56 protein-coding genes and 1 pseudogene (1 of these 57 only partly in view) are annotated in these 56,484 nt (G+C 68.5%); 27 read left to right on the top strand and 30 right to left on the bottom strand.

Annotated features, from left to right (window positions below):
- Positions 1–533, bottom strand: the 5' portion of a protein-coding gene (locus EBN03_RS19450) for a GNAT family N-acetyltransferase (protein ID WP_122189504.1). It extends 7 nt beyond the left edge of the window; the window shows 533 of its 540 coding nt (coding positions 1–533); its start codon is at positions 531–533; the stop codon falls past the left edge of the window.
- A gap of 143 nt (positions 534–676) precedes the next feature.
- Here EBN03_RS19450 and deoC point away from each other — a divergent pair, with 143 nt between their 5' ends.
- Complete coding sequence (gene deoC, locus EBN03_RS19445; RefSeq protein WP_122189503.1) at positions 677–1,345, top strand: deoxyribose-phosphate aldolase; 669 nt, start codon at positions 677–679, stop codon at positions 1,343–1,345.
- 3 nt (positions 1,346–1,348) lie between these two features.
- Here the strand turns inward: deoC and EBN03_RS19440 are convergent, their stop codons facing one another.
- On the bottom strand, positions 1,349–2,116 hold the full coding sequence (locus EBN03_RS19440; RefSeq protein ID WP_122189502.1) for an LmeA family phospholipid-binding protein: 768 nt from the start codon (positions 2,114–2,116) through the stop codon (positions 1,349–1,351).
- Positions 2,117–2,228: 112 nt separating this feature from the next.
- On the opposite strand from EBN03_RS19440, the gene EBN03_RS19435 reads away from it, so the two are divergent.
- Complete coding sequence (locus tag EBN03_RS19435) at positions 2,229–2,837, top strand: type IV toxin-antitoxin system AbiEi family antitoxin domain-containing protein (protein ID WP_122189501.1); 609 nt, start codon at positions 2,229–2,231, stop codon at positions 2,835–2,837.
- Here EBN03_RS19435 and EBN03_RS19430 read toward each other — a convergent pair whose 3' ends face one another.
- From EBN03_RS19430 to EBN03_RS19410, 5 genes are all read right to left on the bottom strand, one after another.
- Positions 2,838–3,854 carry an alpha/beta fold hydrolase gene (locus tag EBN03_RS19430; protein WP_122189500.1) on the bottom strand — a complete coding sequence of 339 codons (1,017 nt, stop codon included), beginning with the start codon at positions 3,852–3,854 and terminating at the stop codon, positions 2,838–2,840. It lies immediately after the preceding gene.
- Between the two features lie 113 nt (positions 3,855–3,967).
- On the bottom strand, positions 3,968–4,255 hold the full coding sequence (locus EBN03_RS19425; RefSeq protein ID WP_407671180.1) for a DUF2516 family protein: 288 nt from the start codon (positions 4,253–4,255) through the stop codon (positions 3,968–3,970).
- Positions 4,256–4,331: 76 nt separating this feature from the next.
- Positions 4,332–4,970, bottom strand: coding sequence for a heparin-binding hemagglutinin (locus tag EBN03_RS34245; RefSeq protein WP_158675681.1), 639 nt, complete (start codon positions 4,968–4,970; stop codon positions 4,332–4,334).
- Positions 4,967–5,482, bottom strand: a complete 516-nt coding sequence (locus EBN03_RS19415; RefSeq protein ID WP_122189498.1) for a helix-turn-helix domain-containing protein — start codon at positions 5,480–5,482, stop codon at positions 4,967–4,969. The genes EBN03_RS34245 and EBN03_RS19415 overlap by 4 nt, the downstream gene beginning before the upstream one ends.
- A 119-nt stretch (positions 5,483–5,601) precedes the next feature.
- Positions 5,602–6,948 carry a DUF445 domain-containing protein gene (locus EBN03_RS19410; protein WP_122189689.1) on the bottom strand — a complete coding sequence of 449 codons (1,347 nt, stop codon included), beginning with the start codon at positions 6,946–6,948 and terminating at the stop codon, positions 5,602–5,604.
- A 355-nt stretch (positions 6,949–7,303) separates the two neighbouring features.
- Between EBN03_RS19410 and EBN03_RS19405 the strand changes: the two genes are divergently transcribed.
- The 7 genes from EBN03_RS19405 to EBN03_RS19375 all read left to right on the top strand — a co-directional run bounded on the left by EBN03_RS19405 (position 7,304) and on the right by EBN03_RS19375 (position 14,200).
- Positions 7,304–7,978 carry a TetR/AcrR family transcriptional regulator gene (locus EBN03_RS19405; RefSeq protein WP_122189497.1) on the top strand — a complete coding sequence of 225 codons (675 nt, stop codon included), beginning with the start codon at positions 7,304–7,306 and terminating at the stop codon, positions 7,976–7,978.
- Positions 7,979–8,107: 129 nt separating this feature from the next.
- The gene (locus EBN03_RS19400) at positions 8,108–9,517 is read left to right on the top strand and encodes an ABC1 kinase family protein (protein WP_122189496.1); all 1,410 of its coding nucleotides are present in this window, start codon (positions 8,108–8,110) and stop codon (positions 9,515–9,517) included.
- 10 nt (positions 9,518–9,527) lie between these two features.
- Positions 9,528–10,763 (top strand): saccharopine dehydrogenase family protein, encoded by a 1,236-nt coding sequence (locus EBN03_RS19395; RefSeq protein ID WP_122189495.1) that lies wholly within the window; start codon positions 9,528–9,530, stop codon positions 10,761–10,763.
- A gap of 157 nt (positions 10,764–10,920) precedes the next feature.
- Positions 10,921–11,604: an ESX secretion-associated protein EspG gene (locus EBN03_RS19390; protein WP_122189494.1), complete on the top strand. Its 684-nt coding sequence runs from the start codon at positions 10,921–10,923 to the stop codon at positions 11,602–11,604.
- Positions 11,605–11,757: 153 nt separating this feature from the next.
- Complete coding sequence (locus tag EBN03_RS19385) at positions 11,758–12,543, top strand: DsbA family protein (protein WP_122189493.1); 786 nt, start codon at positions 11,758–11,760, stop codon at positions 12,541–12,543.
- The gene (locus EBN03_RS19380; RefSeq protein WP_199742886.1) at positions 12,540–13,106 is read left to right on the top strand and encodes a vitamin K epoxide reductase family protein; all 567 of its coding nucleotides are present in this window, start codon (positions 12,540–12,542) and stop codon (positions 13,104–13,106) included. Before EBN03_RS19385 ends, EBN03_RS19380 begins: the two co-directional genes overlap by 4 nt.
- Before the next feature lie 41 nt (positions 13,107–13,147).
- Positions 13,148–14,200, top strand: a complete 1,053-nt coding sequence (locus tag EBN03_RS19375; RefSeq protein ID WP_122189492.1) for an NAD(P)-dependent alcohol dehydrogenase — start codon at positions 13,148–13,150, stop codon at positions 14,198–14,200.
- 4 nt (positions 14,201–14,204) lie between these two features.
- Here the strand turns inward: EBN03_RS19375 and EBN03_RS19370 are convergent, their stop codons facing one another.
- The 5 genes from EBN03_RS19370 to aceA all read right to left on the bottom strand — a co-directional run bounded on the left by EBN03_RS19370 (position 14,205) and on the right by aceA (position 20,972).
- Positions 14,205–14,996 (bottom strand): hypothetical protein, encoded by a 792-nt coding sequence (locus EBN03_RS19370; protein WP_122189491.1) that lies wholly within the window; start codon positions 14,994–14,996, stop codon positions 14,205–14,207.
- Positions 14,997–15,184: 188 nt separating this feature from the next.
- Positions 15,185–15,829, bottom strand: coding sequence for a class I SAM-dependent DNA methyltransferase (locus tag EBN03_RS19365; RefSeq protein ID WP_122189490.1), 645 nt, complete (start codon positions 15,827–15,829; stop codon positions 15,185–15,187).
- 31 nt (positions 15,830–15,860) lie between these two features.
- Positions 15,861–18,182, bottom strand: coding sequence for a 5-methyltetrahydropteroyltriglutamate--homocysteine S-methyltransferase (metE, locus tag EBN03_RS19360; protein ID WP_122189489.1), 2,322 nt, complete (start codon positions 18,180–18,182; stop codon positions 15,861–15,863).
- A gap of 323 nt (positions 18,183–18,505) precedes the next feature.
- The gene (locus EBN03_RS19355; RefSeq protein WP_122189488.1) at positions 18,506–19,366 is read right to left on the bottom strand and encodes a 3-hydroxybutyryl-CoA dehydrogenase; all 861 of its coding nucleotides are present in this window, start codon (positions 19,364–19,366) and stop codon (positions 18,506–18,508) included.
- Positions 19,367–19,685: 319 nt separating this feature from the next.
- A complete protein-coding gene (gene aceA, locus EBN03_RS19350) occupies positions 19,686–20,972 on the bottom strand; it encodes an isocitrate lyase (protein ID WP_122189687.1) in 1,287 nt (428 codons plus the stop codon).
- A gap of 537 nt (positions 20,973–21,509) precedes the next feature.
- On the opposite strand from aceA, the gene EBN03_RS19345 reads away from it, so the two are divergent.
- Entirely contained in the window at positions 21,510–22,649 is a 1,140-nt protein-coding gene (locus EBN03_RS19345; RefSeq protein ID WP_122189686.1) for an alpha/beta hydrolase, read from the top strand.
- 151 nt (positions 22,650–22,800) lie between these two features.
- On the opposite strand, the gene uraH is transcribed toward EBN03_RS19345, so the two are convergent.
- Complete coding sequence (uraH, locus tag EBN03_RS19340) at positions 22,801–23,109, bottom strand: hydroxyisourate hydrolase (RefSeq protein WP_122189487.1); 309 nt, start codon at positions 23,107–23,109, stop codon at positions 22,801–22,803.
- Positions 23,106–23,609, bottom strand: a complete 504-nt coding sequence (gene uraD, locus EBN03_RS19335) for a 2-oxo-4-hydroxy-4-carboxy-5-ureidoimidazoline decarboxylase (protein ID WP_122189685.1) — start codon at positions 23,607–23,609, stop codon at positions 23,106–23,108. Before uraD ends, uraH begins: the two co-directional genes overlap by 4 nt.
- Before the next feature lie 119 nt (positions 23,610–23,728).
- Between uraD and EBN03_RS19330 the strand changes: the two genes are divergently transcribed.
- Positions 23,729–24,355, top strand: a complete 627-nt coding sequence (locus EBN03_RS19330; protein ID WP_122189684.1) for a nucleotidyltransferase family protein — start codon at positions 23,729–23,731, stop codon at positions 24,353–24,355.
- Entirely contained in the window at positions 24,355–25,338 is a 984-nt protein-coding gene (locus EBN03_RS19325) for an XdhC family protein (RefSeq protein ID WP_122189486.1), read from the top strand. Before EBN03_RS19330 ends, EBN03_RS19325 begins: the two co-directional genes overlap by 1 nt.
- 60 nt (positions 25,339–25,398) lie before the next feature.
- Here the strand turns inward: EBN03_RS19325 and EBN03_RS19320 are convergent, their stop codons facing one another.
- On the bottom strand, positions 25,399–26,505 hold the full coding sequence (locus EBN03_RS19320) for an ABC transporter substrate-binding protein (protein WP_407671179.1): 1,107 nt from the start codon (positions 26,503–26,505) through the stop codon (positions 25,399–25,401).
- 186 nt (positions 26,506–26,691) lie between these two features.
- On the opposite strand from EBN03_RS19320, the gene EBN03_RS19315 reads away from it, so the two are divergent.
- Positions 26,692–28,356: a serine/threonine-protein kinase gene (locus EBN03_RS19315; RefSeq protein WP_267899298.1), complete on the top strand. Its 1,665-nt coding sequence runs from the start codon at positions 26,692–26,694 to the stop codon at positions 28,354–28,356.
- Between the two features lie 3 nt (positions 28,357–28,359).
- Here EBN03_RS19315 and EBN03_RS19310 read toward each other — a convergent pair whose 3' ends face one another.
- The 5 genes from EBN03_RS19310 to EBN03_RS19290 all read right to left on the bottom strand — a co-directional run bounded on the left by EBN03_RS19310 (position 28,360) and on the right by EBN03_RS19290 (position 32,318).
- Complete coding sequence (locus EBN03_RS19310) at positions 28,360–29,151, bottom strand: ABC transporter permease (protein ID WP_122189484.1); 792 nt, start codon at positions 29,149–29,151, stop codon at positions 28,360–28,362.
- Positions 29,148–29,897, bottom strand: a complete 750-nt coding sequence (locus tag EBN03_RS19305) for an ABC transporter permease (protein WP_122189483.1) — start codon at positions 29,895–29,897, stop codon at positions 29,148–29,150. The genes EBN03_RS19310 and EBN03_RS19305 overlap by 4 nt, the downstream gene beginning before the upstream one ends.
- On the bottom strand, positions 29,894–30,739 hold the full coding sequence (locus EBN03_RS19300) for an ABC transporter ATP-binding protein (protein ID WP_122189482.1): 846 nt from the start codon (positions 30,737–30,739) through the stop codon (positions 29,894–29,896). The genes EBN03_RS19305 and EBN03_RS19300 overlap by 4 nt, the downstream gene beginning before the upstream one ends.
- 46 nt (positions 30,740–30,785) lie before the next feature.
- Positions 30,786–31,205 carry a hypothetical protein gene (locus tag EBN03_RS19295; RefSeq protein WP_147471640.1) on the bottom strand — a complete coding sequence of 140 codons (420 nt, stop codon included), beginning with the start codon at positions 31,203–31,205 and terminating at the stop codon, positions 30,786–30,788.
- A gap of 144 nt (positions 31,206–31,349) precedes the next feature.
- Complete coding sequence (locus EBN03_RS19290; protein ID WP_233608467.1) at positions 31,350–32,318, bottom strand: hexose kinase; 969 nt, start codon at positions 32,316–32,318, stop codon at positions 31,350–31,352.
- Between the two features lie 229 nt (positions 32,319–32,547).
- Between EBN03_RS19290 and EBN03_RS19285 the strand changes: the two genes are divergently transcribed.
- Positions 32,548–32,982, top strand: a complete 435-nt coding sequence (locus EBN03_RS19285) for a DUF4254 domain-containing protein (RefSeq protein WP_122189681.1) — start codon at positions 32,548–32,550, stop codon at positions 32,980–32,982.
- A 322-nt stretch (positions 32,983–33,304) separates the two neighbouring features.
- Here EBN03_RS19285 and EBN03_RS19280 read toward each other — a convergent pair whose 3' ends face one another.
- Positions 33,305–34,849 carry an ATP-dependent DNA ligase gene (locus EBN03_RS19280; RefSeq protein WP_122189480.1) on the bottom strand — a complete coding sequence of 515 codons (1,545 nt, stop codon included), beginning with the start codon at positions 34,847–34,849 and terminating at the stop codon, positions 33,305–33,307.
- Between the two features lie 182 nt (positions 34,850–35,031).
- Here EBN03_RS19280 and ramB point away from each other — a divergent pair, with 182 nt between their 5' ends.
- The 9 genes from ramB to EBN03_RS19235 all read left to right on the top strand — a co-directional run bounded on the left by ramB (position 35,032) and on the right by EBN03_RS19235 (position 43,570).
- Positions 35,032–36,441, top strand: a complete 1,410-nt coding sequence (gene ramB, locus EBN03_RS19275; RefSeq protein WP_122189479.1) for an acetate metabolism transcriptional regulator RamB — start codon at positions 35,032–35,034, stop codon at positions 36,439–36,441.
- 101 nt (positions 36,442–36,542) lie between these two features.
- Positions 36,543–37,025 carry a hypothetical protein gene (locus tag EBN03_RS19270; protein ID WP_122189478.1) on the top strand — a complete coding sequence of 161 codons (483 nt, stop codon included), beginning with the start codon at positions 36,543–36,545 and terminating at the stop codon, positions 37,023–37,025.
- A gap of 267 nt (positions 37,026–37,292) precedes the next feature.
- Complete coding sequence (urtA, locus tag EBN03_RS19265) at positions 37,293–38,591, top strand: urea ABC transporter substrate-binding protein (protein WP_122189477.1); 1,299 nt, start codon at positions 37,293–37,295, stop codon at positions 38,589–38,591.
- A gap of 105 nt (positions 38,592–38,696) precedes the next feature.
- A complete protein-coding gene (gene urtB, locus EBN03_RS19260) occupies positions 38,697–39,581 on the top strand; it encodes an urea ABC transporter permease subunit UrtB (RefSeq protein WP_122189476.1) in 885 nt (294 codons plus the stop codon).
- A gap of 71 nt (positions 39,582–39,652) precedes the next feature.
- Entirely contained in the window at positions 39,653–40,762 is a 1,110-nt protein-coding gene (gene urtC / locus EBN03_RS19255; RefSeq protein ID WP_122189475.1) for an urea ABC transporter permease subunit UrtC, read from the top strand.
- Positions 40,759–41,568, top strand: a complete 810-nt coding sequence (gene urtD, locus EBN03_RS19250) for an urea ABC transporter ATP-binding protein UrtD (RefSeq protein ID WP_122189474.1) — start codon at positions 40,759–40,761, stop codon at positions 41,566–41,568. Before urtC ends, urtD begins: the two co-directional genes overlap by 4 nt.
- A complete protein-coding gene (urtE, locus tag EBN03_RS19245; RefSeq protein ID WP_122189473.1) occupies positions 41,561–42,253 on the top strand; it encodes an urea ABC transporter ATP-binding subunit UrtE in 693 nt (230 codons plus the stop codon). Before urtD ends, urtE begins: the two co-directional genes overlap by 8 nt.
- An 11-nt stretch (positions 42,254–42,264) precedes the next feature.
- Positions 42,265–42,960, top strand: coding sequence for a GntR family transcriptional regulator (locus tag EBN03_RS19240; RefSeq protein ID WP_122189472.1), 696 nt, complete (start codon positions 42,265–42,267; stop codon positions 42,958–42,960).
- A gap of 70 nt (positions 42,961–43,030) precedes the next feature.
- Positions 43,031–43,570 carry a carboxymuconolactone decarboxylase family protein gene (locus EBN03_RS19235; protein ID WP_122189471.1) on the top strand — a complete coding sequence of 180 codons (540 nt, stop codon included), beginning with the start codon at positions 43,031–43,033 and terminating at the stop codon, positions 43,568–43,570.
- Between the two features lies 1 nt (position 43,571).
- On the opposite strand, the gene EBN03_RS19230 is transcribed toward EBN03_RS19235, so the two are convergent.
- Positions 43,572–44,426, bottom strand: coding sequence for an SDR family oxidoreductase (locus EBN03_RS19230; RefSeq protein WP_122189470.1), 855 nt, complete (start codon positions 44,424–44,426; stop codon positions 43,572–43,574).
- A 97-nt stretch (positions 44,427–44,523) separates the two neighbouring features.
- Between EBN03_RS19230 and EBN03_RS19225 the strand changes: the two genes are divergently transcribed.
- Positions 44,524–44,913 (top strand): winged helix-turn-helix transcriptional regulator, encoded by a 390-nt coding sequence (locus tag EBN03_RS19225; RefSeq protein ID WP_122189469.1) that lies wholly within the window; start codon positions 44,524–44,526, stop codon positions 44,911–44,913.
- A gap of 181 nt (positions 44,914–45,094) precedes the next feature.
- Here EBN03_RS19225 and EBN03_RS19220 read toward each other — a convergent pair whose 3' ends face one another.
- Positions 45,095–45,946: a hypothetical protein gene (locus tag EBN03_RS19220; protein WP_147471639.1), complete on the bottom strand. Its 852-nt coding sequence runs from the start codon at positions 45,944–45,946 to the stop codon at positions 45,095–45,097.
- Between the two features lie 107 nt (positions 45,947–46,053).
- On the opposite strand from EBN03_RS19220, the gene sigI reads away from it, so the two are divergent.
- A complete protein-coding gene (sigI, locus tag EBN03_RS19215; protein ID WP_122189467.1) occupies positions 46,054–46,911 on the top strand; it encodes an RNA polymerase sigma factor SigI in 858 nt (285 codons plus the stop codon).
- Between the two features lie 64 nt (positions 46,912–46,975).
- Here sigI and lpdA read toward each other — a convergent pair whose 3' ends face one another.
- The gene (gene lpdA, locus EBN03_RS19210) at positions 46,976–48,379 is read right to left on the bottom strand and encodes a dihydrolipoyl dehydrogenase (RefSeq protein ID WP_122189466.1); all 1,404 of its coding nucleotides are present in this window, start codon (positions 48,377–48,379) and stop codon (positions 46,976–46,978) included.
- Positions 48,380–48,570: 191 nt separating this feature from the next.
- On the opposite strand from lpdA, the gene EBN03_RS19205 reads away from it, so the two are divergent.
- Positions 48,571–50,631, top strand: a complete 2,061-nt coding sequence (locus EBN03_RS19205) for a prolyl oligopeptidase family serine peptidase (protein WP_122189465.1) — start codon at positions 48,571–48,573, stop codon at positions 50,629–50,631.
- 32 nt (positions 50,632–50,663) lie between these two features.
- Here the strand turns inward: EBN03_RS19205 and EBN03_RS19200 are convergent, their stop codons facing one another.
- The 5 genes from EBN03_RS19200 to EBN03_RS34235 form a co-directional block, all read right to left on the bottom strand.
- Positions 50,664–51,104, bottom strand: a complete 441-nt coding sequence (locus tag EBN03_RS19200) for a hypothetical protein (protein WP_122189464.1) — start codon at positions 51,102–51,104, stop codon at positions 50,664–50,666.
- Positions 51,105–51,499: 395 nt separating this feature from the next.
- Complete coding sequence (locus tag EBN03_RS19195) at positions 51,500–52,225, bottom strand: ESX secretion-associated protein EspG (RefSeq protein WP_122189463.1); 726 nt, start codon at positions 52,223–52,225, stop codon at positions 51,500–51,502.
- Positions 52,225–53,517, bottom strand: coding sequence for a hypothetical protein (locus tag EBN03_RS19190; protein ID WP_122189462.1), 1,293 nt, complete (start codon positions 53,515–53,517; stop codon positions 52,225–52,227). The genes EBN03_RS19195 and EBN03_RS19190 overlap by 1 nt, the downstream gene beginning before the upstream one ends.
- Positions 53,518–53,519: 2 nt before the next feature.
- Entirely contained in the window at positions 53,520–54,155 is a 636-nt protein-coding gene (locus EBN03_RS34240) for a DUF3558 family protein (RefSeq protein ID WP_158675680.1), read from the bottom strand.
- Positions 54,152–54,529: a hypothetical protein gene (locus tag EBN03_RS34235; protein WP_158675679.1), complete on the bottom strand. Its 378-nt coding sequence runs from the start codon at positions 54,527–54,529 to the stop codon at positions 54,152–54,154. Before EBN03_RS34235 ends, EBN03_RS34240 begins: the two co-directional genes overlap by 4 nt.
- Before the next feature lie 212 nt (positions 54,530–54,741).
- On the opposite strand from EBN03_RS34235, the gene EBN03_RS19180 reads away from it, so the two are divergent.
- Positions 54,742–55,161, top strand: coding sequence for a nitroreductase/quinone reductase family protein (locus EBN03_RS19180; RefSeq protein ID WP_122189460.1), 420 nt, complete (start codon positions 54,742–54,744; stop codon positions 55,159–55,161).
- Between the two features lie 649 nt (positions 55,162–55,810).
- Here EBN03_RS19180 and EBN03_RS19175 read toward each other — a convergent pair.
- Positions 55,811–56,464 (bottom strand): annotated as a pseudogene (locus EBN03_RS19175) (DUF222 domain-containing protein); the annotation flags it as partial.
- Between the last annotated feature and the right edge of the window lie 20 nt (positions 56,465–56,484).

Genomic DNA, 56,484 nt, shown 5'->3' with positions numbered 1-56,484 from the left:
GCGTAGAACGGTGCGGCGTAACGGAACTCGCCGGTGATGTCAGACTGGTAGCTGCTCAGCGGCCGCACCTGGAAATGGCCGGCCCAGCTCGGCTCGTCCGGCCGGATCCCGAGCCGCGCCCCCGGCAGGAACCCGAACCGCGGGTAGTACTCGAGGCTGCCCAGCAGTCCGACCAGCTGCTGGTCGAGCGCGTCCGCGGCCCCCAGCGCCGAATACATCAGCGCGGCGCCGACCCCGTGGCGCTGCCGGTCCGGCACCACGCCGAGCGGGCCCAGTGCCAGCACCGGGAACGGGCCCACCACGGCCCGGGTCAGGCACACGTGCCCGATCACCCCCTCGTGGTCCTCCGCCACCAGCGACAGCGTCGGAATCCAGCTGTCGTCGGCTCGCAACGCGTGGACCAGACCCACCTCCGGCGGCTCGGACGCACCGCCACCACCCGCGGCGACCGCGAGCCGCGATTGCGCGAAGGCACCGCGGTGCACCGCGTCGATCGCCGCGATATCGCCGGCCCGCTCCCGCCGGATCACCACCCGAGACACGGCACTACGCCCCTCTCGTCCCGTCACGGACACCGCTGGAGATCACGCGGCATCTACGAGTGTGCGCGTGGCCCAACGGCCCCGCAACGGACTTATCGTGTCCGGGCACCACGCCTGTGCCAGACTCTGTACCCATGCCTGCCGACGTGCTGACCCGCCGCGAGGTGGCGGCCATGATCGACCACACCCTGCTCGCCCCCGAGGCCACCGCCGCGGACGTGGCGGCCACGATCGCCGAGGCGCGGGAGCTGGGCGTGCACGCGGTGTGCCTGTCCCCCTCGGTCCTGCCGGTGCAGGCGCCCGGACTGGCCGTCGCCACCGTCGCCGGATTCCCGTCCGGCAAGCACCACAGCCTGGTGAAGGGCACCGAGGCCCGGCTCGCGGTACAGCAGGGAGCCACCGAGGTCGACATGGTGATCGACGTCGGCGCGGCGCTGGCCGGGGACTTCGACTCGGTCCTGATCGACATCCTCACCGTCCGGGAAGCGGTCGAGGACCGGGTGGTCCTCAAGGTGATCATCGAATCGGCCGCGCTGCCCGATACAACCATCGTCGAGGTGTGCCGGATCGCCGAACGGGCGGGCGCGGATTTCGTCAAGACCTCCACGGGTTTCCACCCGTCCGGCGGCGCCAGCGTGCACGCGGTCCGGCTGATGGCCGACACCGTCGGCGGGCGGCTCGGGATCAAGGCCTCTGGCGGTATCCGCACCGCCGAGGAAGCCGCCGCACTGATCGCGGCCGGTGCCACCCGGCTCGGGTTGTCCAGGTCGCGAACGGTGCTGGCGGGCTTCACCGCGGACTGAGGGTCAGCAGGTCATCTGCGGCTGGGTGCCGTCGGGGGCGGCGAGGTTGCTGTGCCCGCCTTCCAAGTCGATCCGAATTCCGTTGTCGACCACCTTGACCGCGGTCGGTTTCATGTCCAGCGGATAGGTCTGCACCGCGCCGGTCATCGAACTGACGATGCCCGACACCAGGTCGGTGGGCAGCCCGATGCCCAACAGCTGCGCCTGGGAGGTGGTGACCTCGATCTTGCCGTCGACCACCTGCGGGATCAGCTTCAGCTGAGCCAGTCCGCCGAGCACCTGCACATCGACCGACTGGCCGTCGGGATCCGACTGCACCCCGGAGACCAGGCCGTTCAGCGTCTGCGCGATACCGGCGTCGCTCCACGTCGCCGTGGCGCTGCTGCTGCCGACGGACGCGTTGTTCGAATCGGTGTCGATGTCGTTGAGCCGCGCGTGCAGCTGGATGCCGGTGGTCTGGCCGACGCTCGCGTCGTCGGTGTCGACCGTGACGTAGGGGACCTTGTGGTCGACCATGGTGAGCAGCAACGGTTTCGGGCCGAAATGAACCGACGCGCCGGTACCCAGGCTCTGCTCCAGCCCACTGGAGATGCAGTGCGAGATCCGGGTTCGGGCGTAGGCCTCGCCACCGGCGAGGGTGCCGGCGACCACCACTGCGGTCGCGAGTCCGCCGATCAACATCACACGGCGAACCTTGCGCGGTGTGCCGCCGCGCGCCGGGTCGGCAGGCGTTGGGCTGCCGACGACGGTATCCGGAGGGTACGAACTCATGGCGGAGATCTTTCCCGATGTTTTTGAGTGTGCTCTGTGGATCGGGTGAAGGTTGAACAACGTCCGGGACGAATGTGATCGACCGCACAATGAGCGCACGTACCCTATGTCTATGCCGGGCCGCGCTGCCACCAGCAATATCCGTGATCCACGCGGGGATTGGCGTGCCCTACGGCGGTTGGCCGGTGAGCACGCGGGTTTCTTCACGACCCGCCAGGTGCTGCGGACCGGCTGTGAAGCCCGGATCCGCACCGCGCTGGTGGAGGGCACGGTCGCGCGGGTAGGCATCGGCCTGCTGCGGATGACCGACTGGCCGCACGGCCCGCTCGACGAATACGCGATGTGGTCGGCCTGGTTCGACGGCGCGGCCGCGGTCTCGCACCATTCGGCGGCCGAACTGTTCGGCCTGGGCCGGCTGCGCCCGTCCTACCTGCATCTGTGCGCGGACGGCGGCCGGCGGCCCGGGGTGCCGGGCCTGGTGGTGCTGCGGCGCAGGCTGTGCCGGGCGGACGTCGTCTCGGCGGGCTCGTTCCTGGTGACCACGCCGGTGCGGACCGTGCTGGACCTCGCCGAGACGGGGCTCGGGCAGCCGGCCCTCGACGAGGTGGTCGCCGACGCGGTGGCCATCAATCGCTGCGCGGGCTCGGAGATCCGTTCCGCCACAGCCACAGTGCCCCCGGCCGCGGCGGCGCGGGTGCGCCGCGCCTTGGCCCGGGTCTGACTAGCCGGCCGCGGCGGCGGTGCCGTACTTGGCGACGCCCACCATGCGGTGCAGTTCGGCGTTGAACTCACGCTCGGCCTCGACATTGATCAGGTGGCCGGTGGGCAGCACCCGATACCCGTCGAGCATGCCGCTGATCGACAGCTGGTCGGCGATGCGCCGCGACATGAGCTGCGGCAGCAGTTTGTCGTTGTCGCCGGCCAGCACGCTGGTCGGGACGGAGATATAGGACGCCGCGTCCATCAGGTCCATCTCGGTGAGCATCAGCGCGTAGCGACCGCGCACCCACGGGCGGGCGGAACGGAAGATGCCGAGGCTGAACTCCAGCTGCTCGCGGGTGGCGTGCGGTCCGGCGAGGCGGGCCTTGACGATCGCGCGGGCCAACCGGCCGCCGGGCAGCGGGACGGGCGCGCCGAAGATGGCCTTGGCCAGCAGCAGCGGGCTGGGCAGCACGCCGTTGAACAGCGGCAGGATCCGGGATTCGACGGCGATGCGGCCGCCGGAGGTACAGGCGAGCAGGATCGCGCCGGCGCGCAGTCCCACTTCTTCGGGATACTTCTTGGCCCACGCCTGGATGGCGATGCCGCCCATGCTGTGGCCGACCATGGTGGCCTGCCGGCCGGGACGCAGCACCGCGGCCAGGACGTCGGACAGGTCGTCGGCGAGCTGGTCGGGACCGAACGGGCGCTCGCCCTTCTCGCTTTCACCGTGGCCGCGCAGGTCGAAGGCGACGACCCGGTACCGGTCGGCGAAGGCGTTGATCTGGGGGTTCCAGTATTCGATGCAGCAGGCCCAGCCGTGCACCAGGACGATGACGTCGCCGTTGCGGGGGCCATACGCGTGGACGCGCAGTTGGACACCGTCGCGAGTGGTCACGGGGATCACGTCCGGTGCGGGAGCGGCGTTGTACTTGACGTTGTCGTACGTGCGTGCCCGCAATGTCGCGCGGAAGGCGTCGGACAGATCGTCGGCCCGATCGAGCAGACCGGTGATTATGGTCCCTGGCAACGTTGCCATGAGCACTCCTTCGTGTCCACGGGCACGCATCAAAACTATGCGTTACCCATGGATACGGTAACCCGGAGTACGGGGTGCTTGCTAGAGCAAACGCAAAAAAGATCGGACCGGATCTACCAGCGGGGCCCGCGCTGGATCTCATCCACCTTCGGCCGCACATCGGCCAGGTAGATACCGGTGGCGATCACCCCGGCCAGGCCGAGGATTCCGACGACGGTCGCGCTCACCAGGATGGCCAGCAGGGCGGCACACAGAATAGCCACCCAGATCGGCTTCGTCAGCTTGTCGACGGCGGTGAAGGCGTCGGGCCGCTGCCGGATCGCATGGACCAGCGCGAACACCGTGACACCGAGTGCCGCCATCCGCAGCACCCACAGGATGAGACTTGCGAGTCCGTACACACCACCGATGATACGTGCGAAACCCCCGGACAACGGGGTTGTCCGGGGGTTTCGGGTCACAGCCGCGAGGCGGCGACTACTGCTTCTTGGCCGCGGCGGCCTTCTTGGCGGGCGCCTTCTTGGCCGGGGCCTTCTTCGCGGGCGCCGGCTTGGGCTCCGGCGCGGCCTCGACCTCGGTGGTCACCTGGACGACCTCGGCGTCGACGACCGGCTCGGCCTCCGACTCGGCCTCGGCCTTGCCCAGCAGGCCGCTGACCTGGGTGGACACCGAGTCGTAGACGCCCTCTGCGCGGTGCACCACGTCGTTGTACAGGTTCTCGGCCTGGCCCAGCCGACCCTCGACGACCGGGTTGGCGCGCAGCTTGCCGACGGTCTCCTCGCCACGGACGGCGAGGTCGGAGTACAGGTCCAGCAGCTGGTCGACGAGCTTGCGCAGCTCCTCGGAGTTCAGCTTGTCGCGCAGCGCGGCGACCTCTTCGGGCAGCTCGGTCGGCAGGGTGGACACCCGCTCGCGCAGCGCGCCCAGCTGCTCCTGCACGTCGGCCGGCAGGTTGGCGATCCGCTCGCGGGCCTCCTCGACCCGGCCGGACACGTCGACACCGGAAACGGAGTCGCGCACCTTCTCGACGGCCTCGGTGACAGCGGTGAAGATCGCGTCGCCGGCGCCGACGGTGGCGTAGAGGGGCTTGGTCACGGTGGTGATGGTTTCGGTCATGGTGTTTCGCTCTCCTGGCGTGGCGGAACTTCGGCAGTGCCTTCGGTAGTGCGACCCGCGCTGCGATCGGGGACCTCGTTGTCCCGGATCCCCCCGGAGACGTCCTCCACACTGGCCATGACGTCCCCATATGCCTCGGGGTCGTTCCCGTTCTCGCCGTTCTCACGGCGGAACGAGTCGTAGATGTCGAGCAGCACCTGCTTCTGCCGTTCGGACAGACCGGAATCGGCCAGCAGGGCGTCCCGGACCGGGCTGTGCGTCCTCTGCTCGAGGAAGCCCGCCCGGACGTACAAGACTTCCGAGGACATCCGCAGACCCTTGGCGATCTGCGACAGCACCTCGGCCGACGGGTTACGCAATCCGCGCTCGATCTGGCTGAGGTACGGATTGCTCACCCCCGCCAGCTGGGCGAGTTGACGCAGCGAAACCTGCGCAGCCTCCCGCTGCGCTCGGATGAAGCTCCCGATGTCGTGCGCCGCGCTGGCTACGCGGGCCACCGGCTCCTCTGCCATCACTCACCTTCCGGCGGTTGTAGATACGATCCTAAGCTGGAGTGCTAGCTTTTGCAAGCACTGGTGCTAGCACTGTCCGGGCAAACGGTCCGGCAGCATCCCAGCTACCGGACCGGCCGTCAATTTCCGAACAACAGATGCGACACCGAATAGATGACCAGCCCGGCCAGCGAGCCGACCACGGTGCCGTTGATCCGGATGAACTGCAGGTCACGGCCGGCCTGTAGCTCGATCTTCTGGCTGGCTTCCTCCGCGTCCCAGCGGGCCACCGTGTCGCTGATCAGGGTGGCGATCTCCGAGCCGTAGTTGCCGACCAGATAGCGAACGCCGCGCTCCACCCAATCGTCGACCCGATCCCGCAACTCCGGCTCGGCCACCAGGCGATTCCCTATGTTCTGGACGTTCTCGGCGATCTTACGGCGCAAAGTGCTGTCGGGATCGTCAGCCGAGTCCAGGATCAGCCGTTTCGCCGCCCGCCACGTAGCGCGGGCCATCCCGGTGATCTCCTCACGGCCCATGATCTCGGCCTTGATCCGCTCCGCCTTCTCGATCATGGCGGGGTCGTACTGCAGGTCACGGGCGAAGTCCTCCAAGAACTTCGACGCCGCCTGCCGCAATTCGTGATCCGGCTGGGAACGCACCTTCCAGGTGAATTCCACCAGCTCCTTGTAGATCCGCTCGGCCAGCAACACGTTCGCGAATCGGGGCGCCCAGTTCGGCGCGTCCCGCATCACGATCTTGTCGATGGTCTCCTGGCTGCCCAGCGCCCACTGGTGGGCGCGCTCGGCCAGCAGATCCAGCAGCGGTGCCTGCCGGTTGTCGGCCAGCAACTCACTGAGCACCTTGCCCAGCGGCGGACCCCACTGCGGTTCGGCGATCCGCTTGACGATGGTCTGGTCGATGACCTGCTCGACATCCTCGTCGCGCAGCGCGCCGATCACCGCGCGCAACAGGCTCGCGCTCTCCTCGGCGACCCGGCCGGCGTGTTCGCGATCCGACATCCACCGGCCCAGCCGCAGCGTGATCTGCGCCGAGTTCACCTTGGCGACGACCGTTTCCGGGGACAGGAAGTTGGTCCGCACGAAATCGCCCAGGCTGGCGCCGATCTGGTCCTTCTTCTTGCGGATGATGGCCGTGTGCGGAATCGGCAGCCCGAGCGGATGCCGGAACAGCGCCGTCACCGCGAACCAGTCCGCCAGCGCGCCGACCATGCCGGCCTCCGACGCCGCCCGCACGTAACCCACCCAGGCACCCGTGCCCGGCTGCGTACCCAGCCAGCAGCACACCAGGTAGATCACTGTGGCGGCACCGAGGAAACCGGTGGCGACGGCCTTCATCTTGCGTAGATCGCGCCGCTTGCCGTCCTCGTCCATCAGGTCGGCGAACCCCGAACCCGTGGGTGCGGGCGCGGCCGGACCCGCCGCCGCCGGTGCGACCTGCCGGGCGGGTACCGAGGGCGCACTCATGTCGTCTCCAATGCCGTCATCAGCCTGGCCGTATCCGTCCACTTCGCTGTTCTGTCCGTCGAGGCCGCTCTGTTCGCCAGAGCCGCCCACCCCGTCGAGGCGGTCGAGTTCGTTGCGCACCCGGACCGACCCGGCGGCTTGCTCCATAATTCCATTCTGCCGTTCTCCCGGTTGCAGCCGCCGAACGCAGCCGCACAGCCGGGCGCCGAACGCACCGCCCACCGGGGGGGACGCGAGGTGAGCCACAGACCAAACCGGGGGTACAGTCGAGACCGACGGGCTAACCTGGTCCTACCTGCCCGATCCGTCACGGAGGAGTCAGATCCTGTCCACCGAAGAATTGGTCTCCGCTCCGGTGCGCACGGGGCGTGTGGACGGCCGCAAGCAGCGCTGGCAGCAGCACAAGATCGACCGCCGCGAAGAGCTGGTCGACGGCACCCTCGCAGCCATCCGTAAGCGCGGCGGCGATGTCGGCATGGACGAGATCGCCGGCGAGATCGGCGTGTCCAAAACCGTCCTCTACCGCTACTTCTCGGACAAGAGCGACCTCACCCGCGCCACCATGGAACGGTTCGTCGAAACCACCCTGATGCCAAGGGTCTACGAGGCGATCAGCGACAACCTCGACGAATACACGCTGGTCCGCAACACCCTGGCCGCCTACGTGCACACCGTCGACGCCGACACGCACGTGTACCGGTTCATCATGAACAACGGGTCCACCGACAAGTCGATGCTGGCCGACTTCGAGAAGCTGTTCGCCGACATCGTCACCGCGGTGCTGCGCGACCGGGCCTTCGACCGGGCGGTGGACACCGAGGGTCTCGAGCTCTACTCCTACGTGCTCGTCGGCGGTGTGCAGCTGGCCACGGACTGGTGGCTCACCCACCGCCCGATGACCGCCGAGCGCATGCTCGACCACCTGACCATGATGGCGTGGAGTGCGATCGAGGGCCTGGTCGGCACCGGCGGTTCGCCGGAGCGCTTCAACGCCACCGATCACCGGCTGCCCGCGCGCGACGATTCATAGCCTTTCCACCGCAGCCCGATTCACGCGGCGACGCACTGGGCAGTCTCCCTACTGCTTGGTTAACCTTGGACCGATGAGGCCGGACACTGCCCGGAATCCGGCTTCGCCACGGCACCAACGGAGGTCCACATGGCGAAGGAAATGCCCACGTCCCGGCTCGCCCGGGGTACCAAACTGGGCGTAGCTGTCGCCGGAAACGCCATTCGCGCCTCTCGCACCCGCCGCTCGATGCGCGGGCGCTCGGAGGCGGTCCGGGCCCGCATGGCCGAGGAGTCGGTGCTGCGCTCGACCGAGCAGATGGTCATGGTGCTGGGCACCATGAAGGGCGTCGCCATGAAGCTGGGCCAGATGCTGTCGGTGCTCGACCTCGACCTGGTTCCGCCCGAACATCGGGAGCGTTTCCAGCGCCGGCTGGCCGTGCTGCGCGACAGCGCGCCGAGCGTGCCGTTCGAATCGATGAAGGCCGTGATCGAGGAGGATGCCGGGCGGCCGCTGGCCGAGATCTTCGCCGATTTCGATCCCGAGCCGATCGCGTCCGCCTCGATCGGCCAGGTCTACCGGGCGACGCTGCCCGACGGCCGCGCCGTCGCGGTGAAGGTGCAGTACCCGGGCATCGATCTGGCCGTGCGCGCGGATCTGAAGAACCTGGCCATGTTCCGGCGCATCCTCGCCACCGCCATGCCGTGGGTGACTCCGGCGGTGCTCGACGAGCTGCGGATGAACCTGGAGAACGAGCTCGACTACGTGTCCGAGGCGCGCACCCAGGCCCGGATCGCCGCGATGTACGCGGGCCACCCGTTCATCGTGGTGCCCACCGCTTTTCCCGAACTGTCCACCACCCGGGTGCTGGTCACCGAGTTCGTCGAGGGTCAGGGCTTCGAGCGGATCCGGGCGCTGCCCGACGCCGAACGCAACCGGATCGGCGAGATCATCTACCGGTTCTATGTGGGCTCGCTGTTCACCTTCGACGAGTTCTGCGGCGACCCGCACCCGGGAAATCTGCTGCTCGGCGCCGACGGGCGGGTCGCCTTCCTGGATTTCGGTCTGTACAACCGGATGGATCACGAGCACGTCCGTTTCGAGGCCGACTGCATCCGCGCGGCCGCCGAGGACCGCCCGGAGGACCTGCGCCGCTTGCTGATCGAGAACGGCATCATCGAATCGCCCGAGGAGATCACGCCCGAGACCTGCCTCGAGTACGTGCTGGCCGCCTGCGAGTGGGCGGTGGTGGACGAGGAACTGACCATCACCCCCGAGCTGGCCAGCGGCGCGTTCGTGCTCGCGGTCGACCCGCGCAGCGACGACTACGCGGGCATGAAGCAACAGAATCTGCCGCCGGAGCACCTGTTCTCGCGCCGCGCCGACTTCCTGACCTTCGGTGTCCTGGGTCAGCTGGAAGCCACCGCCAATTGGCATCGCGTCGCGCGGGAATGGTTGTACGGCGACGAACCGGTCACGGAACTCGGCCGACAGCACCAGCAATGGCTCGCGCAACGCGGCCTCGAATCGGGTACGGTCGCCCCCGTCCCCCGCAGCTAAGGGAAAACATATGCCCGACAGGGAGTTCGACCTCGTCATCTTCGGTGCGACCGGTTTCGTCGGCGGGCTGACCGCGCAGTATCTGGCCCAGGCCGCGCCGGCCGGTACGCGGATCGCGCTGGCCGGGCGGTCGCCGGAGAAGCTGGATGCGGTCCGCGCCCGGCTCGGCGTGGATTGGCCGACGCTGCAGGCGGATTCGACCGATTCGGAATCGCTGGCCGAGCTAGCCGGCCGCACCACCGCCGTGATCACCACGGTCGGACCGTATCTGCGCTACGGGCTGCCGCTGGCCCGGGCCTGCGCCGCGGCCGGCACGCACTACGCCGACCTGACCGGGGAACCGCTGTTCGTGCGGGAGGCCATCGACGAATGTCAGGATCTGGCTGTCGAAACCGGCGCGAAGATCGTGAATTCCTGTGGCTACGACTCGATTCCGTCGGACCTGGGCGTCTACCAGCTGTACCGGCGCACGGTCGAGGACAACACCGGCGAGCTCACCGACACCACTCTGGTGGCCGCTCTCAAGGGCGGAATGAGCGGCGGCACAATCGATTCCGGCCGTGCCATGATGGAGGCGATCGCCGCCGACCGCCGCCGCGGCGCGGTCATGGCGCACCCCTACTCGCTGAGCCCCGACCAGGCGCTCGACCCCGATGTCGGCCGGCAGAGCGACCTGACCCTGCAGCGCGCCGCCGACATCGACGCCAGCCTCGACGGCTGGGTGTCCACGTTCATCATGGCGGCGCACAACACCAAGATCGTGCGCCGCTCCAACGGCCTGCTGGGCTGGCCGTACGGCAAGAACTTCCGCTACCGCGAGGTCATGTCGGTGGGCCGGTCGGCGGCGGCGCCGCTGCTGGCGGCGGGCGTGACCGGCGGGATCGTCGCGGCCATGGCCGGCGGCACCCTGCTGTCGCGGGTGGCGCCGGGTCGCAAGCTGCTGGACCGGCTGCTGCCCAAGCCCGGCACCGGACCCAGCTCGCAGGCGCGGGAATCGGGCTGGTTCTCGCACAAGACTGTCGCGCACACCACTTCGGGCGCACGGTACGTGTGCACCTTCGCCATGCAAGGCGACCCCGGCTACAAGGCCACCGCGGTGATGCTCGGCGAAGCGGGTCTGTGCCTGGCGCTGGACGAGCTGCCCGAGCTGGCCGGTGTCCTGACTCCCGCATCCGCGATGGGTGCAGCGCTGACCGAGCGCCTGCGGGCCGCCGGCGCGACGATCGAGGTCGACCGCCTGTCCTGAATCGGCCGGTGGCGTGCGTGGGGCGAATCACGCTCCCCGCGTACGTCACCCGCCGGACACGCTCAGTTCCCTCCGGTAGTTTCCTTGCGAACTGGAGTCGGACGCGAACGGAAGGGGCGCCGATGGTCTCGGATGTCCCGCGCGGAAGTCGCCGCCCGTGAAATGGGTACTCGCCCCGGCCGAATTCGCCCGGGTCTGGACCATCGAGACGGGCATGCAGCGGCAGCCGTATCCGATGAACGTGGCGGCCGCCGAACTCCCCGCCGACCTACCGGCCACCGACGGCCCGCGCCGGCACACCCGCTTCGCCGACCCGGAACTCAGTGCGGCACTTGCCCTCTGCTCGCGCCCCGACTCGACCGTGGCCACCGTCTACGGCGAACGGCGCCGGACCGGCACACCCGAACGGATCCTGGCGGTCGGCTCGGTGGTCGGGCGCAACGCGGCGGTACTGGTGGCGAACACCGACGCCGTACACGTGATCGGCTGTCAGGCAAAGGAACTGGCGTCGACCCTGGTCGAGATCATCGGTTCGGCACCGGCCGGACAGCACGCCACCATGCGCCAGCACCAGGACAGCCTGCTCGATCCCGATGTGCCGGTACCGGATTCGGGCGACCGGTTCCGCCGGCTGCTGCGCGCCCCGGTCGACACCCGCGGCGTGGTCACCGTCACCGTCGCCCCCGGGCACCCGACTACCCAGACCACCTCGCACCGCACCTGGCTCGACGTCCGCGGTGACGGCCGCTATCTGCTGACCACCGCGGCCGCGTTCACCCTGGCCCCGGTGGCCGACCAGGACTTCGCCGACCATCTGGACCTGCTGCTCGGCATCCGATAGCGCCGGACAAAGGATGCTCTCAGGTTCACCGGCGATCATGGCTGCAATTGCGGAGCTCGTCCCGGTGTGGGCTCTACGATCGGTGCACGACGCACGACGGTGCTCGAGCGGTCGCACGACGCTCGCCCGACATGGACGAAAGGGCCTGGTGACGTGAACAAGAGCAAGGGCAAGGGCGCGGCGGTCGCGGCGGCGCGCGGCGGTGGGACCGGCGGGCGCACGGCCATCCAGATCGCGGTCGCCTTCGTACTGATCGCCCTGGTCGCGGGCATCGGCATCGGGATCGCGGTCAATCACAAGACCAAGAACTCGGTCGCGGGCGGCACCGCGACACCCACCGTGAACGCGATGCCACCGGCGGCCGGCGGGGTCACCGGCAGCATCACCGACACCGGGTCGATCCGGATCGGCAAGCCGGGTGCACCGGTCTCGGTCCGGGTGGTCGCCGACCTGCAGTGCCCGGTCTGCAAGATGTTCGAGGCCGCCAACAGCGCCACGCTGACCGACGAGGTGAACAACGGCACCGCGACGGTCGACTACGACATCCTCGCCTTCCTGGATCGCGCGTCGTCGGGCACCCGCTATTCCTCGCGCGCATCGAACGCCGCCTACTGTGTGGCGACCGCCGACCCCACCAAGTTCCAGGGCTGGCTGTCGGCCATGTTCGAGGCACAGCCGCCGGAGAACGGCAAGGGACTGGACAACGACAAGATCATCCAGATCTCGCAGACCGCCGGCGTGACCGATCCCGGCCTCGCCGACTGCGTGAACAGCGAGAAGTACGGCCAGTTCGTCACCAAGACCACCCAGCAGGTGCTCGCCAGCGGCATCAACGCCACCCCGACCATCTTCATCAACGGCAAGGCGGTCCCGAACCAGCAGAACATCCTGTTCGGCCAGGACGGACTCAAGCCACTGATCGAGGCCGCCAAGCCATGACGCTCATGCCACCCCGGTCCGCCTGGGTGCTGCTCGCCGGGGCACTGCTCGGCTGGTTCGCCTCGGTGGTGCTCACCATCGAGAAGTTCAAGCAGTACACCGACCCCAGCTACGTGCCGTCCTGCAACATCAGCGCGGTCCTGGCGTGCGGTTCGGTGATGCGCACCGATCAGGCGGCGGTCTTCGGCTTCCCGAACCCGCTGATCGGCATCGTCGGGTTCTCGGTGGTGGTCACGATCGCGGTGCTCGCGATCACCGGGGTCGGGCTCCCGCGCTGGTTCTGGGGCGGTCTGTGGCTGGGCCTGGCGCTGGGCATGGTGTTCATCGGCTGGCTGATCTTCCAGACCCTGTACCGGATCGGCGCGCTGTGCCCGTACTGCATGGTGGTGTGGGCGGCGACGCCGGTGCTGCTGGCGCTGGTCACCGACCAGCTGTGGTCCCGGGCCCGGCCGCCGCTGCGCATCCTCGCCGAATGGCGCTGGACGTTCGTGGCGCTGTGGTACGCGGTGGTCGCGCTGCTGGTGTTCCTGAAGTTCCAGGACTACTGGCTGTCGCTGGTGTAGCCCGCTTGCCCGATTCGGCGGGCAGGCGTAGGCATATACCCATGACACTCGCAGCTGCGTACAGCGTCGACTCACCCACCGGAACATTCGGGAAAACCACTGTCGACCGGCGGGAACTCGGCCCCGACGACGTGCTGATCGACATCAAGTTCGCGGGGATCTGTCACTCCGACATCCACACCGCCCGGGACGAGTGGGGCGGCACCAGCTACCCCTGTGTGCCCGGCCACGAAATCGCGGGCATCGTGGCCGCGGTCGGCTCCGAGGTCACCTCCTACTCGGTCGGCGACCGGGTCGGCGTGGGCTGTCTGGTCGACTCCTGCGGCCGGTGCGTCAACTGCCTCGCCGGCGACCAGCAGTACTGCCTGAACGGCGCCATCTGGACCTACAACAGCCGGGTGCCGGAGTCGCAGCAGCGCGGCGGCGTCACCATGGGCGGATACTCCACCCAGATCGTGGTCAGCCAGAACTTCGTGGTCCGCATCCCGGACGCGATGGACCTGGCCCACGCCGCGCCGTTGCTGTGCGCGGGTATCACCCTGTTCTCCCCGCTGCGGCACTGGAACACCCAGCCCGGCAAGCAGGTCGCGATCATCGGCATGGGCGGCCTCGGGCACGTCGGCGTCAAGATCGCCGCCGCCATGGGCGCCGAGGTGACGGTGCTGAGCCAGACGCTGAGCAAGCAGGAGGACGGCCTGCGCTTCGGTGCCAGCCACTATTACGCGACCTCCGACCCGGCCACCTTCAAGGAACTGCGCGGCCGCTTCGACCTCATCCTCAACACGGTGTCCGCGGATCTGCCGATCCAGCACTATGTTCGGCTGCTGGGGCTCGACGGCACCCTGGTCTACCTGGGCCTGCCGCCCGCGCCGGTCACGGTCCCCGCGTCGCTGCTCACCAACAGCCGGCGCTCGGTGGCCGGGTCGATGATCGGCGGCATCCCGCAGACCCAGGAGATGCTCGATTTCTGTGCCGCACACGGCATTACGGCCGAGATCGAGGTCATCTCGGCCGACCGGATCGACGAGGCGTACGACCGGGTGCTGCGCAGCGACGTCCGCTACCGCTTCGTCATCGACATCTCGACGATCTGAGCGGTCACGCGCCGGCGAGGCGGATGCCTTCGGCGAAGAAGTCGGCGACGTTCGTCGCGTCGCCGAGTTCCGTCAGGGTGCGCGCGGCGCCGAAGGCCTGGTTCCAGAACGCGCCCGACCTGGGGGTCCACGGTCCGACGTAGGCGTAGGGCTCGGGGATCGTGCTGTCGCCGGGCGAGACGCCGAAGTTGATCTCCGACACCGTGATCGACAGGTCGAAGTGTTCCGGCCACAGCACGGGAGCGTCGGCGCCGGGGACCGTCGCCAAGGCGTGCGCGCCGATCGCGAAGGTCTCCGCGATCAGCTGCGCGGCGGCGGGATCGCACACCAGGACCTCATCTGCGCCCACGTCGGATCCCCCGCGGTAGACGCCCGCCGGAGCGCTTGCGGCGAAGCCGGTCACCGCCGCGGCGAGGCTCTCGCGGACGGCACCTTCCAGTTCCGCGCCGGCCGCGAGTTCCGCACCGGCCGTTCCGGCCATCGCGCCGGTGGCGAGCTCGGTCTCGGCCACCCCACTGACCGCTTCCCCCTGCGCGGAATGTGCGAGGACCGCGCGTACCGCGGCAGCCAGCTCGACGCACGTGGATCCCGCGATCGCCCCGGCAGTGACGCCGCCGACCAGCAGCGACCCACCCGACACCGCGATCTCGGGCGCGGTGACGGTGGCGAATCCGCCGGGTGCGGGCGCCAGCCGGATGGTCCCGCTGCGCAGGTACTGCGGTCCGGCGAGCAGCAATTCCGCCACCCCGTGCAGGCTGCGGAGCGTCCGGGCGTAGTCGGCGGGGAGCGTGCTCATCGGCTGTCCTCTGCTGGGTGGTGGGAAGTACCGGATCACGGAAAGCGTGCCACGGTAACGGGACACCGGCCCGACACCGGCGCGGCGATCCGCGGCCCGACCGCCGCCGCGAAAGCGGAAGTCGTCGCGCTTCGCTCAGTGTGCTCGGCACGCGATGCGACGCGGCCGGATGCCGCGAACCGAGGCAATCAGTCAGCGGTGCGATCTTCCGCTTTGGCCGCGAGCACATACCCCTGCGGGAAGCGCAGACCCGGGGCCTCCGGGCAGGTGACCACCGCCACGACCCGGAACCCCGCCGCTGCGACCACTGTCGCGAAATGCTCAGGCGCCCAACGGTATGCGAGCGTCACCCGGTGATCGAACGGCTGCACGTCGTGCCCCGGGTCGGCCGCCTGGAATCCGGTCAGAAACGCGCCACCGGGCGCCAACACCCGATGAAACTCCTCCAGTGCCAACGGAATTCGCTCCGGCGCGGTGTGGATCAGCGAATACCACGCCAGCACACCACCGAGCTCACCCGTCCCGGCGTCCAGCGCGTCCCACGATTTCTGCTCGAACCGCAGGTCCGGGTAACGACCGCGCGCGATGGCCAGCAGCTCCGCGGAGATGTCCACCCCGGACACGGCCAATCCGAGCCCGGCCAGATGCGCGGTCACGTACCCCGGCCCGCACCCCGCATCGACCACCGGCAGCCCCGTCCCGGCCGCCAGCTCGGCGAAGGCATCGATCAACACCCGGTCGAACGGCCTGGCCGTCAACGCATCGAGCGTGAATTCGGCATAGAGCTCGGCAAGATCGTCGTAAGCCGCTGCGACACGGTCGTTCTCGAACACCCGGCCGAGAGTACCGCCGACTCCGGCCGAATCACACCGCCGCGGCGCCCGTTTCGGCCGCCACGGCCCGGCGCCGCACGCGCCGCGCCGCCGCGACCATGTTCCGCAGTGACGGGTCGAGCTGCCAGTAGTGCCTGGTCTTCAACCCACCGTCCGGGTTGGCCCACAACCGGTCCGGCGAGATCACCGTGGCTGCCGCACTGAGCAGTTCGTCGAACTCGTCGATATCGGGGATGCGGGCCGAACGGCTCTCGTACACACCGGGACCCACACCGTGCGATAGGCCGTGGCCCTCGCGGGCGTCGTGTTGCAGGGCGTCCACCACCCATTCGATCGAACGTGTGGCGACGATCGCGGTCACGTCGGCGTCGAGTTCCTCGATCGCGGCGACGATCTCGGCGAGCGCGGAATAGGCGATGTGCGTGTGGATCTGGGTTTCCGGCCGCACACCCGAGGTGGCCAGTTTGAACGCGTTGACCGCCCACCGCAGGTACTCCGAGCGCCCGTCGGGGCGCAGCGGCAGCAGCTCCCGGATGGCCGGCTCGTCGACCTGGATGATGCGCACCCCGGCCTTCTCCAGATCCGCGACCTCGTCCCGCACGGCCAGCGCCACCTGGTCGGCGGTCTCGTACAGCGGCTGGTCCTGGCGCACGAACGAACGCGCCACCATGGTGACCGGCCCGGTCACGATGCCCTTCACCGGCTTGTCGGTGAGCGATTGGGCGAAGGTCACCCAGGACACCGACATCGGCGCCGGCCGCTCCACGTCGCCGTAGAGGATCGGCGGCCGCACACAGCGCGAACCGTAGGCCTGCACCCAGCCGAAGTGGGTGGTGGCGAATCCGTCCAGCTGTTCGGCGAAGAACTGCACCATGTCGTTGCGTTCGTGCTCGCCGTGCACCAGCACGTCGAGGCCGATGTCCTCCTGCAGCCGGATCGTGGCCTCGATCTCGGACTCGATCCGCTTGCGGTACTCGGCATCCGAGAGCCGTCCCTGCTCGTGGTCGTAGCGGGCCTGCCGGGCCGCGTCGGTCTGCGGGAACGAACCGAGCGTGGTGGCCGGGACCGGCGGCAGCGGCAGCGCGGCCTGCTGCGCGAGGCGGCGTTCCGCGTAGGGCTCGCGCTCGCGCATCTGCGGGGTGAGCGCGTAGACCCGTTGCCGCACCGCGTGTTTCTGCTTGAAGTGCACGGAAGTGGGCCGCTTGCGCCACTTCTCGGACGGGCCCTCGGTCAGCGCTTTCGCCAGCGAAACCACTTCCAGCACCTTCTGTTTCGCGAAGGCGAGGCGGTCGGCCACATGGCCGTCGAGTTCGTACTCCACGAGCAGGTCGTAGGGCACGTGCAGCAGCGTGGTACCGGTGGACACCACCATGTCCGGGCACACCTTCGACAGCGAATCCAGGTACTGCAGCGTCACATAGCGGTCGGCGCGCCACACGTTGGTGCCGCTGATGACCCCCGCGTACAGCCGCTTGCGGCGGATACCCGGGATCTCGGCCAGTTCCTCGGGCGAGATCCGGTACGCGGTCAGGTCGAGCCCGATCGCCTCCACCTGCGAGGCGGCCAGAATGCGCAGAGCCTCACCGAAATTGCCGTACTGACCGGTGACCAGGATGCGCGGGCGCAGCGGCGCGGTCGACAGCCGCTGATAGGCGGCCGCGAAGGCCGCCAGTTCCCGCGGGGTGCGTTCGGCGGTGAAGCACGGCTCGTCCAGCTGCACGCAGGTCGACCCGCGCTTGGCCAGGATCTCGAACAGCTCCTCGTACACCGGCAGCAGTTTGTCCAGCAGCGACAGCCGGTCGAACGGCGTCTCACCGGGCACGTTGCCGGCCTTGGACAGCAACAGCAGCGACACCGGGCCCAGCATGACCGGCCGCAGCTCGATCCCGCGCTCCCGCGCCCGGTCCCACTCGTCGAGCAGGGCCTCGGGGTGCAGCGAGAACTCGGTGTCGGCCTCGAGCTCGGGCTGACGGTAGTGGTAGTTGGTGCCCAGCAGGCGCACCAACTCCAACGGCGGCAGATCCGGGTTGCCGCGCGCCATCAGGAAGTAGAAGTCGAGCGGGTCCATGCCCTCGCGGAACGGCTCGAACCGGCTCGGCACGGCACCGAACAGCAGCGCGTTGTCGAGGACATGGTCGTAGAAGGAGAAGGTGTTGCCCGGTACCTGGGTCAGACCGGTGGCCGCCAGTTCACTGAACTGGGTCTCCTGGATCTCGCGGCCTACGGCTACCAGCTCGTCGCGGGACAGCGTCCCGTGCCAGTATGCCTCCAGCGCGCGCTTGAGCTCGCGATGGTGCCCGATCCGCGGATAGCCGAGAATGCTCGACCCGAATCCGTCGGCGACATTGACCATGAGGGAAACTCCCTTCCACACTGCCCGGTCGGTTACGACCTGACTGCAGCTTATGCCTGGAAACACTCCACAGCCGACACGATGCACACGGCCGCACATCCCATCGTGTCAGTTGAGGACCAGGACAACCCCGACCACCACCTGGCCCGCAAAGCCCGTCACACCGGCAACCACAGGCTGCCGATCGTGACAACTGATCTCGTGCGGGCCGGGTAACTCACCGGGGACGCCCAAAGTAGGTAACGGCACCCCACCGCCGCCACGGCTGCCCGATCATCCACGGCTCCCAGCCACCCGCAAAAAACGCGGAGAGGCGGGGGAGCCTAGTACTGGTAGAAGCCTGCGCCGGACTTCTTGCCGAGCAGCCCCGCCTCGACCATGCGCAGCAGCAGCGGCGGCGCCGAGTACAGCGGCTCCTTGAACTCGGTGTACATGGAGTCGGCGATCGATTTCACCGTGTCCAGGCCGACCAGGTCGGTGAGGGCGAGCGGGCCCATCGGGTGCGCACAGCCCAGCACCATGGCCTTGTCGACGTCTTCCTTGGTGGCGAAACCGGATTCGACCATGCGGATCGCGGACAGCAGGTAGGGCACGAGCAGCGCGTTCACCACGAAACCGGAGCGGTCGGCGGAACGCACGACCTGCTTGCCGAGCACGTCGGCGGCGAAGGACTCGGCGCGCTTGGCGACGGTCTCGCTGGTCTTGAGGGTGGTGATCAGCTCGACCAGCGGCAGCACCGGCACCGGGTTGAAGAAGTGCATGCCCACGACCCGTTCCGGGTTCTCGGTGGCCACGGCGATCTTCATGATCGGGATGGACGAGGTGTTGGAGGCCAGCACGGCCTGCGGGTCGGTGACGATCTTGTCGAGCTCGGCGAAGATCGCGGTCTTGACCTCCTCGCTCTCCAGCACGGCCTCGACGACCAGCTGCCGGTCGGCGAAATCGCCCAGGTCGGAGGTGAACCGGAGCCGCCACGCGGTCTGCTCCCGCTCGCGCTCGGTGATCTTGCCGCTGGACACACCGCGGTCGAGCGACCGCAGGATGCGAGCGCGGCCGGCTGCCGCCAGCTCCCGCGACTGTTCGAAAACGAGTACGTCGACGTGCGCCCGCGCGCACACCTCCGCGATCCCGGCGCCCATCTGTCCGGCGCCGATGATGCCGACGCGCTGAATCTTCTCGCTCACTGTCCCGCCTCTCCGCGATTTTTGCGGACGGCTGATTGCCGTTGAAGTCCGGCACCCGCGCCCGCTTTTGGATGCCGGACCTATTTCGGTCGTCCCCGGGTGGATTACCCCGGATCCCGCGAAATCGGTTGGCGCCTCGGATGATCGCGTCATCCTCGGCATTCGTTCATCTGCTCTTATGCACGGAGACCGCCGACGGCGCCCGAAGGCAACCGTCGACGGTCTACACGTTATGCGGTGACCGTCTCATTCGGTCACATCGGAACCTCGCGATTCCGACCGGATGCGGGCGCCGGTCGAGGCACCCGCAACCCCGGGATCAGTGGAACTGACCCTCTTCGGTCGAACCCTTCAGCGCAGCGGTGCTGGTGTTGGGGTCGACGGTGGTGGCGATGGTGTCGAAGTAGCCGGCACCGACCTCACGCTGGTGCTTGGTGGCGGTGTAGCCACGGGCCTCGGCCGCGAACTCGCGCTCCTGCAGGTCGACGTAGGCGGTCATGCCCTCGCGGGCGTAGCCGTAGGCCAGGTCGAACATGGAGTAGTTGAGGGCGTGGAAGCCGGCCAGGGTGATGAACTGGAACTTGAAGCCCATGGCGCCCAGCTCGCGCTGGAACTTCGCGATGGTGGCGTCGTCCAGGTGCGACTTCCAGTTGAACGACGGCGAGCAGTTGTAGCTCAGCAGCTGGTCCGGGAAGTCGGCCTTGACGGCCTCGGCGAACTTGCGAGCGACCTCGAGGTCCGGAACACCGGTCTCCATCCAGATCATGTCGGCGTAGGGCGCGTAGGCCTTGGCACGCGCGATGCAGGGCTCGATGCCCTTCTGCACGTGGTAGAAGCCCTCGGCGGTGCGCTCACCGGTGACGAACTGCTTGTCGCGGTCGTCCACGTCGGAGGTGATCAGGGTGGCGGCCTCGGCGTCGGTACGCGCGATGACCACGGTGGGGGTGTTGGCGACGTCGGCGGCCAGACGGGCCGAGGTCAGGGTGCGGATGTGCTGCTGGGTGGGGATCAGCACCTTGCCACCGAGGTGGCCGCACTTCTTCTCCGAGGCCAGCTGGTCCTCCCAGTGGGTACCGGCGGCACCCGCGGCGATCATGGCCTTCTGCAGCTCGTAGACGTTCAGCGCGCCACCGAAGCCGGCCTCACCGTCGGCGACGATCGGGACCAGCCAGTTGTCGACCGAGGTGTCGCCCTCGACCGCGGCGATCTCGTCGGCGCGCAGCAGCGCGTTGTTGATGCGGCGCACGACGGCCGGCACCGAGTTGGCCGGGTACAGCGACTGGTCGGGGTAGGTGTGGCCGGAGAGGTTCGCGTCACCGGCGACCTGCCAACCGGACAGGTAGATGGCCTTCAGGCCGGCGCGGACCTGCTGGACCGCCATGTTGCCGGTGAGGGCACCCAGGGCGTTGATGTAGCCGTCGCCGTTCACGCCCTCCCAGAGGATCTCGGCGCCACGACGGGCGAGGGTGTGCTCCTCGACGACGGAGCCCTGCAGCTTCACGACCTGCTCGGCGGTGTAGTCGCGGGTGATGCCCTTCCAGCGCGGGTTGGTGTCCCAGTCCTTCTGGATCTCCGCAGCGGTCCTCGGGGTGCCGACGTTCGACATCTCTGTCTCCACTTCCTCTGTGGTCGTGCCCCAAGCTCGGACCGGGACTGCTGGCTGCTCGGAAAGTGCAGTCAACCGCCGTCGGTAGGTCCGAACTCTGCTGGAGCGGCAATTTGCAGGGTTGCTAGGCCCTTGGGGTGTACTTCAACACGATGGCACACGAGAAAAGTGCCGTCTACCTGTTGCTTATGTGAATCTCAGCTAGTTTGCGAGCCGCGTCTGCTAATTCTGCAAAATTTGCGCTCAGATTGCACGCAGGAAAACTACTGAAGAGTAGCGCTGACCTGGGCTTTAGCGTAACGCTCGTACTGTTTACTGAACGACCCACCCCCGGCCCTTTCGGCGATACGCCACGCCGGGTGTGAGGACCTTCACAATTCGAATGTGTTCGGCACCACCGAGGTTCCCCCGGAATCGGACCCGGCCGGACATACTGGACCCACCCTGGACGACGGATCACAGCCGATCCGTCGCGACCCTCCGCGCACCCGCGAGGCCGATCCTCCATCCGGTGCGCCCGGCCACGAGGAGCAGTCCTTGCGCAGGACCTTCATCGGCATCGCCGCGTGCGCGGTGGCACTCTGCTCGCCCCTGCTGCCCACCGCCACCGCCGCGCCGACCGGCGAAGCCGGCGTCTTCGCCTCGGCCGAGCCGCTGGCGCCGGTCGCGACCCCGCCGAGCGCGGTCGATTCCGAACGGTTCTTCTACTCGACCACCACCGTCGGTGACGCGCCGACCCAAGCCAGCGCCGCGGTCTACTTCCCGCCCGGCCAGCCGCCGGCCGGCGGCTGGCCCGTCCTGGCCTGGGCCCACGGCACCATCGGCCTCGGCGACCAGTGCGCCTACAGCGTGGCCGGCCCGGCCGAGGTCGGCCGCGACTGGGCCTACCTGGACTCGTGGCTCGGACAGGGCTACGCGATCGTGGCCGCCGACTACGCGGGCCTGGGCACCGACGGCGAACACCCGTACCTGAACGGCATGGTCGAGGCCCACAACGTGGTCGACGCCGTGCGGGCCGCCACCAGCCACTACGACACGCTCTCGCGCCGGTGGGCGGTCGTCGGCCAGTCCCAGGGCGGCGGCGCCGCGGTGTTCACCGCGCGCTACGCGACCGAGTTGGGCGGCCCCGGCCTCGACTACCGCGGCGCGGTCGCGACCGGCACCCCGGCCTACATCGAGGACGCGCTGCAGCTCGGCGGACCCGGCATGCCGCCGATCGCGCTCGGCGGCGACACCACCGCCTACGTGCTCTACATCCTGGCCGGCCTGCGCACGTCGTATCCGGACCTCGACATCGACTCCTACCTGACCGACGCCGGACGCGCCTGGGTGGACCGCGCCGAGAGCTCGTGCATCGGCCCGTTCGCCGAACAACTGGTGGCCGAGCACGTGGTGCTGGGTGACGTGCTGGCCCGCCCGATCAGCAGCCTGCCCGATTCCCATGCGCTGCTGCACAACTACCTGGGCCTGCCCGAGTCCGGCTACGACCGGCCGCTGTTCCTGGGCCAGGGCCTGTTCGACATCGACGTCGTCACCCCCGAAACCCTGCGTTTCGCAGCCACTCTCACCGCTGCGCGGGAGCCGGTCACGGTCCGCACCTACCCGACCGATCACAGCGGCACGGTGAACATGTCACTGCGCGACTCGATCCCGTTCATGCAGGGGCTCTTCGCCTGAAAAACGCACGCCCGGAACCACTTCGATCGTCGTGGCACGATCGAGGTGTCCGGGCGTGAGGACGAGTCCCGCGCAGCACCCACGCGACCGTGGGCTGCGCTGCCGGAAATCCTCCCGGATGATGTTCGGCGCCGGGAGCATTCCGGATCGGTCAGCTGCCCCGGTAGGTGGAATACCCGAACGGCGACAGCAGCAGCGGCACGTGACAGTGCGGCGCCCGGTCCAGCGTGAACGTGATCACCACCTCCGGGTAGAACGTCTCCGCGAAACAGGCGCCGGTGTCGAAGCGCAACCGGTACACGCCGGGCGGCAGTTCGTCACCCAGAGCGGCGATTCGGCCGTCGGCGTCGGTCACCGCGGTGCCCAGGATCGTGCCGGCCGCGTCGGTCAGTACAACCGCCACACCCGCGGCGGGCAGGCCGCGGGTCGTGTCCAGGACGTGGGTGCTCAGAGTGGTCACTGGGCCTCCTCGGCGGCGAACAGGCGCCGCAAGCGGATTCGGTTGATCTTGGCGAGTTCGCCTCGCACGACGGCTCGTTCGGCCTCGGGGGTGTTGCGCATCCGGGCCATGAGGTCGTCCAGCATCTCCGCCGCCGAACGACCGGACGCACAGACCAGATAGACGTGCCCGAAGGCGGCCTCGTACTCGCGGTTCCACGCGTCCAGCGCGGCCCGCACGTCGTCGCCGGCCGTGGCGACCCCCGCCTGTTCGAGCGCCGCGGCGCCTTCCTCCGGCGGCGCACCGATGCGGGGGTGCGCGGCCATGGCGACATCCAGATCGAGATCGGACATTGCCGCGACCTCGGCGTCGGACACCGCGAGCAGATCGGACACCCGCCGATACGGCCGACCCGCGGTCAGCGCCCGCACCCACCCGGGGGCCGCGCAGCACGACTGCAGCGCCCGTGCCGCCTCGGCGTCGGGCAGGGTGTGGAAGGTGGGGAGATCGAGGATCGTCATCTGCCCCAGCATTGCCGTCTCGCGACCGCGTGGCCAGCGTTGCGGCCGAGATCACGGCGACCCGAGGCCGTGACCTCCGGCTCCTGAAACCACCCCGGCCTGCGACTACCCTCGCGCCCATGGACGACGGTTGCGCCGGAATTCTGTTGGCCGGGGGTGCGGGAACCCGCTACGGCCGGCCGAAGGTGCTCGCCGAGAACGGGGCCTGGCTGCGGTCCGCGGTGTCCGCGCTGCGCGACGGAGGTTGCGCACCGGTTTACGTGGTGCTCGGCGCGACCGGTCCCGCGCAACCCGCTCCCGGCGGCGGCTGGCTCATCTCCCGCAAACCCGATATCGCCCTGCCGCCGGGTGCCCGGCCGGTGTGGGCAGCGGATTGGGCGGTGGGCCTCTCGGCCTCGCTGCGGGCCGGAATCCTTGCCGCGGCAAACGATCCCGTGGGGTACGCGGCTATCCTTCCGGTGGACACCCCGGACGTCGGCGCGGATGTGGTCGCGCGGGTGTTGGGGGTAGCTAGAAACGCGCCCAGCGGTCTGGCTCGTGCGGTTTTCCACGGTCAGCCCGGTCATCCGGTTTTGCTATCGAAGACCGAATGGTCTCCGATTCTTAAATCTACGCAAAATGATGTAGGCGCCCGTACCTTTCTTGCCGCGAGAACGGATATGGTGGCCGTTACGTGCGACGACCTCGCGACCGGGTACGACCGCGACTACCCGGGCAGCACGCGCGGTGATCGGAGTTTTATGTGATGCGTGACATTCTCGAGCCGTTGTTACATGTATGGGAAAGCGGCCAAATCGGTGGGCTGGCAACCCTCGTGCGCACACATGGAACGAGTTCGGTTCCCATAGGTTCGGCCATGCTGGTCGACCCACAGGGTCTGGCCCACGGCGTCGTCTGCGACTCCGCCTACGAACACGCCGTCTACGAGGCGACCCTGCAGGCCGCCCGCACCGGCCGCCGCGAGCTGCTGCGGTTCGACCCGGCACCGGACATGCCGGCCGAGCCCGGCGCCGGCACCATCGACGTCTTCGTGGAACCGTTCTCGCGCACCGACTTCGCCGCGTTCCGGGAGGTCGCCGAGGAGGTCGCCGCCAACCGCCGGGTCACCGTGTTCACCGTGGTGTGGCACAACGATCCGGAAGTGATCGGCCAGCACGTGGTCACCGATCGCAAGCACAACACCGAACTGGTGACGCTGCCCGAATCGGATATCTTCGTCGCCTCCTACGCCGCCGCCCCGCGCCTGATCATCTTCGGCGCCAACACCGTGTCGGCCGCCCTCGCGGTGCAGGGCCGACTACTCGGCTACCGGGTCACCGTGTGCGACGCGCACGAGGTCGGCCAGGCCGCGTTCCCCGGCGTGGAGGTGGTCACCGACTGGCCGCACCGCTACCTCAACGCGCTCTCCGCCGCCGACGAGATCGACAGCAATACCGCGATCATCACCATCGGCCTGGACCCGAGCTTCGAGATCCCGCTGCTGACCGTGGCTCTGGGCCTCCCCGAGCTGGGTTACCTGGCCGCACTGAGTTCGACGACGGCCCGCCGCCAGCGCGACGACGCGCTGGAAGCCGGCGGCTTCGACGCCCGCACCCTGGCCCGCCTGAACGCGCCGGACCCGCGCGCCCTCGGCGCCGCCACCGCGCCGGAGATCGCCATCGTGGTCGCCGCCGACCTGCTGGCATCCCGCACCCGCCAGGCGGTGTATCCGCGGGCCGCGGTCGCCTGAATCACGCTGCCCGCCCGGCCCGGTGGACTCCACTCGGGCCGGGCGGGCACGAATTCCCGTTCAGCTCTTCAGTTCCGGGTGTTCCTGGTACACCTCGCGCAGCACCGACAGGTCGAACAGCTTGTCGGCGGAGATCTTGATGTCCGCCTTCGCCAGCGCCTCGATGTTCTGTGCGATCAGATCGTCTGTGACACTGAGGAATCCGTTGGCCTTGGTATCGGCCGACACCAGCAGATCGTTCTGCGCCACGGCTTCCTGCGTCTGTTCGGCGAGTTCGAGGCGCTGATCCTTGCCGTAGACCTCGACCGCCAGCCGCGCACCCTCGGCGGGGTCGGCGTAGGCGTCCTTCCAGCCCTTGATCTCGGCGGCCAGGAACGCCTTCAGCTTGTCCCGCTCGTTGTCGATCGTCTGCTGCCGCACGGTGAGGGTCTCGGCCAGCAGCGGCAGCCCGAAGTCCGCGAACAGGAAGTTCGCGGTCCGGAAACCCTTGGCCGCCAGCGTGATCGGTTCGTTGGTGACATAGGAGGCCCACCCGTCCACCTCGCCGTTGGCCAGCGGGGTGGGGTCGTACTGAGCCGGCACGATCTGCACATCGGAGGGCTTCATCCCGTTCGCGGCCAGCAGCGCCTTGAAGATCAGCTGATTGGTGTCCTGCACACCGATCTTGCGGCCCTTCATGTCCTGCGGCGAATTGATCGGCTTCGCGGCGGAACTCACGATGGCGAACGGGTTCTTCTGATAGGTGGTGGCCACGATCTTGGCGGGCAGCCCCTTCAGCACGGCCGGTGCCGTGGTCTGCGGCGCGGACATGCCCAGCCAGATCTTGCCGGTGTCCAGGCCCGCCTCCACCGAGGTGCTCGCCGCGCCACCCGCGATCAGGTTCACGTGCCCGAATCCGGCGTCGCGGTAGTAGCCCTTGCTGTCGGCGAAGTACTCACCGGCGAATTCGATGTTCTTCAGCCACGACAGCTGGATGCCGACCGTCCCGAATTTCGAGCCGTCCGGCGTGGACCCGTTGTTCCCGCCACCGGACCCCCCGCTCCCGCACGCGGCCACCAGCCCGGCGGCACCGGCCGCCGCGCCCGCGACGGCGGTGTACCGCAGAAAGGACCGGCGGTCGAAGGAGGTGGACCGGTTTGCCGACATGAGGTGGTTCATGCGTGTCATGTCCGAAATGTAAAGCGTTCGCATTGCGGATACCGCGCTTTACCGCTCCCGCATGTGTGCATTGGGTAAACACCGGCGCGAACCGGCCGAAATCGGCCATTGCCGCCCCCCGGCGTGTCGCTGCGCCGAATCGCGCCTCCACGCTCTCCCGTATGCTCGGCGCGCACGGGGAGGATCGGAGGGGTTGTGGCACAGCTGGGGATCGGGGAATCGTTCGCGGGCTATCGCATCGACGCCGTGCTCGGCGCCGGCGGTATGGGGTCGGTCTATCTGGCCCAGCATCCCCGGCTGCCGCGACAGGTAGCGCTCAAACTGCTGAACCACGACATCAGCACTGACGGCGAACTGCGCCGCCGCTTCGAGCAGGAAGCCGATCTGGTTGCGCGGCTGGATCATCCGAACATCGTCGATGTGTACGACCGCGGTCGCGACGGGGACCGGTTGTGGATCTCGATGCGCTTCGTGCCCGGAACCGACGCGGCCCGGCTCGATCCGCGCACCGTCACACCGGAGCGAGCCGTGCGGATCGTCACCGAAACCGCCGCCGCCCTCGACTATGCGCACAGCCGTGGCGTCCTGCACCGGGATGTGAAGCCCGCCAACCTGTTGCTCGCCGCGCCGAGCGGCGGCCACGGCGAGCGTTCGTATCTCACCGACTTCGGGATCGCGCGCCTGACGAATTCCGACGCCCATCTCACCAGCACCGGAACCGTCACGGCGACAATCGCGTACGCGTCCCCGGAACAACTGGCGAGCTACACCGTCGACCATCGCAGCGACCAGTATTCGCTGGCCTGCACCCTTTTCGCGCTGCTGACCGGACGATCACCGTTCGAGGATGCCAATCCGGCGCGGGTGATCGCCGGGCATCTCAGCACGCCGCCACCACCGATCACCGCACTGCGCCCGGGCCTGCCCCCGGCCCTGGACGCCGTTCTGGCGCGGGCCATGGCCAAGCAGGCCGAGGACCGGTTCGCGTCCTGCGCGGATTTCGCGGTGGCGGTATCGAATGCCTTTGCGGGGCAACCTGTTCCACTACCCATCCGCGCTGCGCCGACGGTCGTGTACGAGCCCGCACCGGCCGCGGTCACGCCGTATCCGGCGGCCCCCGCGCCGCATCAGGCCGCACCGGGCACCGCAGCACCGCATCTGGCCGCTCCCGGCCCCGGAGCGCCGTATCGACCGGACCGAGGTTCCGCCCCGCCGTATCCGGCCTACGGGTATCCCGCCCCGGGTCCGATCGCGTCCGCCCGGCCCCGTCGCCCGCGGCGGACCGGCCGCTGGATCGCGGTCACGCTGGTCGCTCTCCTGGCGATTGCCGGTGCCGCCGTCACGGCAGCAGCGCTCAACTGGCAACGCATCCAGGACATGTCGCTGTCGGACTGGGACGTCCAGGAACGACCCCTCGTCCACGCGTTTCCACACCTGATCTCGGCGAAAAACAAAGGCACCGGCTGGCACGGAACGTACTGCGAGCGGACTTCCGGTCCCGGACAGGTGAATATCGAGACCGCGATCTACTGCCAGACCAGCGGTATCACGCTGACTATCGAGATCTACGAGTTCCAGACCCCCGCCGACGCCCAGGCCTACCTGGCGCGGGCCGAGACGTACCAGGGGATACAGCGGACCACCGCCTCGAACCCCAGCCTGTCCGGACCCCAGACGCTCCTGGTGCCGGGAGCACTGACCGACTTCAGCGCCCGCACATCCTCCAGCGGCGTCCTGTACCAGGGCTTCCCGTCCGACCCGGACCGGGACCGGTTCGTGCTGACCTTCTCCTCCAACACCGCCACCAGCGGTCAGGAGATCCTGGACCAGTACTGGAAGCAGGCCCCGCTGGGCAAGTGACCGTCATCCGGCGTCCGCGCCGAACCGGGCCAGCACCAGGTTCTCGATCACCCCGACCACCGCGTACAGCGCCACCGACACCACGGTGACCACCACGATCGACGCCCACAGCTGCTCGTACTCGAACTGCGGGATGGCGCGGATCAGGGCGGCACCCAAACCCGTTCCGCTGCCCAGCCATTCGCCCAGCAGGGCACCGATCAGCGCGCCCGGCACGGAGATCCGCGCAGCGGCGAACACCGATGGCAGGGCGGCCGGTACGGCCACCAGCCGCAGCCGGGTCCAGCGCGAACCACCATAGGCGGCAACGAGTTCCATCGATTGCGCGGGCGCCCCGCGCAGCCCGGTGGAGATCATGACCAGCGCCGGGAAGAACACCACGATCGCGGCCATCACCACCACACCGGTCACCCCGCGCCCGAACACCAGCACGATGATCGGCGCCAGCGCGACCAGCGGCACCGAGCGCAACAGCATCGCCACCGGCAGCAACGCGTGCTCGACGGGCGGCACCGTCACGAAGAACGCCGCCGCGACCAGCGCCGCCAGCAGACCGGCGACGAAACCGCCGGCCGCGTCCCGCATGGTCGTACCCAGATCACCGAACAGCGCCTGCCGGGCCGCGGCGGACTCGTCGCCGGTGAACAGGTACGCCCACACGTCCGCCGGTGTCTGCCCGACCCGGGGACCCACCTGCGGGAACGCCGCCAGGAACGCGTACCAGATCACCAGGATCAGTAGCAGCGAGATGACCAGTGGCAGCAGGAATCTGCCGATCCGGCGCAGGGTGGTCATGCGCGGGCCTCCACTCCGGTCAGGGGCCGCAGCAGCCGGGCCACCACCGCCACGACCGCGTAGCCGAGTCCGGCCAGGGCCGCCGCCGCGAGCGCCATCCCCCAGGTCCGCGGCACATTGTAGGAATTCTGCGCGGCGGTCAGCGCCACCCCGATCCCGGAGTCGACCCCGCCCAGATACTCGCCGATGATCGCGCCCAGAACCGCCGATGGTGCCGCGATCTTCAACGCCGCCAACGTATTCGGCAGCGCCGCGATCGCCTGGACCCGGCGCAGCTGCTGCCAGCGCCCGCCGCCGTAGGCGCGCACCAGGTCGAGGCTGGTCCGGTCGGCGGACCGCAACCCGCTGACCGTCCCGACCATGGTGGTGAAGAAGCAGTACATGGCCGCCAGGAACACCGTGGGGGTGCGGCCGCCGAACACCACCAGGATGATCGGGCCGAGCGCGAGCAGCGGCGTGCAGTAACTGAGGATCGCCAGCTGGGTGGCCAGCGCTTCGATCGGCGGGATCAGCACGACCAGTACCGCGAGCACGATCGCCAGCGCGTTCCCCCACAGGAATCCCTGCAGGGCCCCCTGCGCGGTGATCCGGAAGTTCGGCCCGTACAGCGCCCAGCCGTCGGTGTACATGGTGTGCAGCACGGTCCAGGGGGTGGGGATCGTGCCGCCGGCGGCGTGCAGCGCCGCCAGGATCCACCACACCCCGAGCAGTGCGAGCACCCCGATGCCACCGCCGAACCGCCTCATTGCGGCTGCTCCGCGCTCTCGGCCTCGTCGAGCGCCTCCGCCGCGGCTTCGATCCCGCCGGTGCCGGCGCGCCCGAACAGCAGCTCGGACAGGTAGTCGCAGATGCGATGGAACTCCGGCGACCGCATCATCTCCGGTGTCCGCGGCCGCGGCAGGTCGATGGTCACCGTCTCCACCACCCGGCCGGGCCGCGGGCTCATCACCGCGACCACGTCGGACAGGAACACCGCTTCGGCGATGCCGTGCGTGACCATCAGGGTGGTGGCCGGTTTCTCCGTCCAGATCCGCAACAGTTCCAGGTTGAGCCGCTGCCGGGTCATATCGTCGAGCGCGCCGAACGGCTCGTCGAGCAGCAGCACCGCCGGCTTCACGACCAGGGCGCGGGCGATCGCCACGCGCTGCCGCATCCCGCCGGACAGCTGGGCCGGTTTCGCCTTCTCGAAGCCGCGCAGGCCGACCAGCTCGATCAGGTCGGCGATCTGCCGCGGGTCGGCGGGCAGTCCCGCCACCTGCAGCGGCAGCTTGATATTGGATTCCACACTGCGCCAAGGCAACAGCGCCGGGTCCTGGAAGGCGATCCCGAATTCGTGGCCGCGCCGCAGTTCCGCGGGTGTGCAGCCGTTGATCGACGCGGCCCCCTCGCTCGGCTCTTCCAGCCCGGCCAGGATTCGCAGCACTGTCGACTTCCCGCACCCGGACGGGCCGAGCAGGGACAGGAAGGCGCCCTGTTCGGTGTGCAGATCCACCCCGTCGAGGGCGGGCACGGTGTGCCGGCCGGACTTGAAGGTCTTGCCGAGTCCGGCGACCTGGATTCCCGTGCCGCCACCGGTGTCCACTGTCATGGGCTCACAGTAGAAGGCACCGGTTGCGGCGGCATTACGAATCGGGTCAGCGGAACTGCGGCTCGAACCACACGCGCGCCGAACGGCGGGTCAACAGCACGATCAGCGCGAGGGCACCGACCGGGCCCAGCCAGCCCGGCGGGCGGCCGGCCATGATGGACGGAACGGTCCACACCAGCTGGATCATCGCCAACCACACCCCCGCCATCCGGACCATCTCCCCGATCCCGCCGAACACCAGGGCCAGGCAGCCCAGCAGCCAGGCCGGCACGAACCCGCCGGCGGTCAGCAGGGCCGAATGGGAGCCGAAGAGCCAGCCGGCGGCGGCGGTGCAGAACACGCCGATGATCGCCATGGCCACCGCGATCAGCTGGGCCGCGCGCACCGACATCGGCATCGTGAACAGACCCTCGACGGCGACGCCGGTCTCCGGCCGCCGTTTGCCCCACCGTCCCTTGTCCGCCATCGGTTCTCCCATGTCCAGTGCGCAGCGAGCACCCGCGCCGCAGGCCGCGGCAGGTGGCCGCACTGTACCGCGACACGCTGCCGGAACTGGGACAACGCGCAGACACGCTCGGCGTGTCGGATTGGTCCGGATCGGGAACCGGGCTCAGGCCTGCGCGCTACACGCCGACCCGTCACCGACCGCGGCGGCCGGCCCGGTGATCTCAACCAGCGGCCGGGTCCGGCGCAGCACCGACCGGTCGATCTCCCCGGCCACCGGAATCACCAGGGCCGCAGCGGCGGTCGCCACCGCGTCGGTCAGCAGGTCCGGCCACTCCGGTTCCGCCGTCTCGGACAGCATGCTGATCATCGCGGCCGCGGCCGCCTCACCCGTACCGGCCTGGTTGCCGGGGACCGGTTCGGGCAGCCGAGCCGACCAGCAGCCGGCGGCGGTGGCCAGCACGGTCCCGGCGGCACCCAGACTCACCAGGATCGCGCGCACCCCGGCCGCCAGCAGCGGAAGTACCGCGTTCTCGACCTCGGCCGCCGTGGTGACATCGGCGCCGGTGAGCGCGATCAGCTCGTCGCGATCGGTCATCAGCACCACGCCGGGCACCTCGGCAGCCAATTCCAGTGCGCGCCCGGACACATCGCACACCACCGGGATGTCGACCGCGAGCGCCATCCGGGCCAGATCCGCCGGCACCGCCGGGCTCACCCCGGCCGGCAGCGATCCCGACACCACCAAGCCGCGGGTGTCGGGCAGCAGGCCCTGTACCCGGATCCGCAACTGCTGCACCGCCGCCTGCGGTTCGCTCACCCGCGGGCCGGGTTCCCGCAGCGCGGTGGCGGTGGCGTCGTCGGATTCGCTGATCACCACGGTCCGGCGCACCCACGGCAGTACGGTCACGAAATCGACCGGCAATTCCTGCTCGGCCGCGGCCGCGAACGCGTGGTCGGCGAATCCGGTTGCCCGGGAATATTTTCCGAGTTGATTGAGCACGCGGGTGACATTGAGTCCCTTGCCGCCGATGCGCTGCTCGACCGACAGCACCCGATGTTCGCGGCCGCGCACCAGCTCCGGCAACCGATAGGTGAGGTCGTACGCCGGATTCATTGTCACGGTGAGGATCACGGCAACCACACTCCCAGTCGCAGGCCCCGGAGCATTTCCCAGACCCTCTTCGAGTACCACGGCATGCGCGAACATACCGCGATCCGGCCCGGCGAACCCACCCGAAGTTGTTGCCGAAGACTCGCTCGCGCCCACACGAACCGGCTCGATTCGGTCGAAACACCGAGGTCGGCGTGTCGATTCGAATGCCGTTGCCGATCAGAGATATTGAGAGTGCAGGATGGCGCGCGTGGAATCGCTTCCGCCCAAAGATCTTCTCCTGGACGCCTGCCGGGGCACGCTGCACGGCGACCAGTTCGTCCTGCGCTGCGCGGCTCGGCTCACCGAGCTGCACGAGCGCCGCCTCGCCGCGCCCGACTCGACCCGGTCGGTGGACAACGAACGCGCCGAACTGGTGCACGATATCGATCGGTGGGTCGCCGCGGAATCGCCGCCCGCCGACGGCGCGACCCGCATGCACACCGAGACGGTGGGCACCGTTATCGATCGGATGGCGCAGTTCTCCTCGCTGGCCTATTACACGCTGGCGAATCTGCCGCAGTGGATGACGCACGACGCGTGGCGGCGGCTCACCGAACTGGCGGTGGCGTACGAGGATCTCGCGAGCGAGGTGGCGACGGGCCGTTGCCGGTTACCGGATCTGTCCGGACATCGGGAGCCTTGACCCCGGGGTGGCCGGCGACGCGGGCGAGGGACCAACGCCGCCGGCAGCCAAGGAATCACGGATCAGGGCAGTTGATCCGCACCAGTCGAAACCGGCACTACAAATACTGCCCTGTCAGGCTGAGGGTGCGCTGCCGATAAACCTGTGAATCACCTGGCAAATCACCCCGGCGCACATCAGGTCGCACCCTTCATACCGCCGGCAAGCCGCGCCGCGTTACCGATGACCTCGACAACGCGCGCGATACCACCGGAGAACGGGCGAATCGCTACCCGACCGCACGTCGATCGAGCTGCCGCCCGGCATTCCGCACGGGCCGGGCTCACCCGACGCCCGGCAGCAAGGCCCGCACGGCATCGATGGTGTCCGCGTCGGCGGCCGTCTTGTCCGGCCGGTACCGGATCACCCGGGCGAACCGCAGCGCGGCGCCGCCCGGATAGCGGGTGCTGACCTGCACCCCGTCCAGCGCGATCTCGACGACCAACTCCGGCCGCAGGTACACCGCGTGCGCGTCGCGGGCCCGCTCGTGGGCGGGGAATTCCGTGGTCTGCCAGCGCAGCAGCGCGTCGGTCAGGCCCTTGAACGTCTTGCCCACCATGATCGGCGGACCACCGTCGGGGTCGCGGGCGCCCAGGTGCAGATTCGACAAGTACCCGGTCCGGCGCCCGTACCCCCATTCCGCGCCCAGCACGATCAGGTCGAGCGTGTGGGTCGGCTTCAGCTTCAACCAGGCCCGGCCCCGGCGTCCGGCGGCATAGGGCGCGGACAGCGACTTGACCATGACCCCCTCGTGCCCGGCACGCAGGGTGGCCGCGACGTAGTCCGCGGCGGCCGTGGGGCCGGGGCGCTGCAGCACCGGGATGCAGTGCGGCCCGGCCACCGTTTCGAGCGCGGCCCGCCGCTCGGCGAGCGGCGCGTCCAGCAGGTCGGTGCCGTCGAGGTGCAGGCAATCGAAGAAGAACGGGTGCAGCAGCAGGTCGCGGGCCGACTTCGGTTGTGCCGCAACCAGAGCCGGGTCGAGGGCGAAGCGGCTCATCGTCTCCTGGAACGGGCGGGGCCGGCCGGCGTCGGTGAGCGCGAGTGTCTCCCCGTCGAGCACCACGCTGCTGCACGGCAGGCCCGCGACCAGTTCCACCAGCTCCGGCACCGTGGCGGTGATATCGCGCAGCGTGCGGGTGAACACCCACACTCGTTCTCCGGCGCGATGCACCTGGATGCGGGCGCCGTCGAGCTTCTGTTCCAGGCTGACCGCACCGTCGAATTCGGCCATGGCCTCGTCGAGCGTGCCGCCGGGCGTGGCGAGCATGGGCTGCAGCGGGCGCCCGACCTCCAGCCGGAATTCCGCCAGCGCCGCCGCCCCGCCGGTCAACGCGGCCCGGGCCGTCACCGGCAGCCGGCCCGACAGCATGAGGGCCCGGCGGACCAGCTCGACCGGCACGCCCGCCGCGAGCGCGACCGCGTCGCCGACCAGCGCGGCCGAGGCACCCTGGCGCAGCTCGCCGGTGAGCAGCCGGATCAGGAAGTCCCGTTCGGCGGTGGTGGCGGCCGCCATCAACCCTTCCAGCAGTTCGCGCCGCCGGGCGACCGATCCCGGCCCGGCAGTGTCGGCGAGTTCGTCGAGCACGGCCTCGACCGCGCCGATCGCGAGCCCGGGTGTGGCGGCGGGCGGCACGTCGATCCCTAGCAGGGTGCGCCACCCGGTGCCGAGCCGGTCCTGGGTGGTATCACCGGAGAGCCACGCCACGACCGCCGGCAGCTCGTCGGCGCCGGCCGCCGCGAGCGACCGGGCGAGCGCGGCGATCTTCGCCTTGCGCGACGCGTTCGACCGCACGGCGTCCGATGTCGCGACCACCTCGGAGAACAGCACGGGTCGACGGTAACCCGAGCCACCGACAGGTACGCCGGGCGCGACACGACCGGCTGGAACGATTCGCCGGAACGTCCTGCGCGCAATGTACCGACGTCGCGGACCCGACTGTGACACATCCCTCAACAAGCGCTGCAAATCTTCTATTGGCACACCTGCTAATGCGCCCATACGCTCGGTATATGGCCAAGACGTTCGTCGGCACGCGGCTACGGCAGCTGCGTACCGAGCGAGGGTTGAGCCAGGTCTCACTCGCCAAACAGCTGGAGATCTCGGCCAGCTACCTCAACCAGATCGAGCACGACGCGCGTCCGCTCACCGTCCCGGTACTGCTGCGGATCAGCGAACTGTTCGGGGTCGACGCCGGCTTCTTCTCCTCCCAGGACGACACCCGGCTCATCGCCGAACTGCAGGAAGTCGTGATGGATCAGGAGCTCGGCATCGAAGCCGACGCGCAGGCCATCGCCGACATGGTGTCCGCCCACCCCAGCCTGGCCCGGGCACTGGTGAACATGCACCGGCGCTACCGCAACACCAGCGCGCAGCTGGCCGCCGCCACCGAGGACCGGTTCGCCGACGGCAGCGGCACCGCCGCCATCTCCCGCCCGCACGAGGAGGTCCGCGACTTCTTCTACCAGCGGCAGAACTACATCCACGAACTCGACACCGCCGCAGAGGAACTGGCCAAGCGTATGCGGTTCCACGGCGGAGATCTCAAGCGCGAGATCGCGAAACGGCTCAGCAGCGCGCACGGCGTGCAGATCGTGGAGCGCATCGACCTGGGCGACGGCGTGCTGCACCGCTACGACCCGCACACCCGGCGGCTGGAGATCGCGCCCCACCTGTCCGGCGGGCAGCGCAGCTTCAAACTGGCCGCCGAACTGGCCTACCTGGAACACGGCGACCTGATCGAAAAGCTGGCCGGCGAGGGCAATTTCGCGTCCGACGATTCCCGCACCCTGGCGAAGCTGGGGCTGGCCAACTACTTCGCGGCCGCAACCGTGTTGCCGTACACCACCTTCCACGAGGTCGCCGAGCAGTACCGCTACGACGTCGAGCGGCTGTCGGCCTTCTTCACCCAGAGTTACGAGACCATCTGCCACCGCCTGTCCACCCTGCAGCGGCCCGAACTGCGCGGGGTGCCGTTCTCGTTCGTCCGGGTGGACCGGGCGGGCAACATGTCGAAGCGGCAGTCCGCCACCGGTTTCCACTTCTCCTCCGCTGGCGGCACCTGCCCGCTGTGGAACGTGTACGAGACGTTCGCCTATCCGGGCCGGATCATGACCCAGATCGCGCAGATGCCCGACGGCCGCAAATACCTGTGGGTGGCGCGCACCATCGAGCGCCGCGCCACCCGCTACGGCGAGCCCTCCAAGACCTTCGCCATCGGCCTGGGCTGCGAATTGCGGCACGCGACCCGGGTGGTCTACGCCGACGGCCTCGACCTGGAGGATCCGCAGGTCACCCCGATCGGCGCCGGCTGCCGGGTCTGCGAGCGGATCCGGTGCCCGCAGCGGGCCTTTCCGCCGCTGGGCAAATCGCTCGACATCAGCGAACATCGCAGCTCGATCTCGCCGTACGTGCTGCGCTGATTCCGGTTCTCGCGCAGCGAAGCTCGCATAATTTCGATCTTGTTCGGACCCGGTGTTACGTTCCCCCGCGACGCGAAACACGCGTCCGAACAAAGGGAAACATGAGCCTCAAGACGATCGCCGGATCCACCCTGGTCGCTGTCGCGGCGGTTACCGCCGCGGCGGGTGGCGCATCCGCCGCACCCACCACGCCCGCCGGCGGGATCGCGCTGCGGCCGGTGGCGGACGACACCGCCGCCCAGGACGTCGCGTACCTGACGCTGTCCTCACCACATTCACGCAACATCGAGTCCGGCGCGAGCCTGGGCGGCACGGTAGGCGCCCTGTCCGGCATCCTGCCCAGCCTCGCGCCGGTCCTGCTGCCGACCGTCTCCTCGACGCTCGGCCCGGCCGGCGTGGCGGCGGGCCTGGACGCCGGTTCCGGTCTGCTCCTGCCGCTCGGCAGTGCCCTGGTCGTGCCGCTCGGCAGCGCGCTGGCCGGCGGCGCCGTCGGCGGTGCGATCAGTTCGACCATCCCCGCCTCCGACGTCCCCGACGGCGTGGAGTGGCACGGCGTCTGCAACGAGTTCGGCAACTGCTACTAGTTCGCCGAGCGATTCGGCAAGGCCCCGGAAACATATATGTTCCGGGGCCTTTCCCATGTCCAACTGGTGTTTTCATCTCGGAGAAACATCGGAAATACAGCTGTCACCGACAGATATTCGGGCGAAACAGATCTCGTTTACCGTTCGGCGCACGGATACACCGACTGTATACAACGCCTTGTCCCGCACATGGTTTGCGGGCACAGCGCGGGTGTTTTCGTGCGACCGGCAGGTGCCGTCGCGAACCGATGAGGAAGAGGTCCGCCCATGCCCAACTCCCGTGCCGCTCGTCGCGACCGCGCAGCCTCGACTGCGGGCACTGCCCGACGCCGCCGCCTGCTGGCCACGGTCGCGGCGCCGACCGCGGTGCTGTCCGCGCTGCTCCTCACCGGGTGCGGGAGCCGCGACGATTCGTCCACCACGACCGCGAAATCGTGTGTGGACACCTCCAAGGACACCATCAAGATCGGTTCGCTGCATTCGCTGACCGGCACCATGGCGATCAGTGAGGTGACGGTGGCCAATTCGACGAAGCTGGCCGTCGACCAGATCAATGCCGCGGGCGGTGTGCTGGGGAAGAAGCTCGAGATCGTCCCCGAGGACGGCGCCTCCGACCCGAAGACCTTCGCCGAGAAGGCCGAGAAACTGATCAGCTCCGACTGTGTCGCAGCCGTTTTCGGTGGCTGGACCTCGTCGTCGCGCAAGGCCATGAAGCCGAAGTTCGAGTCGCTGAACGGCCTGCTGTTCTATCCCGTGCAGTACGAGGGCCTCGAGGACAGCAAGAACATCTTCTACACCGGCGCCACCACCAACCAGCAGATCATCCCGGCCCTGGACTACCTCAAGCAGCGCGGCATCACCTCGCTGTACCTGGTCGGCAGTGACTACGTGTTCCCGCAGACCGCGAACCGGGAGATCAAGGCGTACGCCGCCGCCAACGGGATCGAGATCAAGGGCGAGGACTACGCGCCGCTGGGGTCCACCGATTTCTCCACAATCGTCAACAAGGTCCGTAACTCGCACGCCGGTGCGGTGTTCAACACCCTCAACGGCGACTCCAACGTCGCGTTCTTCCGCGAGTACGGCAACGCCGGCCTCAAGGCCGCCGACATGCCGGTCGTCTCGGTGTCGATCGCCGAGGAGGAGGCCAAGGGTATCGGCCCGCAGTTCCTCAACGGCCAGCTGACCGCCTGGAACTACTACCAGACCATCGACAGCCCGCAGAACAAGGCCTTCGTCACCGCCTACAAGGCCGCCTACGGCCAGGACCGCCCCACCTCCGACCCGATGGAAGCCGCCTACACCTCGGTCTTCCTGTGGAAGAACATGGTCGAGAAGGCGAAGTCCTTCGCGGTGGCCGACATTCAGAACGCGGCCGACGGCGTCAGCTACGACGCGCCCGAGGGCACGGTGACCGTCAACGGCGCCAACCACCACATCACCAAGACCGCGCGGATCGGCCAGATCCACGACGACGGCCTCATCTACACCGTCTGGGACTCCGGCAAGGCCATCGTTCCCGACCCGTACCTGACCACCTACGACTGGGCCAAGGGCCTCAAGTAAGTCCGATCTCGATCGGTAACGGCGTGCGCCGCGGCAGTGCCCCTTCCGCACCGCACGCCGAAATCCCCTGCTGAGCAGGGGTATTCGACACACGAGGAGATCGTTGTGGAAGTCGTTGTCGGCCAGCTCTTCACCGGGCTGAGTCTGGGATCCATCCTGTTGCTCGCCGCGCTGGGCCTGTCGCTGACCTTCGGTCAGATGGGCGTCATCAATATGGCGCACGGCGAATTCATCATGGCCGGCTGCTACACCACGTACGTGGTCGAGCAGGTCGTGCACTCGACCGGGGCGGCACTGCTGGTGTCCCTGGTCGCCGGTTTCGTGGTCGGCGGTGTGCTCGGCGCGATCCTGGAGGCCGGGCTGATCCGGTGGATGTACGACCGGCCGCTGGACACCCTGCTGGTGACCTTCGGGGTCGGGCTGGTGCTGCAACAGGCCGCCCGCAACATCTTCGGCGCCCCGGCCAAGAACGTCGTGGCGCCGGACTGGCTGACCGGCGGGTTGTCGATCGCGGGCACGGTGGTGCCGAAGACCCGCATCTTCATCATGGTGCTCGCGGTGGTGGCGGTGGTGATCCTGGCCGCGGTGCTGAAGCTGACCCCGCTGGGCCGGCGGATCCGCGCGGTGGTGCAGAACCGCAGCCTCGCCGAGACCAGCGGAATCTCCAGTCGCGTCATCGATCTGAGCACCTTCTTCATCGGCTCCGGCCTGGCGGCCGTGGCGGGAGTGGCGCTGACCCTGATCGGTTCGACCAGTCCGACGATCGGGCAGAGCTATCTGGTCGACGCCTTCCTGGTCGTCGTGATCGGCGGGCTCGGCCAGATCAAGGGCACGGTCATCGCGGCTTTCGCTCTGGGCCTGGTGAATTCGTTCACCGAGTACGCCACCACGGCGTCGGTGGCGAAGGTGATCGTCTTCCTGGTCATCGTCGTGTTCCTGCAGGTCCGGCCGCAGGGTCTGTTCACCGTCCGGACGAGGAGCCTGGCATGACCGGGTCAGGCGCGGAGGCGGCAGCGCAGCGTAACCACGTAGCGCCCCCGGTCAGGCCGAAAGGATTCAGCATGAAACTGCTGCACCACTCGTGGATTCGCACGCTGGGCGGCTTCGTCCTGGGCGCGGCGGTGCTGTTCGGGCTGGCTCCCGCCGTGCTCAGCGACTTCCGGCTCGGCCTGCTGGCCAAGTTCCTGTGCTTCGCCGTCATCGGGGTCGGGATCGGATTGGCTTGGGGCCGTGGCGGAATGCTCACCCTGGGCCAAGGCGTGTTCTTCGGGCTCGGCGCCTATCTGATGGCCATGCACATGCAGCTGGCCGACGCCGCCAAGCAGCATCAGAAGGTCCCGGAGTTCATGCAGATCGCCGGAATCGATGTGCTGCCCGGTTATTGGCAGCCGTTCGCCTCCGCGCCGGTAACGCTGATCGCGATCCTGGTGCTACCCGGGCTGCTGGCCGCGGTCCTCGGCTACGGGGTGTTCAAGCGCCGCGTCAAGGGCGCGTATTTCGCGATCCTGTCCCAGGCGCTGACCGCGGCAATGGCGATCCTGCTCACCGGACAACAGTCGATCGGCGGCTTCACCGGGCTCAGCGACTTCCACGCCTTCTTCGGCTATCGGCTCTCGGATCCGGTGAACCGGCGGATGCTGTTCTTCATCGCGGCGGCCACACTGCTCGTGGTGCTGGCGGCGGCCCGGCAGCTGATGCACAGCCGGTACGGCGAACTGCTGGTCGCGGTCCGTGACCAGGAGGAACGAGTGCGGTTCCTCGGCTACGACCCGGCCAACGTCAAGATCGTGGCGTTCGTCGTGGCGGCGATGTTCGCCGGGATCGCGGGGGCGCTGTTCACCCCGATCGTCGGCATCATCTCCCCCGCCGATATCGGCGTGGTGCCCTCGATCGTGTTCCTGATCGGGGTCGCCATCGGCGGCCGGACCACGCTGCTGGGCCCGGCGCTCGGCGCGATCGGGGTCGCCTGGGCGCAGACCACCTTCTCCGAGCAGTTCCCGTCCGGCTGGACCTACCTGCAGGGCGCGCTGTTCATCGTGGTGGTCGGCTTCGTGCCCGCCGGTTTCGCCGGATTCGGGCCGCTGGCACGGCAATTGGCGCAGCGGCTGCGCAAGCCGGGCGCGCCCGCCGCACCGGTCACCGCCGCCCCCGAAGAGAAGGTACCCGCATGACCGAAACCGCCACCGCCGCACCGAAACCGGGCGGTACCGCCGGCATGGCCGGCAGCGAATACCTCGAAGTCCGTGGCCTGTCCGTCGAATTCGACGGCTTCAAGGCGGTGAGCGGGGTCGATCTGACCGTGCTGCAGGGTGATCTGCGGTTCCTGATCGGCCCCAACGGCGCTGGCAAAACGACCCTCATCGACGCGATCACCGGGCTGGTTCCGGCCACGGGTTCGGTCCACAAGTCCGGCACCGAGATCCTGGGCCGCCCGGTGCACCGCATCGCCCGGCTCGGCGTGGGCCGAACGTTCCAGACCGCCAGCGTCTTCGAGCAGTTGAGCGTGCTGCAGAACCTGGACATCGCGGCGGGCGCGGGCCGGTCGGCCCTGACCCTGCTGCGCCGGCGCAAGGGCGTCCTGCCACAGATCGAGGAGGCGCTGGAGACGATCGGCCTGACCGCGCACCGCGACAAGCCGGCCGGAGTCCTGGCGCACGGCCAGAAGCAGTGGCTCGAGATCGGCATGCTCCTGGTGCAGAACGCCTCGGTGCTGCTGCTCGACGAGCCGGTGGCCGGCATGAGCCTCGAGGAACGCGACGAGACCGGAAACCTGTTGCGGCGCATCGGCACCGACCGGGTCGTGGTGGTCGTCGAACACGACATGGATTTCATGCGCTCGTTCGCCACCTCGGTCACGGTGCTCGCCGGCGGGCGGGTGCTCAGCGAGGGCTCGGTGGAGCAGGTGCAGGCCGACCCCGCGGTGCAGGAGGTCTATCTCGGCACCGCGACCCATGCGGAGGAGGACACCGATGCTTGAACTCGTCGACGTGCGCGCCGGATACGGCCGCACCGAAGTGGTGCACGGGGTTTCGCTGACCGTCGCCGAAGACCAGGTGGTGTCGATCATGGGCACCAACGGCGCGGGGAAGACCACGCTGCTGCGCGCCGCGGTGGGCCTGCTGCCGGTGCGCTCGGGCACGATCCGATTCCGGGGCGAGACGATCACCAAACTCGCTCCGTCCAAACGAGTTCGGCGCGGCATCGCCTACGTTCCGCAGGGGCAGCAGTGTTTTCCGCAGCTGACCGCGGCCGAGAACCTGCAGCTGGTGGCGGACGGCCGGCGCGGCGGCGCGGCCCAGATCGACAAGGCGCTGGATCTTTTCCCGGCGCTGCGGGACCTGTTGTCCCGCAAGGCCGGTCTGCTGTCGGGTGGTCAGCGCCAGCAGCTGGCGATCGCACGCGCCCTGATCACCGAGCCCTCGCTGCTGATCCTCGACGAACCCACCGAGGGCATCCAGCCGTCAGTGGTCGCCGAGATCGAGCGCACCATCATGGAACTCGCCGCGGGCGGCGGGTTGAGCGTACTGCTGGTGGAGCAGCACATCGGGTTCGCGCTGCAGGCCGCGCAGCAGTATCACGTGCTGCGGTCGGGCCGGATCACCTCGTCGGGGTCCGGCGGGGCGCAGGCCGAGTCCGCGGTGCGTTCGGCCATGGCGATCTGATCGGTGCCGAGATGGCGCGGCAGGGGCGTATCTCGTTGGGCGAGCAGGTCTATCGCGCGCTGCGGCGCGACCTCGCGGCCGGGGAGCTGACGCCGACCGAACGGCTGGCCGAGGAACCGCTGGCCCGGGCCTACGGTGTCTCCCGCACTCCGGTGCGGGAGGCCCTGGCCCGGCTGGTCGCCGACGGCACCGTGGAGCGGCATCCGGACGGGCTGTATCCGCGCCGGCCCACCCTGGAGGAGCTCGACGAACTGTTCGAGTTGCGAATAATCCTGGAAATGCAGGGCATTCAGCGCGTCCATGCGGAGCCCGAGCGGCGCTACCACCGCGCGGTGCTCGAACAGCAGCTCGAAATCTGGCAACGCTGGCGCCGGGATCTGCCCGCCCCCGACGCGGCGCTGATCACCGCCGACGAGCAGTTCCACACCGCGGTGCTCGGTGCGGCCGGCAACTCCGCGCTGGCCACCGCGCTCGACGACGTCCACCTGCGGATCCGGCCGATCCGCGGCCTGGATCCGCCCTCGGAGGTCCGGGTTGCGGCGATGACCGCCGCTCACGTGCAACTGCTGCAGCACTTGCTGGCCGGCGACCTGGACCTCGCGCGACCGGCCCTGCTCGCCCACATCTCCCACTCGCGCGCCCATATCCTCGCCCGAGCCCGCGAAGCCCGCTCACTGACTCGCCTCGGTCAGGCACTGCGGGACTGACCGGCCCGGGCACAGCCGTACCGCAGGTCGATCCGGCGCCCGTGCACCCGGGCCCTGTTAGCGTGACGGCATGGCATCGACAGCACCCCGCATCGCCCCCGGCCGGTTCCGTGAGCTGGGGCCGGTCAACTGGGTGGTCTGGCAGGTCCTTTCCCGGGCCGCCGGCACCTCGGATGTCCATCTGTTCAGCACGCTGGGCCGCACCGGTGGACTGTTCCGCGGCTGGCTGCACTACTCGGGCAAGTTGATGCCCGGCGGCCGGCTGTCGCGCTACGAGTCCGAGCTGGTGATCCTGCGGGTTGCCCACCTGCGGCAATGCGAATACGAGACTCAGCACCACATCCGGCTCGGCCGCCGCGCCGGAGTGACCGCCGAGATCCTGGAGCGACTACGCCAGGGGCCCGATGCCCCGGGCTGGTCGCCCAAGGAACGCGCCCTGCTGACCGCCGTGGACGCGATCGTCACCACCCGCGACCTCGACGACGCCACCTGGTCGGCGCTGGCCGAGCACTACGACGAGGCGCGCCTGATCGAGATCGTGCTGCTGGCCAACCAGTACGAGGGGCTGGCCAGCACCATCACGACCCTGCGGATCGAATCGGATCGCTGAATCACGCCGCGGCGAGGGCGGCCCGGAACACCTCGATCGCCGCCGTGGCCGGGTGACCCAGCAGCTTCTGCAGATCGCCGGACGTCACATGCAAGTAGCCGTTGGCGATCCCGGTGTCCGAATCGGCGAGTGCCCGGGCGTGTGGGGCATGCAGGCCGTGTGCCTCGAGCGCCGCGGCGTGGTCGTCCTCGGAGACCTCCCGATAACTGACCGGCTTTCCCGATACCGTCGAGATCGCCTGCGCCAGTTCGGCATACGTCAGTGCCTCACCACCGAGCTCGTACACCTGCCCGGCGTGCCCGTCGGTGGTCAGCACCACCGCGGCCGCCTCGGCGTAGTCGGCACGGGACGCCCCCGCCACCCGCCCTTCGCCGGCGGCGCCGTACAGCGCCCCGGATTCGATCGTGGCGGCCAGACCGGGCAGCCAGTTCTCCCAGTACCAGCTGTTGCGCAGAATCGTGTGCGGCACCGACGATTCCGCGAGTACGGCCTCGGTGCCGGTGTGCTCCTGGGCCAGGATCATCGGGTTGTCCTGCGCCCGCGGAATGCTGGTGTACACCAGCAGCTCCGCGCCGGCCCGCTCGGCGGCGCGAATCAGGTTGGTGTGCTGGCGAACTCGCTCCCCGAACTCGTTGCCCGAGATGAGCAGCACCCGGTTCACGCCGGTGAGCGCGGCGTCGAGCGCGGCGGGATCGTCGTAGGACGCCCGGCGGACCTCGACGCCGCGGGCCGCGAGGTCGGCGACCTTCGCGGGGTCGCGCACGATCGCGACGATCGGCCCGGCCTCGCGCGCCAGCAATGCCTCGACGACGAGACGACCCAACTGTCCACCGGCACCGGTTACGGCAATGGTCACGACTACCTCCAGCTCTATATGTGTACGGAACATCCAGCACTAACTATTTGTTAGTACCATATATTCCGGAACCACGAACAGAACGTAGGATCACGTCATGGACACCCGGCCCGCCGCGAGCACCGACCCGACGCTCGAGGCCGACGTCTTCGCCCGCGACTGCACCTCCCGCCCGGTCCTGCAGGACATCACCGGCCGCTGGGGCGTCCTCGCCCTGGTCGCACTCCGCGAGGGCCCCTACCGTTTCGCCGCCCTGCGCCGCCGCGTCGACGGCGTCAGCGAACGCATGCTCTCGCAGACCCTGCAATCCCTCGAACGCGACGGCATGGTCCACCGCGAGGTGCAGCAGACCATTCCACCGAAGGTGGAGTACACCCTCACCGAACTCGGCGCTCGCGTGGCCGAACACCTCGAGGCCCTGATCGTCACCCTCGAGACGAGTATGGACACCGTCCGCGCCGCCCAGGCCGCCTACCACCGTGAGTGAGCCTGCCCAGGAACGCGCCCGCGGGGATATAGCGCGGTAGCGCCGACGACGTTCCTGCGGGCCGGCGAAGCGTGCACATCGGCCGGGTATGTGGATGCCTACTCACCGCAGGAACGGTAAACAGCGACGGCGTAGAACAGAAGCAACGGTTTACTGGCCACTGAGCAGCTTTCGTTGTCGATCACCGCGGCACCAGCGCACCGTCGGTGAGCAGGAATGCGTCACCGTCCTGCCGAGTCCCGGCCATGATCGTGACCTGCCGCAGCCCGTCACTCGCGATCGCCCAGAGGCTGCGGGTCAGCGGCCCGGTCGGCGTCGCACAGGTCTGAGCACCTCCGGCCAGCTCGGCGGTACTGCCGTGCGCCTCGAGCACCCACTCGCAGCCGTCATCGGTCCGGGCGACGATCGAATCCCCTTCCCCCGGACGGTAATCCACCGTGCTGCTGGCCGGAATCGGAACCGGCAGTCCCACTCCCGGTGCGAGAGTCGCGACGTTCACCTGTTCCCGATTCGTGAAGCCCGACGCCGCCGGATCGAATTGCCAACTGCCGCTGAAGTTCTGCAACGTTTCCGCCCGCGTCGCCGCAGCGGCCCGGGTGCGGCGGGCATCGGTGAGCTGGAACGGCAATGTCACGCCGAGCTGGTAGCTGTTGGCGTGCAAGGTTTCCCGTTCGGTATCCCGGTCCACCTGCACCCGCCACCGGTCGATGTTGTACCCCGAGCCGATGTAGGAGTTGAAGCAGTACTGGTCCGTCGACGCCAGTTCCAGCGCGTCGCCCACGTTCCGAAAGCGCCAGGTACAGCCCTGATCGGTGTGTCCGAGGATCACCCCGTCGGCACCCGGGCTGAAGGTCACCGTCCCGATCTGCGGGAAATGCAGCATGATCGGGCCGATGCTCAGATCGGCCGTGCCGGTCGCACCGGCGGGCAGGTCATAGTTCCAGGTGCCCAGGTAGCGGGCGGTGTCGTCGGCGGGCGCCGCAGCCCCGGTCGCGGGAGTGATCCCGAGCCCGGCCGCGACCAGTGCGAGCACGATGCGAAGGCGAAAGCTGTTGCGTGTCATACCTCGAGGACGGGACGGCGGCCGGGAAAGTTACCGGAACCGGTAACTTTTCGGGTCCCCGTCTCGTCCTGAACCATATGGACATGCCCCGCGACGTCACCGCCGGCTGGCGGGCACATCGGCCCCACCTGATCGACCTCGCCTTCCGCATGCTCAGCGATATCGGCGCCGCCGAGGATGTGGTCCAGGAGGCGTTCGTCCGCTTGGCCGCTGCCACCGACGTCGACGACGAGCGCGCCTGGCTCACCGTGGTCACCGGCCGCCTGTGCCTGGACCACCTGCGCAGCGCCCGCGTGCGTCGCGAAAGATCCTCCGACCCGGACGATTTCGCCGCAGCGATCCCGGTGGCGCACACCCGGGCCGTCGATCCGGCGGACCGGGTCACCCTGGACGAGGAGATCCGGCTCGCCCTCGCCGTGGTCCTGGACCGGCTGTCCCCGCCCGAACGGGTGGCGTTCGTCCTGCACGACATCTTCGCCCAGCCGTTCGACGCGATCGCCGAGACCCTCGGCAAACCGGCCGGCACCTGCCGCCAGCTCGCCCGCCGCGCCCGGCAGAAGGTCACCACGGCGGGCGCACTGCCGCCGGCCACCGACCGCCACCGCGAGATCACCGAACACTTCATCGCCGCCTGCGCAGGCGGCGATATCGCCACCCTGATCACCCTGCTGCACGCCGACGCCTGGGGCCTGGCCACCTTCCCGCCCGTTTCCGGCCTGCCCGACCTCCGCACGACCGGCCCCGACGCCATGGCCGCCAACCTGCTGCTCTGGTGCGGCCCAGGCACAGTCCTGGTCTCGCACCCGGCCTGCGACCGTCCCGCCGTGCTCGTGTTCCGCGATCGGGTGCCGGTCGCGATCATGGTCCTCACCGTCGAGGCGGGCCGGATCCGCCGCATCGAGTCGACCGTCGACGTGGTCACCGGACCGCGCTGACCCAGCGCGGAAACGCCGACGCCCCCGGTGTGGACCGGGGGCGTCGGCGTAGCGCGATGCGGCGTCAGAAGTTGATCATGTGGCCGGCGAGGCCGTGGATGGCTTCCTGCAGCGCCTCCGACAGGGTCGGGTGGGTATGCACGTTGCGGGCCAGTTCGTTGACCGTCAGGTCCCACTTCTGGGCCAGGGTCAGCTCGGGCAGCAGCTCGGAGACGTCGGGGCCGATCAGGTGGCCGCCGATGAGTTCGCCGTACTTGTTGTCCGAGATCAGCTTCACGAAACCGGTCGGGTCGGCCAGGCCGTGCGCCTTGCCGTTGGCGGTGAACGGGAAGGTCGCGACCTTCACGTCGTAACCCTCGGCGCGGGCCTGCTCCTCGGTGAGACCGAAGGACGCGACCTGCGGCTGGCAGAAGGTGGCGCGCGGCATCATCCGGTAGTCGCCCAGCGGCATGGTCTCGGCGCCACCGATGGTCTCGGCGGCGACCACCCCCTGCGCCTCCGCGACGTGCGCCAGCTGCAGCTTGGCGGTGACGTCACCGATGGCGTAGATGTGCGGCACGTTGGTGCGCATGAAGTCGTCGATGGCGATGGCGCCGCGCTCGGTGAGCTGCACGCCGGTGTTCTCCAGGCCGTAGCCCTGCACCCGCGGCGCGAAGCCGACGGCCTGCAGCACCTTGTCCACCACGACGGTCTCGATCGCACCGGACTTGTTGTCCTTGATGCTGACCGTCACCTTGGCGCCGTTGTCCTCGATGGACTGCACGGCCGCACCGGTGGTGATCGGGATGCCGAGCTTCTTGTACTGCTTGGTGATCTCCTTGGAGACGTCCACGTCCTCGTTCGGCAGCGCCCGGTCGAGGAACTCGACGATCCGCACGTCGACGCCGTAGTTGGCGAGCACGTACGCGAACTCCATGCCGATGGCGCCGGCGCCGACGATCAGGATCGAGCCCGGCAGCTCGCGGGTGAGGATCTGCTCCTCGTAGGTGACCACGTTCGCCGACAGCGACGTGCCCGGCAGCAGCTTGGTCTCGGTGCCGGTCGCGATGATGCAGTTGTCGAAGGTGATCGTTTCGCTGCCGCCGTTGCTCAGCGCGACCGACAGGGTGTGGTCGTCGGTGAACGTGCCCTTCCCGTCGAACTCGTCGATCTTGTTCTTCTTCATCAGGAAGTGGACGCCCTTGACGCGCCCGTCGGCGACCTTGCGGCTGCGGTCGAATGCCGCGCCGAAATCGAAGGTCACCTCACCCGAGATCCCGAAGGTCCGGGCCTCCTTGTTGAAAATATGGGCCAGCTCGGCATTACGCAGCAGGGCCTTGGACGGGATGCAGCCCACGTTCAGGCACACACCACCCCAGTATTTCTGCTCGACAATCGCTGTTCGCAAGCCGAGTTGAGCGGCCCGGATCGCGGCGACATAACCGCCGGGACCAGCGCCGAGAACGACGACATCGTAGTGGGAAGTCACGCAATGCAGCCTAGCGCGTGGGCGTCGGCGCGGGGCGGGCGCAGCGCACTGTGACCAACCAGACCGACCGGTCGTCCGACCTCACCGCGCGTCCTGTTCCCGTGTGCGGGAAGCGGGGTTGTCGAGACGGTTGCTGTGCGGCTGGCGAACAACCCTCGTGCCGGGCGGCGGCCCGCTGCAACAATGGCGCTATGACCGGCGAAGCGCAGCACAGCGACCCCTACCTCTGGCTCGAGGACGTGACCGGCGACGCGCCGTTGAGCTGGGCGCGTGAGCGCAACGAAGTGGTACACGAACGGTTCGCCGCCACCGACCGGTTCAGCGCGCTGGAGCACCGCATCCTCGACATGTTCGACACCGATGCGCGCATCCCGTATCCCACCCGGCGCGACACCTGGCTGTACAACTTCTGGCGCGACGCCGCCCACCCGAAGGGCATCTGGCGCCGGACCACGTTCGAGCAGTACCGCACCGAGAACCCCGAATGGGACGTGTTGCTCGACCTGGACGCGCTGTCGGCCGCGGAGAGCGAGAACTGGGTGTGGTCGGGTGCGGCCGTGCTGCGGCCCGCACAGTCGCGGGCGCTGATCAGCCTCTCGCGCGGCGGAGCCGACGCCACCGTGGTGCGCGAATTCGATCTGGAGAAGCGCGAATTCATCCCGGCGGCGGCGGGCGGTTTCGAACTGTCCGAAGCGAAGAACTGGATGCGCTGGATCGATATCGACACCGTCTACGTCGGAACGGATTTCGGTCCCGGTTCGCTCACCGACTCCGGGTACACGCGAATCGCGAAGCGCTGGCGCCGCGGCACCCCGTTGGAGGCGGCCGAGACCGTGTTCGAGGGCGAGGCGAGCGACGTGTCCGTCGGCTGCGGCTACGACCGCACCCCCGGTTTCGAACGGCACTACTTCACCCGGGCCACCGACTTCTTCAACGAGCAGGTGTACCTGCTCGCCCCGGACGGCAGCCTGACCTACCTCGAATCCCCCACCGACTCCGACGAATCCTGGCACCACGAGTGGTTGCTGATCCATCTCAAGTCGGAGTGGACGACCGGCGGCAACACCTATCCGGCCGACACGCTGCTGGCGATCGATTTCGACGAATTTCTCGCCGGTGGCCGCGATTTCGATGTCCTGTTCGCGCCCGACCCGCACACCTCGCTGCACGACTACAACTGGTCGGAACACCATCTGATCGTGTCCACCCTGCAGGACGTCCAGACCCGCCTGCACGTCCTCACCCCGGGCCCCGACGGCTGGACCCGGGAACCGCTCGCCGACACGCCCGCCATGGCGACCACCGGTGTCACCAACCTCGACAAGATCGACGGCGGTGACGACTTCATGCTCAGCACATCCGGTTTCACCACGCCGGCCACGCTGCTCGAAGGCACGATCGGCAAGCCCGTCCGACTGCTCAAGCAGGCTCCCGGCTTCTTCGACACCGACGGCATCCGCACCGAACAGTTCTTCGCCCGTTCCGATGACGGCACGATGGTGCCGTATTTCGTTATCCGGCACCAGGATCGGATCGGCACGCCCGGCCCGACGGTGATGTCGGGGTACGGCGGCTTCGAGATCTCCCGAACCCCCACCTACGCCGGCGTCACCGGCATGAGCTGGCTGGAACGCGGCGGCACCTGGGTGATGACCAATATCCGCGGCGGCGGGGAGTACGGCCCGCAGTGGCACACCCAGGCCCAGAAGGCCGACCGACACAAGGTGTACGAGGATTTCGCCGCCATCGCCCGTGACCTGGTCGACCGCGGCATCACCACGCCCGCGCAGCTCGGCGCGGTCGGCGGCAGCAACGGCGGCCTGCTGATGGGCGTCATGCTGACCCGCTACCCGCACCTGTTCGGCGCCCTGGTCTGTCAGGTCCCGCTGCTCGACATGAAGCGCTACCACCTGCTGCTGGCCGGCGCGTCCTGGATCGCCGAGTACGGCGACCCGGACAAGCCCGAGGAATGGGCCTACATCTCGGAATACTCCCCCTACCAGAACACCAGCGCCACAGCGGAATACCCGCCCATCCTGATCATGACCTCCACCCGCGACGACCGCGTGCACCCGGGCCACGCCCGCAAGATGACCGCACTACTCGAATCCGAGGGCCACACCGTCTGGTACCACGAGAACATCGAGGGCGGCCACGGCGGCGCGGCCGACAACAAGCAGCTGGCATTCCAGTCGGCGTTGATCTACGAGTTCTTCACACAGATGCTGATGGACAAGAGCGTGCCGGAGTAGCGGCCGATATCGCGTACTGCGGCCGGGAAGTGTTACAGCAGGCCGGAAATCGCCTGCAGTACGCCGGAAAGGCCGCCCACCAGGTCGGTGATCGAGCTGCCGGGGCCGGTGGGGGCGGCGGCTACGGTGATGAAGCAGATATCGCCGGGGTAAGCGCTGTTGCCGAAGGCAACGCTGTGGTCGCCCACGTAGGTCGGTTTCCACGTCGCGGTGGCGGTGGAACCCTGGACGTTGGGGTCGGATTGGAAGATGGTTCCGTCGTCGTAGAAGTCGACGGTGGTGCCGACGGCGGTTTGCGGGATCGGCACGGTCATCGTGTACGTTCCGCCCACGGTGAAGGTCGTGTCGGGGAAGTACGCGCAGGGGGCGGCGGTGGCCGCGGTGGCGGTCGGGGTGACCACCGCAATGGATGCGGCCGCCACGATCCCCATTGCGGCCGCGACGCCCGCGCGCCGGCCGATCATCTTCGTCATGTTCTATCTCTCTGTGTAGCAAGCCGATTCGGCGGACAGAATGTAACAGCCGGACGGCGCCATTCGAGTTCGAATTCGCCGAGAACCGGTGAATATCCGGATGGCACGGCTCGAATTGACCGACCGGTCGATCGAATCGGAATTTCGAGCACACTCTCGAGATCGAATCGACTGCGCAGAAAAAAGGATTCACGGCACCTCCGAATCATCGCCGTGGCCTGCCCTTTCACAGGAATCCAGCCGCCGAAGAACGACTTCGCCGAAATCGCAAGCCCCGAATTCCTTGGGCAGCAATATTTCCAGCCGAATACGCATGGGGACATAACCTGCTATGTCGCGAATTCAGAGCCGCCTGGGTCGCGGTATCAGATCGAATAGGACAGCCGGACAGCGGTTCACCAGTCCGGTTCCGGCTCGTCGTGGATCAAGCGGGCGATCTCGCGTCGCAGGGTGGGTTCGTCGCAGGGTGTGACGTGGAGTTCGTGGTGGAGGGCGCGGAGGGTGTAGCGGCCGTCGCCGGGGACGTCGATCCAGTGGAGTTGCAATGTGGTGTGGGGATGTTCGCTGCGGACGCGGTGGCGGACCTCGACACAGCCCAGGCCGTCCCGGGGGCCGGTAATCAGGCGGCGCATGCGCTGCCCCGTGGTCTCGCGGATGCCGGCCCAGCCGGCTTCCTCCTCGGCACGCATGCGGTCCACGTTCTCGACCAGGGCGGCGCCGCGGCCGGCGCGGACCGGACCGCCCGCGATGGTGGTGAAGATCTTCGGAATGATTCCGGCCGGGCCGGTTTCGACGAGGACGTTGCCGCCGTACACCGGATCCGCCGTGGAGCGTTGCGCGAGAACCACGCCGAACCCGGCCGTCACCGCGGCGTACACCCGCATCGGCCGCGCGGTGTGCCCGGTGAGGGTGACCACGCTGTCGGGGTCGGCGGCCGCGCGCAGGATGCGGGTCAGGTCCGGGTCGCCGCCGAGCGGCAGCCGGGTATGCAGTTCGGCGGCGAGCCGATCCCGATCCGCTTGCAGCGGAGTTGATCCCCGCAGCACCAGCGGCGCCGGATAGCGATCGAGTCCGGTCTCGGACCACACGTGCAGGAACTCGTCGGGGGTGAACTCCCGCATCAAAACGGCCTGGGCCCGGCGGGCGGAACACGCTGACCGCCACCCCGTGGCCCAGGCGGCACCTGATTCGAGGCCGCGGGCACGTTGGCACCGATGGCTTGCGGTACGGTGCCGTCCACGCGGCCGATCAGCTCGTCGGAGCGGTCCATCACCAGGTAATCGGGCGAAAGATGTTCGCCGTCTTCCTCTTCGCCCTTCCCCTTGCCTCCCGCACCGGGCGACATCCCGCCGGGAAGTCCGGCTGTCCCCGCCGTTCCACGCGGTCCAGCGGTCACCACACCGTTCACCGTGGATCCGGGACCGCCCGGAACACTCCCGCCGGGACCACCCGGCACATTCCCGCCCGGACCACCCGGAATACCGATACCGGGACCACCCGGGCCGGCGGGACTGCCGGTAGACGAAGGCAATCCGGGCAGATCCGGTAGCACGCCCGCGGGAGCCACTCCGGCAGGCGCGGTCTGCGTACCGAGCGGATTCTGGTTCTGGGGGTTCGCGGGCGCGGTATTCGAGGGCGACAATCCCGCCGGGCCGGTAGTGGTCGCAGGATCACCGGTCGGCGAACCCGGATTGTTCTGGGTCCCAGGGCTGTTCGGGTCACCGGTGTTGCTCGGCGACCCCGGATTACCCGGCCCGCTGGGCCCGCCGGGAATCCCCGAGCCCGGACCACCCGGCTTGCTGACCGGCACGAACGTGGGCACGCCGTCGCCGGCGGGATCGAAGATCGGCTTGTAGATGTTGTTCATCGCCGCCACCGTCTCCTGCACCGCCTTCGACTGGTCGGTGGACAGCGAGCTGGGATCCGGCACACCGGGGAACGTGATACCCCCCATCGTCAATGGCACAGCTGTGGTGACGATATCGCCCTGTGCCCCCTGGACCGCGGTACGCACCGCCTCGGCACCGTAGGCGGTAGACGAGATCCGCTGCGCAACATCGAGCATCACCACATGAGCATCCGTAACCTGGCTGACGAAAGTCGCTTTCGCGGCCGCGGCGGCGGAAGCGGCCTTCCCTTGCAGCGACTGCAGCTCGTGCTCCACTGACATATGCAGGCCGGTGATCGCCCCGTTCACGGCACCGGCAATGTCACGCCAGGCCTTGGCGGTGGAGTGCAGATGCTGCGGATCCATGGAGTTCACGCCACCGACGATGTAGTCGTAGTGCGCGCTGTCGAAGCTCTCCTTGTTCTGGATGTAGGACGGGTCGGTGTCCTTGTAAGACAGCTTCGCCGCCTGCGTATCGGCGCCGATCTTGGCCTGCTGAGCGATCGACAGCGGATCCGGGGCCACGATCAGTTGTCCTTACCGACCGAGGGTTCGATCGCTTCCGCAACCTTGTCGAGACCGTCGCATGCCTTCACTCCTTTGACCGCCGTGTCTGCGTTGAGATTCATTCCCACTTGGACATAGCCGGCCTTGGTCTGGAACAGAACGTCACACCGATTCGATCCCATCTCGCCGGACAATTCGAGAGCGGAACGACCGTTGACCGTCATGGGCACTGTACGGCCCGCATACTTGTTCTCGGCCTCGCTCATGGTCACATTGCCCGACAGGATACTCAGCCGCCCACTACCATTCTTGAAGTAGCAGAGGAGAAACGTGTATCTACCCGGACTATCCTCTCCACGTTCCCGAGAGGCTGGATCGAACCCTGCTGCCTTAATTTCTGAGTCTGGAATCCAGGTACACGGGTCGAAGACCACATCTTGGCGGTCAGGAGACTTGCCCTGGTTGAATCCGGCCGGTGGCTGCAGATACTTCTGAGTCAGGGTCGGAAACGGGGAGCTGGGAGTCGAAGAAGCACTAGCTGCGGCGCTCGGCGTGTCCTGAGTGCCCGAACTCCCTTGGCCGCATGCAGCCAGCAAGCCAGCGGCAACAGCCAGCGAAGCGTATGCCGGAAGCCTGAGAGATCTTGCGGCGGTCACAACGATATCTCCTGATTCTTGGCATTGATCATTTTCGTCAATGCACTGTCGGCTTGGCTGGTCTGGTTCGCTGCCTCGAGATACGCAGCCGCCATCTGATACCCAGCCTCCTGCATACCGAGAAGCGTGTTCACCAACTCCCCGGCCTTGCGCGCGAACCCCGATTGAAGGTCCTTCGCGGAGTCCAGCGTCCCGAACCCATCCACGAAGACGAGGTCGCGAGCCATCTGAATGTACTTGTCCAACGACTCCGCGAACGTCTGGAAATGCTGCGCGCAGCGCTGCGCCGCGTCCAGGTCCATCACGAACGTGCCCGACTGGGCCTGCTGATACAGCGACCCGGCGGCCGCCTGCCCGACATCGACCGACGCCATGATCCCTCCCGTCCAGCCTCGTACTTTCTTCGACGCACCGGCTTCACGTCCGGTTCCCCTCGCCTTCGCACCCTATCCCAGCTGCGCTATACCGGGTCAGGCCTGACGGTCACTCGTCCACAGCGCGAAGACAACGGTCCGATGGGCCGCGTTGGGCCCGACGGCGGGTGCCGGCCGGAATAGAAGTGCCGCCCGCCACCGTTCGAGGTGTCATGAGCGACGACGAACGGCGTGCCCTGAACCGGCGGATCATCGACGAGTTCCGCGCGAACGAGGGGCGGGTGCAGCAGTTCACGGACTATGAACTGTTGCTGCTGACCACGATCGGGGCGAAGTCGGGTGAGCCGCGCACTTGGCCGCTGGCATTCCATCGCGCCGGCGCGAATCTGGTGGTCTTCGCCGCCAACGGTGGCCGCGGGAACCGGCCAGGCTGGTACTACAACCTGCGCGCGAATCCGGCGGCGACGGTGGAGGTCGGCACCGAAACCTACACGGCCACCGCCGAGTTCGCCTCCGCGAGTGAGCGGCAGCGGCTGTGGGACGAGTTGGTCGAGAAGTTTCCGGCGGTCACCGATTTCCAGGCGAAGGTGAGCTGGGAGATTCCGGTGATCACGCTGACGCGCGCCGACTGAGCTCGGATTCGGTTCGCCCCCAACGCATCCGATCACGCAGCAGTCCCGACGGGCTCGCGCAAAGGTCGGCGACCAACACCGGAGGGGCGGCGACCAGCAGCGGACGGCCGGCGACCAGCGCTCGACCGTCGGCACCGCCACCGACGCGAACGCCATGCTGCGCACCCTGTCCAGCCGACTGGGCACACCGCACATCGGCTCGGCCGAGGCGTTGCACTCGGTGCGCCGGACCGCATCCGACATCCGACGGCCCGACCGGTGCGGTCGACGGCGTTGTCCGCCTCAGGACTCCTCGGTACACCGGACCGGATCCGGCATCCGACGGCCCGGCCGGTGCGGTCGACGGTGCTGTCCAGCGCAGGACTCCTCGGAATACCGGACCGGATCCGGCATCCGACGACCCGGCCGGTGCGGTCGACGGTGCTGTCCGGCGCAGGATTTCGGCGAGTAGTTGGTCCGGATGGTGACGGTGATTGACTCTCGGGGTTTGGTCGGGGTCCCACGACCGAGGTGCGATCCAGCCGACTCGGCCGGGGTATCGGGTTTCGGGGCCGAGAGTGACTGTCCGCCAACCTTGTTCGGTGCCGTCGACTCGGGCGTGGCAGTGATCGCAGGCGAGTACCAGGTTCTCGATGTCGGTCGAGCCGCCGTCGGCCCACTCGCTCACGTGGTGGATCGCGCACATGCTGGCGGGCGCGTCGCAGCCCGGGCGGGTGCAGCCGCGTAGGGATGCGGTCAACGCCAAGCGTTGTGCGGGTGAGGCGAGGCGTTTGGTGCGTCCCATATGCAGTGGGAGGCCGCTATGGTCGAAGACCGCGAGGAACGGGCGGGATCGCTCGGCTAGTGCCAGTGCGTCTTTGATCGGGACGGTCCCGCCGGTGGCGGTGTTCGCGACTCCGGTCTCGTTCTCCACGTCCTCGACGTTGATGGTGAGGATGCAGGTGATGGGCAGGCCGCGGTGTGAGCCGAGCCGGTCGGTGACGATTCCCCATTCCAGCAGGGCCCGGATGGCGTCGTGGGTGCGCTGGGGTGCGGTGCGGTCGTCGCGTTCGGCTGCGGCACGCAAGGTTTCAGGGTCGACCGTGTCGGGGTCGGTGAATGATGAGGCGGCGTCGTCGGGGTTGGCGACGCCGGGCCGGGAGTATTTGCCCAGCAACGGATCCAGGAATGCCCGCAGTTGCGGGGTGATCAGGCCCGAGATCGGGGAGAGTCCGTCGGTGCCTTGTCGGCCGATGGTGATGCCGCGTCGGCGGTTGCGGTCGGTGTCGCTGGAGAGTGTGCCGTCGGGGTCGAGGTAGGCGATGAGCCGGTCACCGATCTTGC

Source organism: Nocardia stercoris (assembly GCF_003696265.1).
In the GTDB taxonomy this organism is placed as follows: Bacteria; Actinomycetota; Actinomycetes; order Mycobacteriales; family Mycobacteriaceae; genus Nocardia; species Nocardia stercoris.
This window is presented reverse-complemented; position numbering and strand designations above follow the sequence as displayed.

Excerpts from the sequence above, each read along its gene's own strand:
- deoC (WP_122189503.1), top strand. The coding sequence starts at position 677 with ATGCCTGCCGACGTGCTGACCCGCCGCGAGGTGGCGGCCATGATCGAC.
- EBN03_RS19440 (WP_122189502.1), bottom strand. The coding sequence starts at position 2,116 with ATGAGTTCGTACCCTCCGGATACCGTCGTCGGCAGCCCAACGCCTGCC.
- EBN03_RS19435 (WP_122189501.1), top strand. The coding sequence starts at position 2,229 with ATGCCGGGCCGCGCTGCCACCAGCAATATCCGTGATCCACGCGGGGAT.
- EBN03_RS19430 (WP_122189500.1), bottom strand. The coding sequence starts at position 3,854 with ATGGCAACGTTGCCAGGGACCATAATCACCGGTCTGCTCGATCGGGCC.
- EBN03_RS34245 (WP_158675681.1), bottom strand. The coding sequence starts at position 4,970 with ATGACCGAAACCATCACCACCGTGACCAAGCCCCTCTACGCCACCGTC.
- EBN03_RS19415 (WP_122189498.1), bottom strand. The coding sequence starts at position 5,482 with ATGGCAGAGGAGCCGGTGGCCCGCGTAGCCAGCGCGGCGCACGACATC.
- EBN03_RS19410 (WP_122189689.1), bottom strand. The coding sequence starts at position 6,948 with ATGAGTGCGCCCTCGGTACCCGCCCGGCAGGTCGCACCGGCGGCGGCG.
- EBN03_RS19400 (WP_122189496.1), top strand. The coding sequence starts at position 8,108 with ATGGCGAAGGAAATGCCCACGTCCCGGCTCGCCCGGGGTACCAAACTG.
- EBN03_RS19395 (WP_122189495.1), top strand. The coding sequence starts at position 9,528 with ATGCCCGACAGGGAGTTCGACCTCGTCATCTTCGGTGCGACCGGTTTC.
- EBN03_RS19380 (WP_199742886.1), top strand. The coding sequence starts at position 12,540 with ATGACGCTCATGCCACCCCGGTCCGCCTGGGTGCTGCTCGCCGGGGCA.
- EBN03_RS19375 (WP_122189492.1), top strand. The coding sequence starts at position 13,148 with ATGACACTCGCAGCTGCGTACAGCGTCGACTCACCCACCGGAACATTC.
- EBN03_RS19370 (WP_122189491.1), bottom strand. The coding sequence starts at position 14,996 with ATGAGCACGCTCCCCGCCGACTACGCCCGGACGCTCCGCAGCCTGCAC.
- metE (WP_122189489.1), bottom strand. The coding sequence starts at position 18,182 with ATGGTCAATGTCGCCGACGGATTCGGGTCGAGCATTCTCGGCTATCCG.
- aceA (WP_122189687.1), bottom strand. The coding sequence starts at position 20,972 with ATGTCGAACGTCGGCACCCCGAGGACCGCTGCGGAGATCCAGAAGGAC.
- uraD (WP_122189685.1), bottom strand. The coding sequence starts at position 23,609 with ATGACGATCCTCGATCTCCCCACCTTCCACACCCTGCCCGACGCCGAG.
- EBN03_RS19330 (WP_122189684.1), top strand. The coding sequence starts at position 23,729 with ATGGACGACGGTTGCGCCGGAATTCTGTTGGCCGGGGGTGCGGGAACC.
- EBN03_RS19325 (WP_122189486.1), top strand. The coding sequence starts at position 24,355 with ATGCGTGACATTCTCGAGCCGTTGTTACATGTATGGGAAAGCGGCCAA.
- EBN03_RS19320 (WP_407671179.1), bottom strand. The coding sequence starts at position 26,505 with ATGACACGCATGAACCACCTCATGTCGGCAAACCGGTCCACCTCCTTC.
- EBN03_RS19310 (WP_122189484.1), bottom strand. The coding sequence starts at position 29,151 with ATGACCACCCTGCGCCGGATCGGCAGATTCCTGCTGCCACTGGTCATC.
- EBN03_RS19305 (WP_122189483.1), bottom strand. The coding sequence starts at position 29,897 with ATGAGGCGGTTCGGCGGTGGCATCGGGGTGCTCGCACTGCTCGGGGTG.
- EBN03_RS19300 (WP_122189482.1), bottom strand. The coding sequence starts at position 30,739 with ATGACAGTGGACACCGGTGGCGGCACGGGAATCCAGGTCGCCGGACTC.
- EBN03_RS19295 (WP_147471640.1), bottom strand. The coding sequence starts at position 31,205 with ATGGCGGACAAGGGACGGTGGGGCAAACGGCGGCCGGAGACCGGCGTC.
- ramB (WP_122189479.1), top strand. The coding sequence starts at position 35,032 with ATGGCCAAGACGTTCGTCGGCACGCGGCTACGGCAGCTGCGTACCGAG.
- EBN03_RS19270 (WP_122189478.1), top strand. The coding sequence starts at position 36,543 with ATGAGCCTCAAGACGATCGCCGGATCCACCCTGGTCGCTGTCGCGGCG.
- urtA (WP_122189477.1), top strand. The coding sequence starts at position 37,293 with ATGCCCAACTCCCGTGCCGCTCGTCGCGACCGCGCAGCCTCGACTGCG.
- urtC (WP_122189475.1), top strand. The coding sequence starts at position 39,653 with ATGAAACTGCTGCACCACTCGTGGATTCGCACGCTGGGCGGCTTCGTC.
- urtD (WP_122189474.1), top strand. The coding sequence starts at position 40,759 with ATGACCGAAACCGCCACCGCCGCACCGAAACCGGGCGGTACCGCCGGC.
- urtE (WP_122189473.1), top strand. The coding sequence starts at position 41,561 with ATGCTTGAACTCGTCGACGTGCGCGCCGGATACGGCCGCACCGAAGTG.
- EBN03_RS19240 (WP_122189472.1), top strand. The coding sequence starts at position 42,265 with ATGGCGCGGCAGGGGCGTATCTCGTTGGGCGAGCAGGTCTATCGCGCG.
- EBN03_RS19235 (WP_122189471.1), top strand. The coding sequence starts at position 43,031 with ATGGCATCGACAGCACCCCGCATCGCCCCCGGCCGGTTCCGTGAGCTG.
- EBN03_RS19225 (WP_122189469.1), top strand. The coding sequence starts at position 44,524 with ATGGACACCCGGCCCGCCGCGAGCACCGACCCGACGCTCGAGGCCGAC.
- sigI (WP_122189467.1), top strand. The coding sequence starts at position 46,054 with ATGGACATGCCCCGCGACGTCACCGCCGGCTGGCGGGCACATCGGCCC.
- EBN03_RS19205 (WP_122189465.1), top strand. The coding sequence starts at position 48,571 with ATGACCGGCGAAGCGCAGCACAGCGACCCCTACCTCTGGCTCGAGGAC.
- EBN03_RS19200 (WP_122189464.1), bottom strand. The coding sequence starts at position 51,104 with ATGACGAAGATGATCGGCCGGCGCGCGGGCGTCGCGGCCGCAATGGGG.
- EBN03_RS19195 (WP_122189463.1), bottom strand. The coding sequence starts at position 52,225 with ATGCGGGAGTTCACCCCCGACGAGTTCCTGCACGTGTGGTCCGAGACC.
- EBN03_RS34235 (WP_158675679.1), bottom strand. The coding sequence starts at position 54,529 with ATGGCGTCGGTCGATGTCGGGCAGGCGGCCGCCGGGTCGCTGTATCAG.
- EBN03_RS19180 (WP_122189460.1), top strand. The coding sequence starts at position 54,742 with ATGAGCGACGACGAACGGCGTGCCCTGAACCGGCGGATCATCGACGAG.